Source organism: Desulfothermus okinawensis JCM 13304 (genome assembly GCF_054654515.1).
This window is the reverse complement of record NZ_BAAIEW010000013.1, coordinates 1-56,680: the sequence shown is the minus strand read 5'-3', so window position 1 is coordinate 56,680 and position 56,680 is coordinate 1. Positions and strand designations below refer to the sequence as shown.

The following is a 56,680-nucleotide window of genomic DNA, read 5'->3' as shown; positions in this document are numbered from 1 at the left end:
TCATTTAAGCATGCTCCACAATCACCAGCATCAACCACCCTTATGTGGGCAGATTTCTTAAAGATCGAGGGAAGGGAAAAGTGTTCATGAACTGCCTGGGCCCATTCATAATCCATAGCCCATGATATTGAATCTTTGCCATGTCTTATACACCTAAGACAATGAATACATTTTGAGATATCCACCCTGGGTATATTATCTTTCATATATATAGCATTTGTTGGGCATATCTCTATTATTTTTTCATAAATTTTATTCCCCATATAAGTAACTGGAATTCCTGGGGTAATTCCTGGGGTTTTGTCCTTCTTTTTGGGATACTTTGTTGTAATTATACCTCTACTTAACCCTGTTAAAACCCACCTACTCATATTTAACTCCCTAACTTAAAGTAATTTTTTATCTATCATTATCTGCTGCACTAAGTCCAAAGGTTGCCAAAATTATTGGGAAGTCTTGAAAAGCAAAACCCTCAACAGCTAGGTGATATCCATGCCAATTAAAAAAAGATGGAGAGATTACACGATAGCGGCCTATTTTACCTCCATCTTCTATGCGAACAAATTGCACACAAAGTCCCTTTGGGCCTTCCACAATCCCTATTCCACTACCTCTCTTTAATTGGACATTGGTGTTGACTTTCCCCTCAGGTAACTTTTTTACAATTTGTTCCATTATGTTATAGGATTGTTCTATTTCAGAAAAAAATATCCTGAGTCTAGCGTATCCATCACCTTCTTTTTCTAAACTCACGTCAAATTCCATATCTCTATATTCAAGATAAGGTATATATTTTCTAACATCATTATTATAACCTGTAGCCCTGGCCACTGGCCCCACCATTGCATAATCCTTTACAGAAGATATATCCAGGACACCAACCTGTTCTAGTCTATCTAAAAAAGTGCTAGTTGATATGAGCATTTTTTTTATTTTTCCAAGTTCTTTTAGAATCTTTCCTATCTCCTTGGTTTTCTCTATTATTAATTCGTCCTTTATATCCCAACTAAGCCCCCCAATTTGATTAATAGAAAAGAGATACCTATGACCCGTAAGTTCCTGACTTATTCTAAGAAGTCCCTCTTCTAAAATGCTAACCTGATTTTCAGCCACTAAAAGTCCTGTTGAATTGCAAATTCTACCAATGACTTCTATGTGGTGTCTAATCCTTTCCAACTCGGCAAGATACATTCTGAGAAAAGAAGCACGCTCTGGTATCTTTATCTGACAGATCTCTTCCACAGCAAGACAAAAGGCCAGGGAATGGGAAACAGCGGTTTTTCCGCAGATCCTTTCACTCAATAAAAGTACCTGATAAACAGGTTTATTTTCGGCTTTTTTTTCTATAGCACGATATTTATAAAATAGTCTCGGATGACACTTTATAATTTCTTCACCTATTGTTTCCAATCTAAAATGCACCGACTCCTCTTCGCCAGAGAAAATAGGTCCTATTGGCATAATAAAAGAGCCTTTTTCCTTAACAATTCTTTTTGTCCCAATGTCCTTTCTATAGAGAGGCACTATTGAAGACAAATCGAAATCAGGCCTCATTGGTTCAACATCTTCCGGCCATATATCGTCGTGTAATATAAAATCTCCCAGTTTTGGATGTCCCTCAAAATTAATACCGAATAAATCTTCTAGTTCCCTTTCAAACCAATCAGCTCCATGAATGTATGTGCTAACGCTCTTAAATGTTTTTTCAATTATTGGCATCTTAGTGGTAATTATAATCTTTTTACCTTTGGATAAAAATATATAATAAATTATCCAATTTTTATCTTTAGTGTCTAATACTATCCCCGCAAATGGTAATTCATTGTTATTAAATAAGGTGTTTAATAATTGTGGATTATTTTCCATGGTTGACTCTATCTCTACCTTGTCTCCATCTACATTAATATCAATTTTAAAATCAGATAATATATCTATATTTATTGATTTCATTGATTAACCTCCAATTGAGAGTGCCGCAATTTTTGCAATTTTATAGATCCATACAGGATATATTCCAAATATGATTACTGGTAACCCAGATAACAAAAGTCCTATTTTCATTGAGATTGGTATGTTGTCCATATATATAGAGTTTTGTTTTATATTATTTTTGGAAAAAACCATTCTACTGATATGATTCATTATAGCAAAGAATGCAATTATGATAAATATTGCAAGAAATGAAATCATTATATAATGTCTAGAATATAAAGCTGATTTTATAATAGAAAATTCACTGAAAAATACCAAAAATGGAGGTGCACCAGCAATAGAAAGTCCTGCAATAAGTAAATATATACCAACAAAAGGTGAATTCTTTATAAGAGATTTAATTGAACTAATTTCTCTGGTATTGTATAAAAATAATACTACACCTGCAGCATAAAAACACATTGACTTTGTAATTGCATGTGCAATTATTTGAAGCATACCTGAAATATTGCCTGAATATGAAACTATACTGAATGCAACTAAAATAATTCCCATGTGTTCCACAGTGGAAAACGCAAATAAGCGTTTATAGTCCTTAACCTGTATTATTAAGATTGCAGCTACCCCTGTTGATATTAGGCCAAATATAAGTATTAGGTAAAATATATTTAGTCCATGAACATGTTGTATAATTGGAATGAATTTTAGAATTACATACAGGACTACTGATGTTTCAATGCCTGATAATAGCGCACACACAGGAGAAGGCGCCTGGCTATGTGCATCAGGTAGCCATGTGTGCATTGGAACCAGGCCTACTTTTGTGCCAAATCCAATTAAAATCAAAAAAAAGCTGGTTTTAACTAAAATCGGAGATAGAGCTGGTGCAATTTTCTCAAGTCCTGTCCAGGTATAATTTTCTATTCCTGCTTTTTTAGCTGCTGCATATAGTATGAGAAATCCTAAAAGTGCAATTCCTGCCCCCATTAAGGTTAATACTACGTATTTCCAGGCAGCCTCAAGGGCCTTATTTGTATTTTCAAAACCAACTAACATTACTGAGAATAAGGTTGTCAATTCTACTGCAATCCAAACTACGTTTGGCTCCTGAATTAAAGGAACAATTAACATTGAAAAGACAAAAAGACTATAATTTAAATAATATCTTTTTATTAGCCTTTTGCTCTTTATCTGCATATATCCAATGGAAAAAATAGATGCACACAAATTTACAAATCCAATTAAAAGTAAAATAACAATCCCGAATCCTTCAATTCCAATTAATCCATACTTAGATCCAATAAACAAATTGGATGAATTTAATTTGGTTGTTAAATAGAGAGCAATTAAAAATATAAATAATGCACCTATAACTGTAATATATTTACAATAATAATTCCAATTAAATATTATACACATAATAATACAAAATATGGGAATAGACATTAAAACATATAAAATGGACATTACTTTGCCTCCTCCCTGAGGAATTTTAATATTCCAACAAAAGTAGTACCTGTTTGTTCATGTATTTTTCTGGTAAGCACTCCTATTACAAACACTAGAATAAGTATATCAAAGGCAGCCACCAGTTCAGTTATCACAGATAAATCTGGAGCCAGTGATATACCCGCAAAAAAGGCCCCATTTTCCATGGCCAGTATCCCTAATAGTTGTGGTATTGCTTCCCTTCTAATAGTCAGAGTAAAAGCTCCAAGTAGAAATCCAGAAATACCTATAGGAATATTTACGTAAAGTGCAGGCCATGGGCCAAGTTGATGCATTATGGGATATGCAAAAAACCATCCTATTATTGTTAAAATCAGAGATACAATAAGAGATGAAGGAATATTCAAAACATGTTCAATCTCTCGTTTTGTATAAACAGTGGAGGGTAGCAAGAGTTTTAAAACATATGGAATAAGGATAACTTTGGTTATCAAATTTATAATTCCAACTCCTATGAGGTGAAATGATTTTATCTCTACTCCAACCAAAAAGGCAGAACATGCCAGAAAAAAGGATTCCAGGATAAAAAACTTAATACATGTGCCTATTTGGCGACCTGCAACTAAAAAGAAAGCACAGACAAGAAAAAATCCGCCAGCAAGTGCATTTAAATTCATTAGTAAAGAAATATTTGTATCCATGATTCCTCCCGGGTTTAATGTTGAAAAGCACTCATTATCATTGCAATTGTTGCAATTACAAAGGCCGATGCCATAAATTCAGTGATTCTATATAACCTCAGTTTTGCAAGGGAAGATTCAATTATGGTAAGTACCACCAAAAAAATTACAATCTTAGAAAAAATTAGAGGAATAGCCAGGATTAATTTTATGAAATCCTTAGTTGAAGCAAGCCCCCAGGGAGTTACCAATACATTTAAAAAAATACACATAAGTACAAAAAACTTCATATAACTTCCCCATTTCATCAGGGCTGCACCTTTTCCAGAAAATTCCAGGGACTTTGAATCATCTATCATTGCCAGTTCAAAATGACCTGATGGATTATCTACAGGTATGCGTCCCTTTTCTGCAAGGATCAACATCAAAAATGCAATTAAGATTAAAATGTGGGAGGGCTCAAAAAAATTGCTTATGGGACTAACCCATTTTTGTTGAACGATAAAAGGAATAGTTGAATCAGCTACATATGATACAGTAAAAAATACGATAATAAAAATTGGCTCTGCCAAAAAACCAACCATTCTGGTTCTACTACTTCCCATTGCTCCATAAGGATTGGAGGTATCCACAGCTGCCAGGGTGGAAAAAAATCCAGCAAGTGCGAGGACAAATCCTCCACCAACCATATCGCCCATAAATGCCCAAAAGAGGGGATAATCTGTTAACACAGGAATAAGCAAAGTTACAAACAAAGGAGCCATAAAAACCAGATAGGGGGTAAAACGAAATATCCAGGTAGATCCTGTAGGGACTATTTCGTCTTTGGAAAAGAGTTTATATAGATCCCTGTAGGGCTGGAATATGCTGGGACCGGTCTTTGATTGAACTATTTCTTTTAATTTATTCAATATACCCACGCAGAGTGGGGATAGTCCCATTACAACAAACATCTGCATTAAATTAAAGACAACAGATTTTAACATGATCTCTTATCCTCCCCAAAAGAAATAGACAAAAGAATATTATTTCCTGCACTCCTACAGTTGCAGGTTAAGCAAAAGAAACAAAAATCTCTTTAGATCTAACTGACCTTTAATCTCAGGAAATATTTCACCAAAAAAAGTGGGGGAAAATAAAAGGAAATAAATGGATGGGGATAAAAATATTTGAAAAAATTCTCATCTGGAGCCCTCCCTAAATTTATTAGGCAGGAGTCATCAGCCCAAATACGGGCATTTTAAGGGGGACTCCATCCCGCTATGAAAGACAGAAATTTGCTGTAACAGGTTTTTATATTCCTGTCAATATCCTGGCTAAGGTCCTGACAATAATGCCCTCCATACAATTACCACCAACACAGAGGCAATACATACAGGGATACCTGCCCTTGCATATTCTTTAAATGAAACTTTTATGCCAAATTGTGATGCCTGTTCAATGGTTATAAGGTTTGCAAGACTACCTATTGTAATCATATTTCCTGAATAGGTGCTTATGAGAGCAAGGAGGTAGAGATTTTCTACGTTGTGGAAGGTAATATTTTTTAGAAGTAGCATTACAGCAGGCACATTGCTAAATATATTACACAGTAACACAGTTGAAGGGATAAGGACAAGAGGGTTATTTATATTAAGTCCCTTTGAGTTTAAAAAAACAATTATCTCATCAGGGATACCATATTTTGATATAACCCCAACTATGACAAATAACCCGGCAAATAACAAAATAAGATGCCAGTCAACACGCTCCAGCAACTGTCTTGTGGTAAAATCCCGACTACACAGTAGAATGCCAGCTACTCCAAGGGCTGCTATTTCTCTGGGCACACTGGTAAAAAACATGACTATTAAGACCACTGTTAGGATAATTCCTTTCATAGAGTGATATATATTGAACTCAGGTCCAATTGGAGCAGAAAAATTTATGCTACGGGAAACAGCCAATTTCCACTTATTTCTATAAATCAGAAGCAAAATCAAATAACAAACAAAAAGAGCTATAAGGGAGGGAGGAGCACACCATAAAATAAACCTGCCAAAATGGAGCCTGCCAGCCTGACCTATCAACATGTTCTGTGGGTTGCCTATAATTGTTGCTGCAGACCCTATATTGCTGGACATCACCAGTCCCAGGAGAAAAGGGATAGGGTTGTAACCTGCCCTTATCATAGAAACAGAAATAACAGGGGTAAATGCAAGGCATACGATGTCATTTGCCAGGATAGCAGAAAACACAGCAGATACCATCATGAGTTGCAAAAGAAACAATTTTGGTTTCTTCATCCTCTTTACAATACTAAAGGCAACCCTAGTATAGAAACCTCCTATACTTAACTGGGCAGAAAGGACCATTAGGCCGTAGAGGAGCAGCATAGTGGATACGTCTATATAGTGGGCAGCCTCTACAGGAGTTGCAAGTCCAGTGGCAATCATGGCTGTGGCACCCAGTATTGTTATCCCTGTCCTGTCAATTGCAAGCCCGGGTATTGTGCCAAAGGCTATACCTAAATAGGTAAATCCAAAAATTATCTCAGCCAGGATCTTTGATTCAAGCATGATAAAATCCAATCTTATAAGCCTAATCCAGAAATCAAAATTAATCTAAAAAATAGAGGCCCATTGTAAAAAATTTTAATTGGAGTCTAATTCTTTCTTTTATCTTAACACCAGATAAACAATAAAAAGCCCTGTTACCATTGCAAGTAAACCAAAATTTCTAAGGGTAGATACCTTGATATCAGATATGCTTTCCAGGAATCTTTTTAAATTTGATGGGAATAAAAAATATATCATTCCTTCAAAGATAAAGGCAAGTCCCAGGGCACAGAAGAAAAGTTGGGCTGGAGTTACATACATGACAACTATTATTAAATATAAAAAAGCCACTGTCAAATTGAACGAACAGTGGCTAAATTTGACCTTACCTTACTTAAGAGCTCATATATCTCTCTTCATAGCCATATTGAACAACTGTTCTCTGAATCTGATTTTTCCAATCAACAGGTGGATGAATTTTTTTAATATCTTCCAATCTATTTTGTTCCTTTAATCTATTATATATATCATACCAGGCACATGGTATGTTGGGATTTACTTCGCACATACCCTTATTTGTACCTCCACATGGACCATTAAAAAGGCTTTTGGCACATCTGGTAATCGGACATATGCCTCCAGTATATCCTATAACACAATGTCCACAAGCCCTACATTTTTCTTCATACAGCCCTATATCCCTGTCAACACCAATGGCAATGGTATCAACTGCAGGAAAAACTGGTATTTTAATAAATTTCTCAGCTATAAGCTGCGTTCCTGCAGAGCAGCACATGGTAATTATTGCATCAAAATTTCCATTCTGGATAATGTTTGGAAGATCTAAAAAACATTTTTCATTACATGCCCTTTCAACTGTATAAGCAGATATGTTTTTCTTTTGACCATTTTTTTCATAATAGAGCCTCAGTTCTTCATTTAAAATATCCACTTCCTTTTGTCCACCTCCAAGACATACAGATACACAACCCCCACAACCTACATTTAAAATATTGTTATATTTATCTATACAATCTATAATTTCATCAAATTTCTTTCTTTTGACCTTTATCATCTAAAACCTCCTCTAAATTTATTATGTTAATTATCATATGTCTTGTATACTCCCTTTTGTCTGCAAAAATCCCTTGCAAGGGAGATTAAGTATGGAATATCAATTCCCAATGAGCAATAACACCTAGTACATAAGACACATTTTTCCCATACTATATTTTTTATATTTTCCATTTCAATATCTGATAATTTCCCCTTTTTCTTATAGATGAGCCCAATGGAGTTTAACATCTTGTAAGAGGGCATATATGTTGGGTCCTCACCCTTTGCCCTATATAAAAAACAACTTTGAGCACACATGGAGCACCTGGCACAAAGGGACATGGCAAATTTTATCAGAGATTTATTTTTAGATAACATATCTGGCATATTTGACATATTATTTTCCTCCCAATACTACATTATATCTCATAGATTCCAAACCCTATTTCCTGCCTTAAAAAAAGAATACTCACTTTTAATACAAAATCTATTTAAAAAGAAAAATATCATATGTTTGAGTCTAGTAAAAGGGATACATATGAGCATGAGTTCGCCCAGGAGCATATGTATAATGACCATTGGCAGGTAAGGCAAAATTTGATGGTATGCCAGAAATCCAGTTAGATAGGGAAGGAATACTAAAAGAAACATGAACCAATCTCCACTACCTGTAATTGCCTTTACCTTTGGGATAAAAAGCCTTCTGTAGAGAAAATATGCCCCAAAACACAGGACTATTATAGTTAAAACATCAGATATGGTCTCAGAAAAGGATGGAGGTGCAATACCCCAGGACTCATTTATAAGAATATTGTGTGCAAGTAAAAATATTGGAGTGAGTATTACCAGAATATGGAATAAGGAAGTTAAGATAGTAAAGGCTGGCTCCATTGACCAGGAACTTCCCTCCCACCTTGCCAATCTCTTTATGTCTTCAGAAGGATAATAAGATTTTATTTCCTTTTTTGATGGAAGTGCTCCTAAATTTTTTGGAATCTCCTGTTTTTTGGTATGATTAAAAAACCATATAACCTGATAAATTATACCTATCACAAACACAATAAAAGAGATTAGGGCCAAGGGACCCCTCACAAACAGGTATACTTGGTGCATAAAAAATCCTCCTTTAAGATTATAAGGACTTTTAACCCTCTAAAAAAATTATCAAAAAAATTGACTTACAATGAGTAATTGTTTGACAGAATTTTGTCAAGACCGCCTCCTAGAGAAAACATTTTTTTGGAAAACTTGTGCAAATTATTCCAAAATAATAGTGTGACTAACTAGTTATTGTATTTTCAATGGGAAAAGAAGTCTAAATTTTAAATGTATCCTTCCAAAAAAAAAGCGTTGCCCAAAAGACAACGCCCATACAATTTAAAGCTAGATTGATTATTTCCCTAAAAGTGCATCCTTTAAATCTTGTTGTACTGGATTGTCTGATAGCCAGATACCAAAAAGGGCCTTTTTAAAATCTTCTCCTTTAATGAGCTTCAACTCTTTTCCATTTTTAATAGAGTGCACTCCTTCACCAGGGATATACACGAAATCAAATTCATCGTGTTTTTTTATTGGCTCAGATTTAAATAGAGATATAAACTCATCGATCCTTTGTTCCAACCCTGCAAGATTCCCATGGGTGGATTTCTCAAAACCTTCTCTGGTGGCTTTTTCCATATTCTTACTGCTAATAAGCCTGGATATAATGTGTAGTCTCATGGCAACAGGCACATCTGAGTTCAATATCTTATCAGCAGATGAAGTCTTTTCTTTAACATAAAGGCCCGCCACATAGAGTTTAAGAAAAAATTTTTTTCTAATACCCGCACCATTTAAAATGAGTTTTTCCTTACCAGCCGGTAAAGTATCAGGTAAACTCACGCCTGCAATCTCATAACCCATGGAAAAACTCGGAATAAGTATGGCCAAAACAACCATTAGAAATAATTTTTTAAGCATCAAACACCTCCTTAAAATATTTTTTGTTAAGATAAAACTTGCTCTTCTTATAAAACAAAGTTTTATTTTTTGCAATCCTCTTTTAAAAAAGAGGTTAATTAAAAAATGAATCTTGACATTTTTATTTTTTACCATTAATGATTCATAACATGAACAACAATGATGCATTGCTGGAATACCAGGCCCATAGGCTAAGGGAAATAATCGATAGTATTGTCTCGTGTTGTAATGACAAACGTACTTATACCAAAGAAAAATTTGGCATTCCCTATGCCGAAATTACTTGTTTACTCTTTTTTAGAGGTGAAAGGTATCTGACTGTCAAGACCCTTGCAAATAGAATGGAAGCTGCCAAGAGCAGAATAACAAAAATAATAAAGGGATTAATGGCCAAGGGATTAGTTGAAAAAATTGAAGATCCAAAGGATAACAGAGTAAAACTACTTAGCCTCTCTCCTAAAGGTGAAAAAAAAATAGAGGAAATAGAAAAATTCAGGCTGGAAATTCATAAAAAGCTAGTTGAGAATATCAATCCAGATGATAGATCTAATCTATTTTTTTACCTGGAAAAACTAATAGAAAGCATGCAAATTGTAAAAAAAGAAATGATATAGGGCTGCTTTGGATTTTTTTTGTATATATAGTTAACACTATTTACTTTTTTTTAAAAATGGAGGTACATTATGAATAATGAAGAGATGAAAAAGGCTCTAGAAGATATGAGGGTTGAGATCGAAAAGCAAAAAAGCTTAATGCCAAAGGACAAATTGTCCATGGTTGTGTTTAGTGGAGACATGGACAGGTTGCTCGCTGCATTTATAATTGCCACAGGTGCAGCAGCAATGGATACGGAAGTGTGTATGTTTTTTACATTTTGGGCTACCCCAGCCCTTAGAGATCCAAAGAAAAAGCCAGGTATCAAAGACTTTATGGGAAAGATGTTTGGCTTTATGTTGCCCAAAGGGCTAAAAGACGTAAAACTGTCTAAGATGAATATGGGGGGATTGGGCACCAAGATGATGAAAAACCTGATGAAAAAAAAGAACGTAAAGGACCTTGATGAGCTAATAAAAATAGCCGCTGAATTGGGCGTAAAAATATATATTTGTGAAATGTCTATGGATCTAATGGGCTTTAGTCCTGAGGAGATGATTGATTATCCAGATCTAAAGTATGTGGGAGTTGCCACTTTTTTAAAAGAAGCAGGAGAGAGCAAACTACAGCTCTTCATTTAAAAAAGCTTGAGGCCATGGGCAAACACTTAAAAAAAGGAGGCATCTGTTTTGGTACGGGGCCTCCTTTTTTTTTGTTTTTTAAGTCAATTTTTTCAATTTCCTGTCCACTATTTATACCATTCCACAAAATCTCTCCACTGTATTTATTTTCTCCACACTTAATCTCAACTCTATTTGGTAAAAAATAATTTCCTATGTGTACAAAATCTCTAAAAATATACTCCTTTCCATGGGCTACCCTTTTTCTAATGGCAAAGTTTTCAATGTCCACATAAATTTTGTCTAACCCTCCAATTACAAAACATGGGATATGGTCCACATAATCAAAATATATATTGTCTTTTTCTATACCCATTGAATCTAGTTCTTTATCTAGATTTATAAAATCTTCCAGAATCAATGGGATAATTGGCGCATCTTCTATAACCTTTCCATTTGTAACACGGCCATACATAAAACAATCAACAGTTCCATTAATATTTTTACCCCACAAGATCCTTACATCACTGCCCTTTTGAACATACCTATACACAATCGTTGAAGCATTTATACTGGGAAAATTGACGCCAATATCAAATGATACAAGCCCCTTGTATTGGGTTTGTACGTTGGTAATAATCTCATTTATATCAGGCGGTTTACCAAAAATATTTACGGGAAGTAGCACACAAAGAAATATCAACACAAATCTTAGGAACAAGGTATTAGCTCCCTGAGTTTTTTTATTACATCGTCTCTTAGTTCTTCATCCTGAAGTGAAAAATATATATTTGCTATCAAGTAATCCACCCAGTGCCCCACATCAAAACGCATACCATGGAGCCTCACAGCCAATAACTTATTTTCTTTTGCAAGTCGCCTCAACCCCTCGGTTAATTCCAATTCTCCACCCTGATCTGGATCAAAGACCTTCTCTAAATGATAAAAGATCTCAGGAGTAAGTACATACCTTCCAATAACAGCAAGATTTGACGCAGCCTCCTCCACCCTTGGCTTTTCCTGGAGGTCACGAACACGATAGATGTGTGGCCCTATCTCCTCAGCATTAAGGATACCATATCTGTTCACCTTGCTCCTTTCAACTGGCATCACCCCAACCACGGCCATATTTTCTGTCTCAGCTACATCTATTAGTTGTTTGATTCCAGGCACACTACTAAATAAAAGGTCATCTCCCAGAATAACCGCAAAGGCCTCATCTCTTATAACCTCTTTTGCACACAATATGGCATGCCCAAGCCCCAGTTGCCTTTTCTGTCTGATGCTTATAATATTTGCTAGTTCTCCAACCTTCCTGACCTCCCTGAGTAGTTCCATTTTTCCACTTCTCTCAAGTACCCATTCCAGGGAAAGATTATAATCAAAGTGGTCTTCTAAGATATTTTTATTCTTATTTGTAATAAAAATAACATTATCTAGCCCTGCGGCTATTGCTTCCTCTACAATGTACTGGATTGCTGGTTTTTTGAAAACTGGCAATATCTCTTTTGGCAAATTTTTAGTCGCAGGAAGAGACCTGGTGCCCCACCCAGCTACTGGTATTACTACTTTATTAATCTTCATAAAATAATTACTCCTTTTTTATTTGCTGAGACTTGCCTTAACCACCTCTGCCAACTCCATTGAGATGGTCTCAACCAATTCCTCATCCTCCCCTTCAACCATAACCCTGGCCTTTGGCTCGGTACCAGAATATCTCAGGAGCACTCTGCCCTTGTCTTTTAGCTTTTCATGGGCCCTTTTAATCATCTTTGCAATCTCATCCACCTGGTCAAAGGGAACTTTTTTATTTACCTTAACATTTATAAGCTTTTGGGGAAAGAGTTCAAGTTGCCGTGCCAATTCAGACAATTTTTTTTCCTTTTTTATCATTATCTTTAGTGCCTGAAGCGCAGCCAATATTCCATCTCCTGTTGTTGAATACTTTAAAAATATCAAATGACCAGATTGTTCGCCACCAAATACTGCTCCAATATCCCTCATTTTTTCAACAACATATCTATCCCCAACAGGAGTCCGGACAAGTTCACCTCCAATATTTCTCATAAATATCTCCAGAGCCATGTTGCTCATAACTGTGGCAACTAGCTTACCATGGGGAAGTTCCCCATTTTTGATCATTTCCTCGGCACAAAAGGCCATAATCTGATCACCATCTAAAACCTTCCCCTTTTCATCTACAAGTATCACCCTATCCCCATCTCCATCAAGGGCTATACCTATATCAGCACCAACTTTTAACACCATATCCCTCACTTTTTCAGGATAAAGTGCTCCGCATTCATCATTAATATTAAGACCATTGGGAGATATCCCTATTTTCACTACATCAGCTCCAAGCTCTTCAAAAACCAGTGGAGCCACCCTGTATGGAGCCCCATTTGCACAATCAAGAACTATCTTTATCCCATCTAAGGTAATATCTGGAGGAAAACTCTGTTTTAAAGATACTATATATCTTCCAGGGCTGTCTTCGATTTTATAGGCGCGACCCACCTCATGACTCTTGGGATAATTCCATTTTCTATTTTTTTCAATAACCATCCTCGATATTTCTTCCTCAGCACCATTATTCAATTTAAAACCCATTCTATCAAAAAATTTGATGCCATTATCATAATATGGGTTATGGGATGCAGAAATCACTATACCTAGATCTGCGCGCATGTTCCTGGTCAAAAAGGATATGGCCGGTGTGGGAAGTGGTCCAACTAAATATACATCCATACCCGATGCACACAGTCCAGAGGTTAAGGCCGTCTCAAAAATATATCCTGACAACCTGGTATCTTTACCAATAATCACCTTGTGCTTCCTGCTTCCCTGTCTAAAATACTCCCCTGCTGCAAGACCAAGCCTAAGAGCAACTTCAGGCTCCATGGGGAATTCATTAACAAGGCCTCTAATTCCATCGGTTCCAAAAAGATTTTTTATCTTCTCCATAATTTTATCCCTATATCCACTAAGGTCAGTGGCTGGTTTGGAGCGCAGCGAAAAAACCAGTCCACTGCACTGCTTTGTTAGCACTTATTTATTTAAGTGGTTTAACCCCTAAGTCCTTGCATATCTTCTTTGCCAATATATCACTAATTTCTGAATGCCTTGGAACAGATGATCTTTTATTTGTTCTTGGATTATACCACCATGAATGTTTTGCTCCCTCACGTAGCAATTTGCATCCTTCACTGCGAAGATATTGTAAAAGTTTATTACATTTCATATAGTAATGAGTTCTTCTTTATATTCCTTTCCAACAGCAGTTATAGCATCTTCACGATTCATTTCTAAAGCTTCTTTTAAAGTAATTGCTAATGTTTTTTTTAACTCTTCTAGTGTCCTTTCTTGACAATTTACACCAGGTATTTCCTCAATCCAACCAATCCACCAATCATCTTCTTTTTTTATTACAGCATGATATTGCCTTTGCATCAATTTTTCTCCTTAATAATGGCTTTTACTATCTTTAAGGTATCCCTTGTAAGTTTTACATTGTGCACCCTGTGTATAAGCACATTTTTTGAGGCAAGTAGTCCTGTTGCCACCTGGGTTGCAACTTCCCTCTGATCAAAGGGAAGTCCCAAAAGTTTCTGCCACATGGATTTATTTGATAATCCCATATATACAGGTCTTCCCAGGACAAAAAATCTCTCTATGTTTTTTAAAATTGCCAGATTGTGCTCTAAAAGTTTTCCAAAACCAATACCCGGGTCTATTACAATATTTTCCTCAGGCAACCCTGCATCAGTTAATTTCTTTAAATTTTTTTCAAAAAAATCCAAGAGCTCTCCTACAACATCTGTATACTTTGGGTCCTTTTGCATATCCTCTGGCCTGCCCAGAGAATGCATGAGTACATATCCAGGCTTATATTCGCATACAACATCAAATAATTCTGGATCAAATCTACAGGCAGATACATCGTTAATTATCTTAGCACCCTTTAGTATAGACTCTTTTGCCACCTTTGCCTTATATGTATCAACTGATATAGTAACACCATCAATTTGAGATATCAATTTTTCCAGAACAGGAATAACACGATCAAGTTCTTCTTCCACACTAACCCTTTTTGAAAAGGGCCTTGTGGATTCACCTCCAATATCTATTACCCTGGCACCATGGGCTATCATCTCCCTGGCATGCTCAATTGCAATAGATGTATCATAATATTTTCCCCCATCAAAAAAGGAATCTGGAGTTACATTTAAAATTCCTACTATTAAAAAATCACGTAGATCTAACTCTTCTCCACCCAATATCTTCCACTTCTGTTGACCATCCATGCAAGTTACCTCCAAAAAGCTCCAAACTTATCCTTCATCTTCCTCTATTAAAAATTGTTCCTCGTCACCTTTTTCATGGATAGTTTTCTCTTTAGCTATATCTTTTTTAGCCGGCGGAAGGTCCTTACCTTCCATGATCATGGATAGTTCTTCTCCACTTAAGGTCTCCCTCTCTAAAAGATGCTCTACAATGTTGTGCATCTTGTCCTGGTTTTGGCTCAGGATCTCCTTTGCCCTGTCATATGCTTGTTTTATTATTTTTATAACTTCCCGATCAATGAGTCTGGCTGTTTCCTCGCTATAATGCTTATGTTGAACAAGTTCTCTTCCCAAAAATACCTCCTGTCCACTCTCTCCCAGGGCAATGGAGCCAAAGGTCTCGCTCATTCCCCACTCACATACCATTCTCCTGGCCATTTTAGTTGCCCTATCTAGATCATTGGATGCACCTGTTGTCATTTCTTTTAAGAAGAGTTCTTCAGAAACCCTACCTCCCAGAAGAACTGCCAATGTATCATCTAAATACGCCTTTGTATAGTTATGTCTGTCATCAAGGGGAAGTTGCATGGTTACCCCAAGGGCCTGTCCCCTGGGAACAATTGATACCTTATGTACTGGATCTGCATTTGGAAGCAGCTTTGCCACAACCGCATGTCCTGCCTCATGATATGCAGTGATCTTCTTTTCTTCCTCACTTAAGATAACACTCTTTCTCTCTTTGCCCATAAGCACCTTGTCTTTTGCTTCTTCTAGATCTTCCATCTCAATTTTGTCTTTATTTTTTTTAGCAGCAATGAGTGCTGCCTCATTCACCATATTCTCTAAATCTGCTCCAGAAAAACCAGGAGTTCCCCTGGCAAGAACCTCAAGGTCCACTTCCTCTGACATGGCCACTTTTTTTGCATAAATCTTTAATATCTCCAATCTACCTTTTACATCTGGATTTGGCACCACAACCTGTCTATCAAATCTTCCAGGTCGAAGGAGTGCTGGATCTAGAACATCTGGTCTGTTGGTAGCAGCTATTAAAATAACCCCTTCATTGGTCTCAAAACCATCCATTTCAACAAGCAACTGGTTTAAGGTCTGTTCCCTTTCATCGTGTCCTCCACCAAGACCTGCCCCTCTTTGCCTGCCAACTGCATCGATTTCATCAATAAATATAAGACAGGGGGCATGTTTTTTACCCTGCATAAAAAGATCCCTGACCCTGGCCGCACCAACACCAACAAACATCTCCACAAAATCAGAACCTGATATGGAAAAAAAGGGAACCCCTGCCTCACCTGCAACTGCTCTGGCAAGCAAGGTCTTTCCTGTACCAGGAGGTCCAACAAGGAGTACTCCTTTTGGGATCCTTCCACCAAGTCTTGTAAATTTTTTTGGATTTTTTAAAAATTCAACAACTTCTTGAAGTTCTTCCTTGGCCTCTTCCACACCAGCCACGTCTTCAAAGGTCACCCTGTTATTCTCATCTGAAAGTAATTTTGCCCTGGATCTCCCAAATGAAAAGGCCTTACCACCTCCTACTCCCCCCTGCATCTGCCTCATAAAAAATATCCACACACCAATTAATAAAAGCATTGGGAACCAGGATACAAGTAAGGTTATATACCATGGAGATTCCTCTTTTGGTTTCACATCTACTGAAACGCCCTTTTTAAGTAAGAGGGGAATTAACGTGTTATCATTGTTTGGGATGTAAGTAACAAAGGAATTATTATTTATCATCTTACCAACCACTTTCTCCCCCTCAATCCTGACACCAGCAACTTCTCCCTGCTCCACCAGTTTCACAAACTGAGAATAGGAAATTTTCATCTGAGCATTCATGGGCTTATTGAACACATTAAAAAGGGCAACCAATACAAGGGAAATCACTATCCAAACAACTAAGTTTTTTCCAAAATTATTCAAACCTTAACCCTCCTAAATTAAACTATTTACATTTTTTTAAAAAGTAGTTAAATATTTTTCCTCACGCGGAAGCGTTACGTCACCGGTGTGGCGCCTGGACTTCAAATCCAGTGGGCGGCCGAGAGGTCGCCGGTAGGTTCGACTCCTATACGCTTCCGCCATTTTTTTTGTCCTCAAGCCATTTTCTGGACACCTTAATCTGTTTTGTCACTGAATCAAATCCAGTTGCTCCAAATATCTTTCTCCTTGCAACTGCATTTTTATAGTCAAGTACCTTATATACATCCTCATCAATTAAAGTACAGAATTTTTTAAATTCTTCTATGTTAAGCTCTTCTAAGGATTTATTTTTCTCTTCTGCATAGGCAACCAAGGAACCAGTTATGTGGTGGGCTTCCCTAAATGGAATCCCCCTCAACACCAAGTAATCAGCAAGTTCAGTTGCATTTAAAAAGCCTTTGTTTAAGGCATCCTTCATCTTATCAGGGTTAAATTTTATTTTTTCAAACATTCTTGCCATAATAACAAGAGAAGCTGACACCACTTTATCTGTATCTAAAAAAGGAGGTTTGTCCTCCTGCATATCCCTGTTATAGGCAAGTGGTAAAGATTTCATAAGACCCAAAAGGGACATCAAATTTCCAAATGTCCTGGAACTCTTACCCCTAATTAGCTCTGCAATATCTGGATTCTTTTTCTGGGGCATAATAGATGATCCTGTTGCAAATTCATCGGGAAGTGTTATGAAACAAAAACATGGATTGGCCCAGAGTATTATTTCCTCACAGAGCCTTGATAGGTGCATCATTATAAGTGACCCAATAAAAAGGGCCTCTACCACAAAGTCCCTGTCAGATACAGCATCCAGGCTATTGGAAAAACGAAAATTTAGACCAAGCTCCCTAGCAACAAATTCAGGATCAATATTATATGTAGTCCCGGCTAGAGCTGCCGCTCCAAGGGGAGAGACTTCCACCCTTTTTTTTGTCTCCTCAATCCTTTCCACATCCCTTTTAAACATCTCAACATAGGCAAGTATATGATGCCCAAGGGATATTGGCTGAGCTGGTTGTAGGTGGGTATATCCTGGCATTATAACATATACATTTTCTTCAGCCCTATTTAGAAAAATATCCACCAGTTCCAAAAGGGACTGTTTCCAGAATTTAAGTCTACTTGATACAAAAAGTCTAAAATCAAGTGCCACTTGGTCGTTTCTGCTCCTTGCAGTATGCAGTTTTTTCCCAACATCACCAATTAGCTCTGTGAGTCGCATCTCTATATTTAAATGCACATCCTCAAGCTCCTTGCGCCATGGGAATTTCCCCTGCTCAATCTCTTCTTTGATTTCAAGAAGACCTTGTACAATTTTTTCACCTTCTTCAAAATTCAATATTCCCTGTTTAATGAGCATCCTTGCATGGGCAATGGAGCCGTGTATATCAAATTCTGCAAAAACCCTATCAACATCTATAGACGCAGTATAGTTAAGCACCAACTCATCTGTATCCTGCTTAAACCTTCCCTTCCACATCTATGAAATATCCCCTTTTACTTAAAAGTCCCATATCTTGCCATTAGTCTTAACCCCTGAATCCTGATAAATCCTGTTGCATCTGCCTGGTTGTACACATCATCCTCTTCAAAAGTAACTAAATCTGGACTATACAGGGAATTTGGTGACTTCCTTCCAATTGGATAGACACCCCCTTTATACAACTTTAATTTAACTGTCCCTGTGACCTTTTCCTGGGCATGATCAAAAAAGGACTGCAAACTCTCCCTCTCTGGAGAAAACCAAAAGCCATAGTAGATCATCTCAGAATATCTGGGAATCAGGGTGTCCCTGATATGCATAACTTCCCTATCCAGACAAATTCCCTCTAAATCCCTGTGGGCTGTGTAAATTATTGTACCACCAGGGGTCTCGTAAATACCTCTGGACTTCATCCCCACAAACCTATTTTCAACCATATCAATCCTGCCAATCCCGTGTCTTCCACCAATTTCATTTAGTTTAAGAATAAGTTGTGCAGGAGAATAAGATTCACCATTTATTGCAACTGGATCTCCCTTATCAAAATCCAGGGTTAAAACTTCAGGCTCATCTGGGGCCTCTTCAGGGGGAACTGTTAAAAGATATGTGTGTCTTGAGCCCTCTTTCCAAGGATCTTCAAGCTCTCCCCCTTCAAAACTCAAATGCAAAAGATTTCTATCACAACTATATGGTTTTTCCTTGGTCACAGGTACAGGGATTCCATTTTCCTTTGCATAATTTATGAGATCACTCCTGGACCTTAAATTCCATTCCCTCCAGGGGGCTATTATCTTTAATTCTGGTGACAGGGCCATAACAGAGATCTCAAACCTCACCTGGTCATTTCCCTTACCTGTTGCACCGTGGGCTACAGCATCTGCCCCTTCCTGTTTTGCAATTTCCACCATTTTTTTTGCAATAATGGGCCTTGCCAGAGAGGTCCCCAGAAGGTATCTTCCTTCATATATGGCCCCAGCCCTAAATGCTGGAAATACATAGTCCCTTGCAAATTCTTCTTTTAAATCCAGGACATATGCCTTTGTGGCACCAGTATTTTTCGCCTTTTCCTCGATCCCGGTGAGTTCTTCACCCTGACCCAGATCAGCGGTGAATGTTATTACTTCACAGTTATATGTGTTTTTTATCCATTTTAATATAACAGATGTGTCTAGCCCCCCAGAATATGCCAAAACCACTTTTTTTATTGAACTCATATTTCCTCCCCAACAATCTTGTTTAAGAAAAGATCCACTCTAAAATGGCCTTTTGCATATGAAGCCTGTTTTCTGCCTGATCCCATACAATAGACCTTCCCCCTTCAATCACCTCTTCAGTAATTTCCTCGCCCCTATGGGCAGGCAGACAATGCATCACCTTTGCATCTTTTTTTGCATGTTGAATAAGCGCATCATTTACCTGATATCTGGAAAAGGCCTTTAACCTTACCTCTTCTTCCCCTTCTACCCCCATGGACGCCCACACATCTGTATTTATAAAATCTGCATCTTTAACAGCAAAAACAGGATCATGTGTAAGCTCAATCTTTGCCCCCTTGGATATTGCCCTATCTAAAATCTCTTTTTTGGGCTCATATCCCTCTGGGGTGGATACATACAATTCAAAAGGGAGATATATAGCTGCATTTATCCAGGAATGGGCCATGTTATTCCCATCACCAACCCACGCAATCTTTAAGTTTGAAAAGTCTCTGGTACGCTCATATATTGTGAGCAAATCACTCATCACCTGACATGGATGATACAAATCACTGAGTGCATTGACCACAGGAACTGATGAATATCTTGATAATTCCTCTAATTTTTCCTGACCAAAGGTCCTTACAATCATAAGGTGTCCATATCTAGATATAACCCTGGCTGTATCCTTTATTGGTTCACCTCTACCAAGCTGCGAGTCCTGGGGTGTCATAAACAAGGTGTACCCTCCAAGTTCCCTAACTGCAACCTCAAAGGATATCCTGGTCCTGGTTGAAGGTTTTTCAAATATCATTACAGCACACATATCCTTTAATATTGATAATCTAGCCCTTTGTTTTTTTATCCTAAGTGCCCTGTCTAATAGGTCATAAATCTTTTCCTGGGGAAAATCTAAAATGGTCAAAAAGTGTTTCATTTTTTGCTCCTTATCACATTAACCCTGAATTAATCCTTCACCTTTCAGACGCTCTAATATTAAATCTGTTGTTTCATACATAATATCCCCATGTCCATAACCACAAAGGTGTAGTATGCCATGGATAAGCATTCTGTAAAAATATTCTTCTGTATCTTGGCAATAGAGGTTTGCCTCCCTTATTATTGTATCAATTGATACACAAATAGATCCCAGGAAATCCTCTTCATCTCCTGGAAAGCTCAAAACATTAGTTGGCCCCTCTAATTTTAAAAACTCTCTATTTAAGGCCTCTATCTCCAGATCTCCTGTTAGTTTTATCTCCACCTCTCCCATCACATCAATAAATTCACAAATTTTCTTGGTACATATCTTAACTTGCCTCATATCCAATAAAAAAGGAATTATCTTTTCATAATCAACTGTTATTTTTATCCTCATATCTCTCATATGCATCAATTATTTCACCAACAAGTCTGTGTCTAATGACATCCTTTTTTGTAAAATAGACAAATCTTATTCCCTCAATTTGTCTAAGCACCTTTTCTGCCTCTATGAGCCCCGATTTCTCCTTTGTTGGGAGATCTATCTGAGTAATATCACCTGTAATAATTGCCCTTGATCCATATCCAAGCCTGGTCAAAAACATTTTCATTTGTTCAGAGGTTGTATTTTGCGCCTCATCTAAAATAATAAAGGACCTATTTAAGGTCCTACCTCTCATAAAGGCAAGGGGTGCCACCTCTATTATGCCGCTGTCCATAAATTCCTGAACCTTTTTAAAGTCCAACAGATCGTGCAGGGCATCGTATAGGGGCCTAAGGTACGGATTTACCTTTTCAAGTATATCACCTGGCAAAAAACCAAGTTTTTCCCCTGCCTCAAGCGCTGGTCTGGTTAAGATAAGTCTCTTTACTTTTTTTTGCAACAAAAAGGATACCGCCATGGCCACTGCAAGATATGTCTTTCCAGTTCCAGCAGGTCCAATGGCAAAAACAACCTCATTGTCCCTAATTGCCTCTAAATACTCTTTTTGAACAATGGTTTTTGGTGAAATAGTCTTTTTTGGTGAAATTGCAAAAAACTTTTCTTTAAATAACTTTCCCAGATCAGCACCTGGATAATTCTCAAGATAGGTGAGTGCATAGTCATAATCTGGCGCATGAATGGAAAAACCATGCCTTATTAGTTCATACATCTGAATCAAGAAATTACATGCAATATCAACCTTTTCTCTATCCTCTGAAGACAAAAACAACTTAGATCCCCTGGAGGATATATCAACCCCAAGCCTTTTTGTAATGAACTTCAAATATTTTTCCTGGGGACCAAAAAGTTGCTGTGCAAGTAAAGAATCCTTAAACTCCAATTCCCTGTCTATCACCTATTTTACTCCTCCTACCTAAGATTAATAATTTACAGGACATACTTCTTTGTATATTATCAAAAAAAATTATAAGGAGATATAAATATGGATTGGAAGCTCTTTTTTACCACATTCTGGATGGTATTTTTAGCAGAACTTGGAGACAAAACACAGCTTACAGCAATGGTTATGACATCAAAGACCCACAAAATTTGGACAGTATTTTTATCTGCATCTTTAGCCCTTATTTTAGTTACCCTGCTTGGGGTATTTGTTGCTAACTCTCTTACAAATTTTATTTCCCAAAACATTATAAAAAAGATATCAGGCCTATTATTCATTTCAATAGGCCTACTTATTTTATTGAATAAATTCTAATCCCCAACTACCCCCCCACTGCATACATGCCTTTAAGGCCATTTCCTCGCCTGGCTAACAACTCCCTACCGATTGGCTTTCTTGACACTGCGTTTTTCATAATCTTATACAAAAAAATATCCCCTAGCCTGGGATTCCTCAAAATAGGTCTTAAATTATAATCTTTAACAGCAAAAAGACAGGTCTTGAGCCTCCCATCTGCAGTAATCCTAAATCTGTTGCATGTATTACAAAAATGATTGGAAAGGGGGGAAATTATACCTATTTTCCCTTCCCCCCCATCTATACTATACATCCTTGCAGGCCCCTTTGAATCTTTGGCAATTCTGTCCTTTGTTAGATTATATCTTTGTTTAATAATAGATAAAATATCCTTGGCAGAGTAAAAATAGCTATGGTTTTCTGCTTTAGAAGTTGATATATCCATAAATTCTATAAATCTCACATGCACTGGATTGTTATAGGCAAATTTTGCAAAATCCAATACCTCGTCTTGATTTATGTTTTTAAGGGCCACTACATTTATTTTTGTCTTTATTCCTGCATGCATTAATCCATAAATGGAATTAATTACCTGCTTATAAAGATCCCTTCCTGTGATTTCAAAAAATTTTTTCTCATCAAAGGTATCCAGGGATACATTTATTGCCCTTATTCCTATTTGCTTTAAGGTGGAAATTATCTCATCTGTTAATAAAGTTCCATTGGTTGTTATTCTAAGATCCAGCCCTGGAAAATGATTTATAAGTTTTTCCAACAAATCTAAAAAATTACGTCTTACAAAGGGCTCTCCTCCTGTTAACCTCACCTTTTCTATACCTAGCATTTGACCAACTTTTACAAGTCTTACAATCTCTTCAAAAGTGAGTATATCCTTATGGGGGAAAAATTTAAAATTCTTGACAGGGGAGCAGTAAATACACCTTAAGTTACACCTATCAGTGACACTCACTCTAAGGTAGCTAACCTTTCTTATACTCTTATCTTTAACACCACCATTTTTCATCTAATATATCCTCAATCTATCTTCAATTAAAGGGTCTATTTTTATTCTAAATGAATAAAGCACCTTTGTTACTTCAACCTCTCCAAGGGCCATATTTTTCTTCTTTTTTACATACCTTACTTCAGTTCCAATTACTTCTGCATAGTCACTGTCTCTTTGGTAACTTGCCAGTCCAGCAAGCATAGCAGCTTGCTCCAGGGTAGTTATTGGCACTTCTTTTTTTGGGTTATCCCTAATAACAATAACATGGGCCCCTGGACCGCCCTGGGCATGAAACCAGATGTCATGGGACCTTGCTCCAAAACTCAAGAGCTTGTGATTGGCTACTTTGTTCTTACCCCTAACAATTAATATACCATCACTACTTTTATACACCCGCACCTTTAGGTTGGCAAACCTGGATGGTATTTCTTTGGTTTTCTTTAATCCTGACTTTTCTGACCAGACAAATTTTATTCCTCCTTGACTGTCTTTTAGAGACAATAATCTCTCTTCCCTTTTTTGCAATGACACCAGTCCCCTTTTCCCCTTTTTGGCCCTTTGAAACATAAGGTTCATGTTTTCCAACACACTTAGGGATGGATCGAGCTCTATTTTTACCCTGGTACCATTATCCTGACCCAACTCCAAGGAGGAACAATGCACATTTGGGTCAATTTTATGGAGGTTATCTTTTATTATATTGGCATGACTTTCCAGTGAAATCCACTTATCAAGCTTTTCTCGCTCTTTTATAAGCCTTTTTTTAAGTCTCTTAGTCCTTTTGCCTTCATTGGTGCCTTTTTTTATCAATCTATTTAAAATAGACCATCCATAGTATTCTGCAGCATCTAATGCTGATTCAAATACAGTTTCCCTATTATCTCTTAGGTTAGATACGGGCCAGAGAGACAAAATAATTTCTTCAGTACAGGGATTTTCATATACATAAAATTTTTCAATATCTCCAGAGACCAACTTTGAGTACCAGAACTCCCTTTCTGAATCACTTCTTAAATTTAAGAGGGAATATCTTATGGGGGAGGTTATGTTTGGATATTTTTTATAAATTTCTCTACTACTCAAAACTTCATCAAGGGTGGGCCAGGTCACATTGATTTGCCCCACTGGATCACTGGACATAAGCTCAAGTCCATCCTTTAGATCAAAAAAGATCCACTGGGGAGCAATGCCAATTTTTTCAATTTTCAGGGAGATCCGTCTATTTGGCCAATCCACTGATACGTGGCTTATTACATGATTTTGAGTCCTCTTTCTCCACCAACCAACCTTGGGAGAGGGTTTAAGGGGATTTTCTGGCTTATTTTTTGAGAAGAACAAAAAATTGTTTTTGGCATCAAAAAAAAATATTAAGTGTGTCTTTGAAGAGAGCTTAAAGGTCCAGACTCTACTTATAGGATTATATACCTTTTCAATCCTGGCAGATTTTAAAAGATTGTAACCATCTCTTATTATGAAGCGAAAAAAATTTGCATCCATTCTAAAATAAACCAGGGCCCATCAAGCCAATCTCGGCCATGGGGTGGGACAAAACACTCCTTACTTTCTTTATTTTCCCCGACGTAACTTCTCCTCTTCTTCCTGTCTGTTCTTACATTCAATACAAAGGGTAGTAACAGGCCTTGCTTTTAGACGGGCTATACCAATTTCACCACCACATCCTTCGCAGATACCATACGTGCCATTATCTATCCTTTCAATGGCCTCTAAGATCTTTTTTCTGAGCTTTCTTTCTCTATCCCTTAAGCGGAGGGCAAAAAACTGTTCAGATTCAACAGATGCCCTGTCAGCAGGGTCTGGATACATAGAAGAAGAATCAACCATCTCTTCTATGGTCTGCTTTCCTTTTTGTTCTATTTCTTCCAACATTTTTTCCAGTTGATTTCTGAAATACTTTAAATCTTCACTACGTAACACCTTTTTGCTCCTCACTAAAATTTTATTCTTGTCAATTTTAATGGAGAACTCATTATATGATAATCTAGATAAAATCAACAAAAAAATAAAAGGCCTAAACTAGGACTTGGCAATTGAAAAAACTTGTGCTACTTTTCACAAAGTCTTGTCTAGGATATGAATTTAAATTCACAAAAAATTATTAGGAGGTAGATATGGCAGTTTACGTAGTAGGTCACAAAAGTCCGGATACAGACTCTGTCTGTGCAGCAATTGCCCTTGCAGATCTCAAAAGTAAGTTGGGTTTAGAATGCGTACCAGCAGCCCAGGGCGACTTAAACAATGAGACCAAATTTGTATTGGAAAAATTTGGGGTGCAAGCACCAGAAAAAATCACCGATGGAGAGGGGAAACAGGTTATCTTAGTAGACCACTCTGATATCTCCCAGTCACTGGACAACTTAGACAAGGCAGAGATTTTGGGAATAGTTGATCACCATAAGGTGGGAGATGTGACTACCCCAAATCCTGTGGAAGTTTGGACCTGGCCAGTTGGATGTACATGCACTGTACTCAAAAACATGTATGATTTCTTTGGGGTTGAAATCCCCAAAAATATCGCTGGGATAATGGCATGTGCAATTTTGAGCGATACTGTTATCTTCAAATCTGCAACATGCACAGACAAAGACAAAGAAGCAGCAGAAGCACTGGCAAAGATCGCTGGAATAGATGATCTACAATCACTGGGTATGGAGATGTTTAAAGTAAAATCCGCTGTTGAAGGCACACCAATTAGGGATCTGGTAAAGAGAGACTACAAAGACTTTGACATGAGTGGAAACAAGGTTGGAATTGGTCAGCTTGAGGTTGTTGACTTGTCTATCTTAGATCCAGTTAAAGAGCAGCTCGCTGAAGATATCAAAAAGTTAAAAGAAGAAGGTGGATATCACAGTGTATTCTTGCTACTCACAGACATTATGAAAGAAGGCTCCCTAATGCTCATTGCATCTGACGATCCATCTGTTGTTGAAAAGGCCTTTGGCAAGGCCCCTGAAGGTGACAGAGTTTGGTTAGATGGGGTTATGTCCAGAAAGAAACAGGTGGTGCCTAACTTTGAAAAGGCATTTTCAGCTTAAAAATAAAAAACAGGGCCTAAATTAGGCCCTGTTTAAAACCATTTTATCTTCCAATTCCTCAATTAAACCAAAATAGTCTTCACAATCTATAGATGGATCTTTTATCTCCTCAACTAAATATACCTTTACCCCGGAAAACATAGAAATAGCTTCCATATTCTCCTCCACCAGATTCTTATGTTCTTTTTTTTTCATTGAAAATATTACCCCTAAAACAGGGATATCCCTTTTTTTTAAGGCTTCAATTGACAAAAGGGTGTGGTTTATGGTGCCAAGAGATGCTCGTGCAACCAAAATTACATGGGTCCTTAGTAAGTTTATGAGATCAATAACCAAAAAATCCCTGGTAATGGGCACCATTAGCCCACCAGCTCCTTCTAAAACCACCCTGTCATATCCCCTGGTCCTTTTAATAATCCACTCTGTTAAATAATTAATATCTATCTCCTTATTTTCATCTCGGGCTGCAAAATAGGGGGCCTTTGGATTTTTAAATAGATAACATACTTTGTCTAATAAAAAACCTCTATCAACCTTTCTCATAAGATTATTATAGACAAAATATGCATCAGAATCATCATGACATACGTCATGACAACCAGTTTGAATCAATTTTAAATAAATTGAATTTTTGTTTTTTTTCTTAAAAAAATTCATAATTAAAGAAGAAATCAAAGTCTTTCCAACTCCAGTATCTGTACCAGTAACAAATATATGATTCATGTCAAAATTCCATATTTAAATAACACTTCTTTTAAATTGAATATAAAATTATCAAGATCCTTTTCTGTATGAAAATAACAAAGGCTTAGCCTCAAAATGGATTTACCAATTGGAACAGTTGGATACCTTGAGTAAAATACCAAATAACCCCTACTCAATAATTCCTTTGCAACATCTTTTGCAAGGGCTTCATCTCCTATTTTTATACTCAGGATATAGCTTTCTCCAACAAAAGAAATACCCAAATCCCTTAACTTTTCCCTGACATAGAGAGATATTTCCTGTAAGTACCACCTCCTATCTTCTAAACCATGTATGACCTCCAGAATATCCATTGCACAGGCAGCATGGGCTGGGGGAAGGGCAGTTGAGTATATTAAGGGAATTGCGAAATTAAACATATATTCCTTAACTAAAGATGGCATAAGCAAAAATGCTCCAAAAAAACCAAACGCCTTGGTAAATGTACCAACAATCACATCAGACCTACCAGTTGTAACACCTTTTCCCAATTTTCCCATTGCCCCCAATGAATGTGCCTCGTCTACTACACTAAAAAACTTGGCATCCTCTTTGAGACTAAAGAAATTATCTACGTCTAACACGTCCCCATCCATTGAAAATAAAGACTCAGTAACCACCCCAATATGTCTTTTTTCGGTTGCTTTGATTCTTTTTCTTAAGTGGTTTATGTCGTTGTGATTATATGTTTTAAACCTGCACCCACCTAATTTTAGACCTAATACACTACTTGCATGTATATGCTTATCTGCAAAGACCATATGGTCTTTTAAGAATATAGTGGACATAAGTGCAAGGTTTGCCTGGAATCCAGATTGAAAAAAAAGGCAGTCCTCATATCCAAAAAATTCAGCAAATGTTTTTTCTGCCTCTAGGACAATTGAATAGTTTCCACACACCACCCTGGAGGATGAAGAGGAAGTGGGATATTTTTTGAAATTTTTTATTATAATATCCTTAATATACTTATCAGAAGAAAGACCAAGGTAGTCATTGGAGGAAAAATTTATGAGTCGTCTTTTTCCAACATCAACATACTTACCCTGCCTGTTTAAAATTACCTCAGGATCCCTATAAAGAGAGGATTTTTTTTGTATGTTTAATAGTCTCTTGTATTCATCAAACATCCAAAAAGCCCCTTAAAGTATGGAATTATTAATTCTTTTTTAAAATCACCTGCAAAGTCTATATGGGACAACAAAAATTTCCCTTTTGCAAGTTCTTGTTTTCCATGAGGACCTAGTAACCAACCTTTATATAAAGCTGCAGACTTAGTCAAAGATATTTGATGGGCCTTGACCAGTACACAATCTAAAAGAGAGTTACTTAAAAACTCAAATTCTCGTATCTTTGCAAGAAAAACATGTTTCTCGAAATCAAGAAGCCACCTTAGATGGAGCCCACATGACTGGGCAATTGCCTCAATCATTTGCCAATGGATGGATTTTTCGATCTTACATCTAACTGAGATATCTTTCTTATTTATATTAGTAATGGCTATAAGCTTCATTGACCGGTACTTACAATTAAAGCTGCGTTTTGTCCACCAAAGCCAAAGGATTGGAAAATTGCATTGGTAAATTCTCCATAAAGGTCTTTTGGCAAAAAATTTATCTCTCCGTCCCGTGGATTTTCCAAATTCCTAATCCTTGGGACCAACCCTTTTTTGAGACAAATTATCCCTATGGCCATTTCTGCAGCACCACAAGATGAAGCCAGGTGTCCAATCCAGGACTTTATGGACGAGACATAAGGACATTTTCTTGAGAACAAATCCTTGATCAAGTTTATCTCCATGGTGTCATTTAACACAGTGCCTGTACCATGTGCAAAAATAACGTCAATATCCCCTGGGTCTAACCCCGCCATCTCAATTGCCCTTTTTACACACAATCCAGCCCATTTTGCAGATGTGTCTGGCGCAGTGGGATTTATGCCATCAAGGCTGCTAGAGTAGCCAATGACCTCGCCAAATACCTCCGCTCCTCTTAAAATGGCCATCTCCATATCTTCTAATACCAAAAACGCCCCCCCTTCCCCAGGGACAAAACCCCCATTTTTTGAGTCAAATGGTCCATACTGAAAACAAGGATCAAGTAGTTTATTATTTTTGAGAAGTACACGTGCATTTTTATACAATTTTAAACCATATTTACCTATTCTACTATCTGATCCCCCACACAGGGCCAATTTGAGTTCTCCATTTCGAATACGCAAAAAGCCTTCCCCAATTGCCTGGAGGGAACTGGCACAGGCATTTGAGATGGTCAAATTTTCTCCATGGATACCAAAGAGGTGTGATATGCAAAAGCAAAGGGTATTGGGCAGGATGGAAACTAGCCCCAATGCCTTTTCCAGGACATTATCATTGATTACTTCCACATTGGGACCGATTCCAACAAATAATCCACCCTGTTTTAGATCCTCATCACTTAGTCCAGCAGATTCAATTGCCATTTTTGCTGAAGCCAGTCCAAACTGCCAGCTTTTGGGTAAATATCTTATATATTTGTAGGATGAAATGTAGCTTTTTAACTGAAAGTCTCTAACAGGACAAATGATTAGTTCAGGATCATCTCCTGAAACTAGAAAATTAACCCTGTCATTTAAAACAGAATTTATTACCCCTTTTGGGCTGTCCCCCAGGGAGGTAACCAGACCAATCCCAGTAATTACTACCCGTTTTTTGGACATATTACAAGCTGCTTTTTTTAAATCTCACATAATCTAACACATCTTTAAATTTAAGTACCGGGCCATTATCCAAGTCCTTTAATATCTCATGGATCCTCTTCTGGGATAAATGGGTATATATCTTAGATAGGGCTTTTTCCCTAGAGGGATTATCTAAAGAAAGTTTATCCAAATTAAACCTCAAGTCTTTTAAGAACGCCACATCTTCATCTACATCTATTTTAAAGGTGGTATTTAATGCCACCCCTAGTTCCAATAAGTCAATGGACTCCATATTTAAATCGCGTATAAGATAAGTATCATCATCTATATCCAGAGGATTAATATCTAAAATATCTGCAATTATATTTTTCAGTGATTTTTCTATATTCATAGCATTACTCCCTAATAAAATATCTTTTGTGCAAAAAATCCTCTATCCATAGTTATTTCTCTGGCATTAAAACATCTTCCATTGTCTTTTAAAAAGTATATAATAGCATCTACAATGTCATCTTTATCTAAAAGATATGGATTTAATAAATTGTTTTTTTGTTGAATAAACCTTTTAGACCGTCCTGAATTAATATATCCAGGCCTTAAAATAAGGGTTGATATGCCTTTTTTATACATCTCAATTCCAATAATCTTATATATCCCCTCCACTGCCAGTTTTGATGAACAATAAATACCCTGTCCTATATTTGGTATATTCGCAGCAGTTGATGAAATATAGATAAGTCTACCCTTTCTCCTGGGCAGCATTGACCTAACAAGGTGTTTTATAAAAATGGACCTGTTTATGACATTGGTTGTGTAATAAGAAATAATCTCTTCATCTTTTAATGATAGAAATAACTCTTCCTCGTTTGTATGCGCCAGATCCACAAAATATTGTATCTCAAAATCCACTTTAGAAAAAAAATCATAAATTGAGTTCAATGAAGATAGGTCTACCTTATAGGTTGTTATATTGTTTTTTATATCTTCTCTTATCTTTTTCAGGCCCTTTTCAGATGAATATGTAATAATTGGTGTTATGTTTTCCTCAAATAGTCTTTTGGCAAGTAAAAGTCCAATCTCTGAGCTGCCACCTAATATTAAACATTTGTTACTACTACTTTTTTGCTTCAAGCAAGATCTCTCCTTTTGCAACTAACATCTCATCATCAAATAATTGGCAATAATATCCATTATTCAGTGGTTCTATACAAAAATGATAAACACCAGGGGGGATGAACTTCAAGAATTTGAAACCCTGTATCTTTAATCCAACAGGTTCACATCCCCGTCCCACTATTTGGGAAATAAATTTATCCACAATAATTGATCCAGGAACAACTGGATGACCTGGAAAATGTGTCTTAAATATGTCCATTTTGGAATCAAAGTAAAATGCTCCAGAGATTTTCTCCATCAGCATATCTTTAGCCCAAGATACCTAATCATCTTAAGGTCGTCATTAATATCCCTTCCAAGGGTTGTGAGGTAATTCCCTATCATCACCCCATTGGCTCCTGCTAAAAATATCCATGATTGAAAATCTCCCAAGCACACTTCCCTTCCTCCGCAAATGGTAATATCTTTAGCTGGATTCAAAAATCTAAAAATTGCTATGGCAATAAGGGCTTCCATGGGCTCAAGTATTGGCATGTTTTCGAGTCTTGTGCCCTTTATTGGATTCAAAAAATTTATAGGTATTGAATCAACGTCTAGTTCCTGTAATAAGCTGGCCAGCTCAAGCCTGTGGGAAAAGTCTTCACCTAGACCAATAATTCCTCCACTACAGACCTCAAGACCAGCCTCCTTGGCAACCTTTATAGTGAGCACGTCTTCATCATATTCATGGGTGGTGCAAATATTTTTAAAAAAAGACCTGGCTGTTTCCAGGTTGTGGTGGTACCTAGAAATACCTGCTTGTTTAAGTGAAATGGCCCTATCTTCATCTAAAATTCCCAGAGATCCACAAAGCCCAAGTTCTGTCTCTTGTTTTAATAAATTGGCTGCCTCACATATGGTGTAAATTTCTCTTTTTGAAAGTTTTTTACCACTGGTTACAAATGAAAACCGTCTTGCCCCCATCTTGGCCATTTCAATCCCCCTACCAACCAGCTCATCCTTGTCCAAAAGGGGATAGACAGAAATATTTGTATTGTGATATTTTGATTGCGCACAAAAAGCACAATCCTCAGAACACAGACCAGACTTTGCATTTATTATTGAACAGGTAAATACTCTTTTCCCTTTAAAATGTTCTCTTAACTTTGTGGCCCCCCAAAAAAAATCACAGAGATCATCTAAATTAACAATGGAAACCAGATCACTGGATGATATCTTTTCCCCATTTAAGATTCTATTAACTAGCCTATTTACCATAACCTCTCCTGATTGTTGTTAATTCCAAAAACAAGTTAATTTGATCATTTTGCTTTGTCAACATCATCATGCGATCTAGTTAACTAATGTTTAGTGTTATATTTTCTTGACTAAGTAATATAAGTAACTTAATGTTTTCATAATAAATAAAAAATTTCAAATAAGGAGGGGTGTTATGAAGCGTATTTTATTTTTTTTATTTTTGATTGTACTGGGCTTTTGTTTTAGTGTGGAAGCAAATAGCATCTACCAGAAAAAGGTAGATAATTTTGTGATTCTTATTGACATGTCAGGCTCAATGGGATGGACCTATCCAGGTGCGTCTAAGAAAAAATCAAAGATGGTCTTTGAAGCACTTAAAACCATGAAAAATTTTATTCCCAATCTAGACTACAAATATTCTGTTTATCAGGTATGTGGGCTAAAATCTTATTTAAAAAACAGGAATTATTCAAAGGAGTCCTTTAGTAATTTCTTAAATCAAATTGAAAAAAAATTGGTAAACAAGTCTATTTTTGGACCACCAACCACGCTGGGAGAGGGATTGCTTGGAATAGATAGAGATTTAAAAACCTTTTCAGGTAAGACTGCTATAATCCTATTTTCAGACGGAGGACAAAATTCTGGTGTAAGTCCAGTTGATGCTGCAAAAAAGGTCTATATGGACAATAACAAGATGGTTTGTTTTTACGTGGTAAGCTATGCCACAAAGCCAAAGGAAAAAGAAATACTGAGAAAAATAGCGGATATCGGTGGGTGCGGGAAGATTATTGACGCCAAAGATGCCATGTGTCCCATGAAACTAAAAGGATTTGTTGAAGATGCATTGATTAAAAAGGTTTTAGACTCTGATGGTGATGGGGTAGTAGACTCCATGGACTGGTGTCCCAAGACCCCAGCAGGTGTAAAGGTAGACAAAGACGGATGCCCATATGATTCAGATGGAGATGGGGTATACGATTACATGGACAAGTGCCCAAACACCCCAAAACAATACAGAGTGGATGAATTTGGCTGTCCCATTCCCTTAAAACTCACATATCACATAAACTTTAAATCAAATAGTGCAAAAATAGATCCCAAGTACTTTAACATCTTAGATAAAATAGGAAGGATGCTGGTGGAAAATCCTAAGAGTAAGGTCACAGTTGCAGGGCATACTGACAGCATAGGTTCTGCAAAATACAATCAAAAGTTATCACAGAAACGGGCTGAAGCCATAAAAAACTATCTCATTACAAAATTCAATATCCAGCCAAAGAGGATAAAGGCAATTGGATTTGGGGAAAGTATGCCAGTTGCTGACAACCATACCCTTGAAGGTAGAATGTTAAATAGAAGGGTAGAATTTTACTTTAAAGGACTATATGAGATGAGAAACAACTAAAAAAAGGGGCCTGATGGCCCCTTTTTTTAAAACATCTCCTCCCCTGCCTCTTCAATTATCTTATCAACTGCCTGTTTTAGCTCTGGGGGAAGACCCATTATATCCACATTTAAAAATCCCCTGACAATAGTTGATGTTGCTTCATCTTCATCCAATCCCCTGGCCATTAGATACTCAATTTCTTCCTGGGCTACTTTTCCCACTGCTGCCTCATGGGATAGTTCAACACCAGCCACTGTTCCCTCTAACTCAGGGATTGCGTGAATTGTTCCATCCTTTAAAATGAGCCCCTTACACTCCAGATGGCCTTTGGCGGGAACAGCATTCCCCTGGATATGTCCGGGCGCAACTATAGTACCACCAGTTGTGATTGTCCTTGATATTATCTCAGCCCTTGTATCAGGTGCATTTAGAACCATCCTGCTACCTGCATTGATGTAAGAGCCAGGGGGCGAGACAATAATTGAACTGGACCTGGCCACTGCTCCCTTGCCATTTAAAAATATTGTGGGGTATAATTGAACACTTTTTACAGGCTTAATTAATATGTAATTGTTCACCAAGGCCCCACCTTCTTCAACTATAGCAACAGATCTAGGTCTCACATGGACATTTGATCCCCAGTTGTGGATCATTGTAAATGTCAATTTACCACCCTTTTTTACGTAAATCTCAGAGATACCAAGATGAAGTGCAGCCTTTACATCATGGGCAACAGAACATCCAGTAATAATATGGAGCTCAGAATCCTCTTCCACAATAATAATATTGTGTACATTTTGCCCCACTTTCTCTTTTCTGATAAACAGACATGACTGGACTGGATTTTTTATTTTTACTCCCTTCTCTGTCTTAATAAAATATCCCCCATGCAATTTTTCATAAACTGCCTTTGTATATTCATCCTTATCTGGATCAACCAATTTCCAGTAATAATCTTTTAATCCATTGTACCTCTCCAGGGCTTCTTTGACATCCAGGACCTCAACTCCTGGCTCACAACTCTTACAATGGGCCCTTGAGTGATTCACATGAAGGAAACTTGCACTTCTCTCTCTTTCCTCTACATCAATACCTGCCATCAACAAATTCTCTCTATCTTTTTCATCTATTTCCCTTAAATCCTGAATCTCAACTGCTTCTTCTCCATCAAAGATAAATTCTTCCAGATTTATATTTTCATTTATATTAGACATTTTACACACTCCTTGTATCCATATTTTCTTATGTGTTCCAAAATATCCCTGGGCCTTGCTTCACAGCACAACACACCATTATACATAACCATTCCCCTATCGGCATTAATATATTCTAAGATATATCCTGTATGGGTGATTATAAGACCTGAAATATCCCTTCCTTCTTTTAATTTCTTCATGGAGGTATTAGGTGCAGGTGTTAATTTCTGTCCAAGCAACTCCTTTACTACTTCACCAATTAGAGCCATATTCTCCAAATCCACACCAGATTCAGGCTCGTCAAAGAGAAGCAATTTTGGTTCCTGTGCCATTAGCTGGAGTAGCTCAGACCTCTTGATCTCGCCCCCTGAAAAACCAAGGTTTATATCCCTATCTAAAAAATCCACCATGTTCACCCTTTTTGCAAGGGAATTAATGTCTATCTCCCGCCCCCTGGCACACAGTTTAACAAGGTCTTTGGTTCTAAGGCCATTTATTGTTGGCGGCCTTTGAAATGACATACCTATCCCAAGTCTGGCCCTTTCATAGGTGGGGAGATATGTAATATCATGTCCCCTAAAAACGATCTTCCCCTTTGTGACTTTGTAATTGGAAAAACCCATAATTGTCATAAGCAAAGTGGTCTTTCCAGAACCATTTGGACCAAATAAAATAAAGGTCTCATTTTTACCAATTGAGAGGTTGACCCCTTTTAAGACCTCTTTCCCTCCTACCTCAACGTGTAGGTCCTCTATCTGTAACATACAACCCTCCAAATGTTTTCTCGATTAAACATAGTGTTAACTTTTAATTTAAGTCCCAATTATAATTTTGTCACCTGAATAATTTTAAAAAAATTTTATTCATTCTATAATACATCACAACTAATCAAGGTACTATTTTAAAAAGCTAGTTATCCCGAGCTTATCAAACTGATAAACTCGGGATAAGAGTCTTTTTTTTCTAATTTTCCGTAGCAAACCTCGCAAATTAGCAACTTTTATTCTGGTATCTTCAATGGTTGAAGAATTATCTATTATTATATTACATCTTTTTAGTTTCTCCTTTTGAGGCAGTTGCCACCTGTCAACTCCTGATATCTGTACCTGGCTCCATCCCCTTAGTTGTTGAAGCCTTTTTATGCGCACCATATCCGAACAAAACACACCAACTATTACGTCAAAAATGGAATCTTCTAAACTTTTGTCCCACCCAGCCTCAACAAGGAGTGGAATTTCCAGTATCACCATATTCTTTGTCTTATTTCTTGAAATAAAATCCTTCATATCCTCAAACACAAGGGGATGGATTATCTTCTCCACCTCTTCTCTAAAATCTCTATCCATATTCATGTGGGCAAATAATTTCTTTTTGTCCACCACTCCCCTATCCTCATCCACAAACTCCAGACCAAAGGTCCTTTTTATCATTTCATAGCCAGCATTTCCTTCCCCATACAATGACTCAACTGCCTTATCTGCACTCCACAAAGGATACTTATCTCCTGCAAGGAGCCTGCACACCGTAGACTTTCCAGAACCAACACTACCTGTGACGCCCACTACCATAGGTCTTTTCTTTGAAGCATAAAGGACCACCCTGAAAAAATCCTTTGGTACTGTTGATATAAAACTCAAGTTTTCCTCATAAATAGGATGGGTTAGGGAAAGTTTCCATGCATGGAGCATTTGTCTTTTAGCAAGCTTGTTTAGTATCTTATTTTCAACTCTTTTGCCATTTGAATAAAGTTTGTCTCCCAATACAGGATGCCCAATGTGGGAAAAATGGACCCTTATTTGATGTGTCCTTCCAGTTAATATCTGGGCCTCAATAAGGCTTAGATTATAATCTTTGAACTCATAAATGACTCTATATTTAGTTATGGACTCCCTCCCTCTAGATCCATATACCTTCATCTTAATCTTGGTCTTATCATCCCTGTCTATAAAAACCTTAATCTCTCCTTGTTTTTTCTCAAGTATACCTACAACAATTGCCAGATACCTTTTTGTAACCTTTCTATTTAAAAAAAGCTCTTTTAACAGTTCTTGACTCTTCTTTTCCAGGGCTATAACCATTAGGCCAGTTGTGTCCTTATCCAACCTGTGAACAATACCTGGTCTCTCATCATCTAACTCTTTCATCCAGGGATATTTATGCAAAATGAAGTTTACCAGGGTGGTTTCCTTACAGGAAGGAGCTGGGTGGGTGACCAAACCTTTTGGTTTGTCTATTACTACCATGTATTCATCTTCATAAACAATCTTTAAATTCCCTTGTTCTGGCTCAATCTCATCTCTCTTACCTATAGATATTTCTATTAAATCCTTGTCCGAGACCTTTATTGAAGGTTTTGTTACTTTCTTTTTATTTACAAATACTGATCCCTGTTCAATTAATTCCTTTACCCTTTGTCTGGAATAATTTAAGTCTTTTAGTTTTAAATGTAAAAACTTATCTATCCTAATTGGTTTGTCTGTATCTGGTATATATGAATATTTCTTTAAATTATACATGCTACATTAAAATTCCTTTTTTATTTTTATATTAAAATTAAAACCCTTTACCATAAAATTATGTAAGTACATCCTGGGCATAGCGAAGTTACTGTAGCCATATAAAGGGTCACCAAGGATTGGATGTCCCATGTAAGATAGATGGGCCCTTATTTGATGTCTTTTACCTTTTAAAATTATGGCCTCAACAAGGGTCCTATTTTGTTTTTCAAAAAATTTTTTTGGAACTATTTTTGTATGCCTCGTACTATCTTTGTCTTCTTCATCTAAGACCTTTACTTTTTTTCTTTTACAGTGATTAATTTTATTTTTAATAATAATCTCCTTTTCCACATATCCGTGAACAAGTGCAATATACCTTTTTTCAATACCACCACTATCCTGCATAGAAAGGTATATACTTTTAGAATTTTCTAAAAGTCCAAAAAGCAAAATACCACTGGTCAAAAAATCCAGCCTGTTTAGCAAAAAAAACCTTTTCATTAAAAATTTCTCCAAAATATCTTCCATGTTTGGATTACTTTTACCCCTTGTAGAATGAACAAAAGGTGGTTTATACACCCCATAAATAAAATCATTTCCTTTAATAATTTGAGGGGTAATAAAGATATCCTTACCTTTGCCTGCAAAACTGGTGGTGGGAATATCTAAATCTAAAATCTCAATAACATCCCCTATTTTTAGTATCTTTTTTCTCTTTTTACACAGTGTACCATTAACAACTACCCTTTGTTCAGAAATAAGCTCTTTTATTTGCCTGAGCCCTTTTTTTGTCTTTTTCCTCAAATATGTATCCAATGAGGACTCCTCTTCCACTATAAACATAAGCATTTCTCGATCTCTCTTATCTGCATATTTCTCAAAATCTCCCCAGACTCAGGGCCAAGTCCCTTATATTTATTGGGGAGTTTTGTACTTTTTATTGTGTTTAAAAGCATAGTGACCTTATCCAGGTAAATCTTTTGGGTAATCTTCTCCATAACATAAAAAAAAGGTTCAACTATTTTTTGCCTATCCATAATGTATAATAAATCCCTTATCACTTCTGGAGACTTAAAAAAAATCTCTTTAGCTGCCAAATAATTGGCCACAAAACTTATTCCTGCTGCTGTAATCTTTTTGGGCATACCAATTCTGTTGCTCATATTTCTAAAGGCCACTTTAGCAGAATTTATTTCATCAAAATTTTCTATAAAACCATATCCAAGGGACATCCATGCACATATCTCATTCATGTTACATGCATCTAAAATCCCTTTCCACCTATTACTTCTTTTTAGTTGTTCAAGTTCAGAAAACCAATATCCAGTTGCACCTGTCTCAATTAAAAGAGAAAAAAAGTTTGATGGTTTTTTAGCGCAAATGGCCTTTGATACTTCTTGAGACACCCTTTCCTTTGATATCTTTTTCATGAGATGAATATTGCCACCAACCTGTCTAATAATCTCAAGGGAGTTTATGTCCACTGAAAAATCGGGAAATTGGGCATAAAATCTTGCCATCCTGTGGACCCTCAAGGGATCTTCTTCAAAGTTTTTCCTGGAAATTGCCCTCAAGACCCTGTTTTTAAGGTCTTCTATGGCCAGGGGGTGGTGGTATATCCTTCCCTTATCATCTTCAGCAATTGCATTAATCGTCAGGTCCCTGGACATGAGATCATCCATTATATTCTGGTACTTTGATATGGTATATTCATCTCTACCAATTAAATAAACAGAGATCTTTTTCCCAACTTTTTTTGCCCTGGGAAATCTATTAAGGAATTCATTTTCTGTGGCATCAAACACAACAAAATCCCTATCTTTGGATTTTTTTCCAAGGAGCCTATCTCGTATACTTCCACCTACAAGATAAATTTTCATATTAATATAGCCTCAATTTTAGCCCATTTCTTCTATTTGAAAAAAAACAGAACTAAGGATAGAGTAAGTCATCAAAAGAAAGGTTAATAAATACCCAAGGAGAAGTAAACATGAAGGACGTCCTAAAATGTCCCAGGTGTGGGGAAAGTATAGAGATTTACAAAAATCCCCTACCAACTGTGGATGTAATAATCTATACCCTCAAAAAAGAAGTGCTCTTAATTAAAAGGAAGAATCCCCCCTATGGATATGCCCTACCAGGGGGATTTGTGGATGTTGGTGAAAGTTTGGAAGAGGCAGCATTAAGGGAAATACTGGAAGAAACAGGACTAAAAATAGAGATAGATTCTGTTTTTGGGGTATATTCATCTCCAGACAGAGACCCCAGAAACCATACTATTACCACTGTGTTTGTTGCCAGGATGCCAGATGGACAAATACCCAGGGCTGGAGACGATGCAAAGGAATATGGTTTTTTCCCCCTCTATGCTCTTCCCCAGATGGCCTTTGACCACCAAATAATCTTGAGGGATTTTTTTAAACGCTTTGACAAGCTCAATAAAAACACGGTATCCATTGGAAGGAGCCTATTTATATAATAAAAAAATCTGCTTATTTCTTTAACTCCGTTATGGATCAAGTGATTAGTGAAAGGTAGAAGGGCGAAGGGTGTATGTGAAAGTGTGAGTGTATGTGTATGTGTGAGTATATGGAAGTTACAGACCACAGACACAGATAACAGATCACAGCAGAAAAATGATTCAGATATGTTAGAAGAATATGATTTTAGTAATGGTATTCGTGGGAAATATGCCTCAAAATATAAAGAAGGGACAAATTTAGTAGTAATTGATCCAGACTTAATAGAATATTTTCCAGATTCAAATTCAGTCAATGAAGCACTCAGGTCATTGGCCAGGCTTATGAAAAGATATAGAAATAAGAAGCCGGACAAAGTAGTGTAACTGACAGCCAATTCACTGCACTCCAGTGTGCCAAGAAGAACTGAACAGTTATTGCTGTACAAGAGATGGGGAATAATCAACTAAGTAAAAAAGGAACATTTTCATGATATTAATAACAATGGGGGATCCCAATGGCATAGGTCCAGAGCTAATTTGCAGGGTATTTTCCAAGGACCTGCCAATAGATGATAGTTTTTTAATAATAGGCCCCAAGGCCCCACTTGAATACTTTTGTAATCTATTTTCAATAGATAAGTTCTGGATACAAACAGAACAACCCTCTGACTTCCTAAAAAACAAGATCAACCTATACTCTAAAGGATTGGAGGATTTTTCCTTTACTCCTGGAGTGCCATCAAAAGAAAGTGGCCTCATCAGTGGTAAAATCCTGGAAGTTGCCATCCAGATTTTAAAGAAAAAAAAAGCTTATGCAGTTGTAACCTGCCCAATTAATAAGAAATCTCTAATGGATGCTGGTTTTAACTTTCCAGGACACACTGAATTTTTTGCAAATAGATTTGGTCTGTCCAAAGATGATGTGTGTATGCACCTGTGTGGTCCTAAACTTAAGGTATCCCTTGTAACTACCCATCCTCCATTAAGAGAGGTACCTTCTCTAATTACCAGAAAAAAAATATTAAGATGTCTTACACTAACCCATGAGATGCTAATAAAACTGGGAGAATACGAAAAACCTATAGGAGTATGTGGCCTAAATCCCCATGCAGGTGAAGGGGGTAAAATTGGTTCTGAGGAGATAGAGGTGATTGGACCAGCCATTGAATCAGCAAAAAAAATAGGAATAAATGTAATGGGGCCATATCCTGCAGACACCCTATTTCACAGGGCGTATATTGGAGAATTTTCAGCAGTCCTGGCCATGTACCACGACCAAGGGCTTGGACCATTAAAACTTGTACATTTCAATGAATCTGTGAATGTGACCCTGGGTCTGCCAATTATCAGAACCTCTGTGGATCATGGGACGGCCTATGATCTGGTGGGAAAAGGGATGGCAAAAACAGAGAGCTTAATTCATGCCATTAAACTGGCCTCAAGGCTGTGGATCAAGTGATTAGTGATTAGTGAAGGGAGAAGGGTGAAGGTAAAAGGGAGAGGAAATAACAATCAAAGAACCTTCAACCTTGTGATAATAAACCCGGATTAAGAAAGTCTCTTTTGAGCATATTTCAACATCTTTTGTGCTTCTAAAAAATCCGGCTTTAACTCAAGGGCCTTTTTTGCAACTTTTGCAGCCTCTTCCCATTTTTTTTCATCAATATATACCCTGCCCAGGTTAAATAATAGATATTCATCGTCAGGGGACTTGGATACTGCCTCTAAAAATACCCTTGAGGCAAGATCGTGCTTTCCAGCTCTCCTCAAGGTAATTCCCATCTTATTTAAGAGATAAACTGCATCAGGGTCTTCTTTATAAGCATCTTTAAGATATTTGATCGCCTGGTCAACCAATCCCTCATCCATATATATATCACTGATGGTGAGCTTTAAATCAGTATCGTCTTTAAAGGTCTTAATCAAACGCTTAAAGACCTTTTCTGCCTCGGAATATTCTTTGTCTTTTAAATGTTTCTTCCCCTTTTCAAGCTCTCTTGCCTTGAGATCTTCCAGCTCTTTTAACTGTTTTTTTGCCTCTTCCACAGTAGAGGCCTGGAGTTCTTTAACAGCCTCGTTTAAAGTCTCCCATAGTTCTTTTTCTCTTCCCACCTGGTATTCAATGGGTATTGGATATTGCTGTACAAATTCTTTGTTGATTTTTAACAGGTAAATTGCGTCATCTAACTTTTTCTGAAAGTCCTGTTTTTCGTGTTTCATAAGGGGGGTCTTGAGATAAATAGCAATTGCATCCTGAATACTCATAAGAGCCACCAGGAACTTTTTCTTTTTTAACAATGTGGATACAGAACTAAGCTTTGACCTTGCCTTTGCTATTTCTGACATTGACTCCCCCTAAAAGACACAATTAGCACACCCTTTTCACCATTTCTGAAAAGTCCTTAAAAAAATATCTGGAATCATGAGGGCCTGGTGCAGCTTCTGGATGGTATTGAACCGCCATAATAGGCAATTTCCTGTGGACAAATCCTTCCAATGTCCTATCATTTAAATTAATATGGGTCTGTTTCAAATAATCAATATCAGACACATCCACACAAAAACCATGGTTCTGGGATGTAATCTCCACATATTTTGCATCCAGTCTCCTAACAGGATGATTTACACCGTGATGGCCAAATTTTAGCTTGTAGGTCTTGCCTCCTAGAACCAGCCCTAAAATCTGATGTCCCAGACAGATACCCCCAATTGGATAATCTGAAATTATCTTTGAAACTTCATCTAAGGCATAATGCACTGCCGCTGGATCCCCTGGACCATTTGACAGAAACACAGCATGAGGCTCTAACTCCCTTATTTTAGAGGCAGAATACGTGGCAGGCACAACTAAAACTTCAAAACCTTCCTTTTCAAGCAACCTGAGTATATTGTATTTAACACCAAAGTCATAAACCACCAGTCTCAGTTTATCACTATCCCAACTGTATTTGCCGTTTCTAATCTCTACTTTTTTAGGTCCATGTTCCCATTTATAGACTTGTTTTGTACTCACCATGTCAACCAAATTTAGGCCTTCCATTGGCTCTATGTCCTGTGCCATTTTTGTGAGTTTTTTGGGATCCAAAACATTTGTTGAAACATATCCCCTCATGGCACCATGTATTCTTATGTGTCTGGTAAGGGCCCTTGTATCTATTCCTTCTATGCCAATTACATTATGTCTTTTTAGATATTCTGGAAGAGACATCTTAGAGCGCCAATTTGATGGTTCCCTGCAACATTCTTTTACAATAAATCCAGCCACCTGAACTTTATCTGATTCTATATCCTCAAAGTTTATTCCATAGTTACCCATATGGGTATAGGTCATACATACCAGCTGATGTTTATAAGAGGGGTCTGTTAGTATTTCCTGGTATCCTGTCATGCCAGTATTAAAAATAACTTCTCCGCCACTCTCCCCTTCTCCTGTAAAGGAATATCCTTCAAAGTATGTACCGTCTTCTAATGCCAACAATGCCCGCATTGACATGTCTCCTTTCGTAAAATTTTTTCTACCTTAGCCAAATCTTCGGGGGTGTCAACCCCATAGCTAAAACACTCTGTTGCCCTAACAAAGATGGGTATACGATTTTGAATTAGCCTTAGCTGTTCCAATTTTTCAGCCTTTTCTAAAGGTGTTTGTTGAAGCTCAACAAATTTTTTCAATGCTCCAAACTTAAATCCATACATGCCAATATGGCCTAAAAATTTCCCCTCTAAATTGGAAAAAAAATAGGGTATAGGGGCCCTTGAAAAATATATTGCAAAACTTTTAAGGTCCAAAACCACCTTTACAATATTGGGATTTACAACATCCTCAAAGGATATTTCCCTGGCCAGGGTAGCTATTTCCACATCCGAATTTTGAAAACATTCAATTAATTCATCCAACATTTTGGGGTCTAAAAGAGGCTCATCTCCCTGAATATTTATGACAATATTGTCATCTTCTGCACCAAGGATGCATGCTGCTTCATGAACCCTATCAGTTCCTGACCTGTGAGAAGACCTGGTCATTACTACTGGTACATTGTGTTTCTCTGCCACATTAAAGATCTCTTCATGGTCTGTGGCAAGGATAACTTTGTCTATATTCTCACTTTGAATTGCCCTCTCATACACGTGTAAAAACATGGGTTTTCCCAGAATAGGGGCAAGGGGTTTTCCAGGAAATCTTGTGGATGCATATCTTGCCGGAATTATCCCAAACACTTTTTTGTTTTTCATAACTTAATATCCCCACTTAAATATTGAAGAAAAAAATAAAATTGGATACATTTGAAACCTAATTCAAGTTATTCATTATTTTTAGGAGCAGTGCCACAAGTTAGTTATAAATACAAGGGGAAAAATATCCCCAAAAATCAGGAGGGATCATGCCTTTTTTTATCTACAAGGCGAAAAATAGGGCTGGAAGGAAAATAAAAGGAGAAATTGAGGCACCAACCATTGAGCTTGCTCAAAATGCCTTACAAAGAAAGGGGTATACCAATATAAAGGTAAAACCCAAGCCCAAGGACCTTTTTGAGGGAACATTTCTAGAGGGCAAGGTATCCCCCAGGGATATGGTTGTATTTTCCAGACAATTTTCTACTATGATTAATGCTGGTGTCCCAATTTTACAGTCATTAAATGTCCTGGCAGAACAAACTGAAAACAAAAAACTAAAGAGAAAGCTCTATGAAATAAGAAATGATGTAGAAGGAGGTAGTTCACTATTTGACGCATTGAACAAGCACAGAGATGTATTTGACGACCTCTATATAAACATGGTTGATGCTGGTGAAGTTGGAGGTGTGCTTGATGTTGTTTTAGATAGGTTGGCTGGATATATTGAAAAGGCAGCGAGCCTAAAGTCCAAGGTAAAAGGAGCAATGATCTATCCAGCTGTGGTAGTAACAGTGGCTGTTGCTGTAATTACTATCATAATGATATTTGTGATCCCTACCTTTGCCAAGATGTTTGCAGATTTTGGCAGCGCCCTTCCACTTCCAACGCAAATAGTTATAAATTTGAGTAACTGGTTTAAATCAAATATTGGTTACCTTTTTTTGGGAATAATTGGTTTTATTGTAATATTCAGGTTATTATACAAGAGGGTTGAGGCATTCAAAATCTTTATTGATAGGACAGTTTTATTCTTACCCATTTTTGGCCCACTTCTAAGAAAAGTAGCAGTTGCACGATTTAGCAGAACATTTAGCACTATGATATCTAGTGGTGTTCCAATACTTCAGGCCTTGGATATTGTGGCCAAGACCTCGGGTAATAAAGTAATTGAACTTGGGGTATTAGATGCAAAAAAGAGTATTTCCGAAGGTCAGACAATTAGTGAACCTTTAGAAGACACAGGAGTATTCCCTTCAATGGTTATACACATGATATCCATTGGTGAGACAACAGGTGCACTAGATACCATGTTGGAAAAAATTGCAGACTTCTACGACGACGAAGTAGATGTGGCAGTCTCAGCCTTGACTTCTTTAATAGAACCTCTAATGATTGTTTTTTTAGGTGTTGTGGTTGGTGGATTGGTCATATCTATGTATCTACCAATATTCAAGATCGCTGGTGTAGTGTCAGGTCAAGGATAACTATATTTAAAAAATTATAAATGGAGGAGCTTAAAATGTCTAAAGAACTAGCTGTAGGTGTAGTTGGAGCAACCGGCGCAGTGGGCCGCGAGATGTTAAAAGTACTGGAGCAGAGAAACTTTCCATTGACCAGGATCAAGACCCTGGCATCTTCTAGATCTGCTGGGAAAAAATTGGAGTTTAAGGGTAGTGAGATTGTAGTTGAAGAACTTAACCCAAGTTCCTTTGATGACCTGGACCTTGCCCTATTTTCTGCAGGAGGGTCTGTATCCAAGGAATTTGCACCTATTGCAGCTAAAAAAAACTGTGTTGTTGTTGACAATTCATCTGCATGGAGAATGGATCCAGAAGTACCGTTGGTGGTACCAGAGGTAAATCCAGATGACCTTGAAAAACACAAAAATATAATCGCAAATCCAAATTGTTCCACTATTCAGATGGTGGTCCCATTAAAACCAATACATGATGTAGCAAAAATAAAGAGGATAGTAGTATCTACTTACCAGGCGGTATCTGGAACAGGTCAAAAGGCTATTGATGAACTTGAGAAACAGGTCAGGGTCCTATTTAACATGCAGGATGTGGAATGCAAGGTATATCCATATCAGATTGCATTTAATTGTCTGCCCCATATAGATGTGTTTTTAGACAATGACTACACAAAAGAAGAGATGAAAATGGTAAATGAGACAAAGAAAATCATGGGGGATGACACCATAAAGGTAACTGCAACAACTGTTAGGGTGCCAGTTTTCTACGGACACAGTGAAGCTGTGAATATAGAGACAGAAAAAAAGATAACTGCTAAAGAAGTAAGGGCTATTTTGTCCCAGGCACCTGGTGTTAAGGTATTGGATAATCCCAAAGAAAAAATTTATCCAATGCCCATATTTGCTGCAGGTGAAGATGATGTATTTGTTGGCAGGATAAGAGATGACGATACAATTAAAAATGGAATTAATATGTGGATAGTGGCGGATAATATTAGAAAGGGAGCTGCCTTAAATGCTGTGCAAATAGCAGAGGAACTACTTAAAAGAGGGCTTTTAGCTAAGTAAACTGGATGAAAAAAGGAGGAGTTACTCCTCCTTTTTTGTGTTTTCAGCCAATTGATTGGGATATAACAGATTTTATTTTTATTTTTCATATTGACATTTTTTTTATTTTTGTTTAGTCTTTAATCCACCTTGAAAAAGGAGTCATGTAATGGAAGATAGGAAAGATGTAAAAGTATTGTTAATTGATGATGAGCAGACACTTGTTGAGTACCTTGCCAAGAGATTGCTGAGAGAAGGCTTTACAGTAAAAGCTACATTTTCCGGGGAAGAAGCCGTTCAGACTGCCTCTAATGAAAACTTTGATGTAGCTGTAGTTGACCTAAAAATGCCAGGCATAGATGGAGTGGAGACACAAAGACGACTTAAAGAAATCCAGCCCTTTTTACAATGTATAGTTTTAACAGGTCACGGATCAATAGAAAGTGCTTTGGAAAGCGGAAAACATGATGCGTATAAATACCTTTTAAAACCTATTGACTATGATGAATTAGTGGAAACTATTAAAGAGGCATATGAGTTTAAAATGAAATTACAAGGTGAGAAATTTAAAAAAGAGGTGGAAGACATATATAGATCTGGGCTGGGAGCAAGGGGCATAAAAAAGGCCCTTAAAAAGTTAAAAAAGATATATGGCATTGAAGAGTAATTTCATACGTATTTACAATTGAATCAATGAACTTAGTTAATAAAAACATATTAAAAGACATCCTTCAGTTCAGTAATGAAATCATTTTTCTAACAGATACAGATCTAAATTTTCTTGTTGTAAATTTTAGACTAGAGGAGATAGTCGAATTTCCATCTGAATATCTGATTGGAAAGAACATGAGAGATTATATATTAGAAAAAGATCTGTTATTAAAAGAGAGAGGGGGTGAGAAGGAACTAACATTTTTATCCTATTCTGGTAAAAGATATGAATACATCTTTCAATTTATGGTGAAGAGTTGTTATTTAGAAGAAGAAAAAGATAGTGTGCTCTGGATTGGAACACCTAAAAGTTATATTAATTTCAGTTCAATTCATGAGAGTCTTATAAGACTTGAAAGGATGGCAGAGATTGGACAATTGGCCGCAGGAATCGTCCATGAAGTAAAAAATCTCCTTGCAATAATAAATCAGGCCTCTGGGTGGGGCAAGGTATTGGTAAAGGACAATCTAGAAAGACTGGGACCAGACGGAGAAGAACTGGAAAAGATTTTTGAAGAGATTGAAAATCAAACCCAGAGGAGCAGCGATATTACCAACGAAATTTTGACCTTTGTGAGGAGTCCACACGAGGAGCATCAACAGGTAAATTTGACTAATTTAATAGAGAACACATTAAAGCTTATAGGACCTGAATTAAAGTCCCCCAGGATTAAGCTTGAAAAACAGTATGGACACACCACAAATGCAATTAGTTCAAATAGTGGACTTCTTCAACAGGTGCTTATAAATCTCATCACCAATGCCATATATGCCATTAGGAAGAAGGGAATATCAGAGGGAAAGATAGTAGTTGAAACCAAAGAAGACAGAGATTACATAAAGGTGACCATTGGGGACAATGGAATTGGCATACCTGAGGATAGACAAAATAGGATATTCGAATTTTTCTTCACAACCAAGCCTGCTGGTGAGGGTACAGGACTTGGGCTTGCCCTATGCAGGGAAATAATGGGCAAGCTTGGCGGAGACATTGGCTTTCAGTCTAAAGAGAGAGAAGGCTCAAAGTTTTTCATTACTATTCCAAAGGGAAAATAGACCATGGACTTAAAAAAAGTCATATCCTTTTGTCTTACGTTCTTTTTTATGGCCATTTTGTGGGTAACTTTATCTGGGAAATTTGAGCCCCTACTTCTTTTTCTGGGTTTTGTATCTGTTACAATTGTGAGCTTACTTTCAGGACAACTTTTATTTTCAAATCCCACAGATGATTACCTCCCCACTTTTTTTAGATTTTTGGGATACCTTCCATGGATAATTTTACAAATTATAAAGGCAAATATCCATGTCTTAAAAATAGTCTTTTCAAGGGATTTAATGGATAAAATAGATCCACACATAATTGTATTTAACACCAGATTAAAAAAAGACTTTTCGATTGTCACAATGGCAAATTCCATAACACTCACCCCAGGCACAATAACCATTACTGCAAATCCTGATGGAAAATTCAGGGTCCATGCAATAGATAAGGCATGTGCAGATGATCTGCCAGGGGAAATGGAACAGAGGGTTGCAAAAGTTTTTGGGGAGTAGATATATGCTAGACTTATTCACTTATATTGGTGTTTATATCTGTATTTTGATGGTATTTTCCCTATACAGGGGAATTTTTGGACCCACTGTATTGGATAGGCTGGTTGGAGTAAATGCAATAGGCTCTAAGACAGTGGTTTTTTTGCTATTAATTGGATTTATTTATCAGAGAGAGGATATGTTCATTGACATTGCCCTTGCCTATGCACTGTTAAATTTTATTGCAGTGCTTGCAGCTGCCAGATATTTTCATAAAAAACGGGGATTATACGAAGAGTCTGAATTTTAGCAATAACAGCGTTTTCTTTAATATCAGGAGTTTTTAAATGAGTGTTATTATCAATACCATAGCGATTATCTTCTTTATAATTGGCCTTATCTTCTTCACAGGAGGTACTGTTGGCATAATTAGAATGCCTGATTTCTATACCAGGCTCCATCCTGCTGGGAAATTGGATACAATGGGCCTCATGTCCTTTGTAATTGGTTTTTTTATCTACAATCTCCAGCACTTTACCTGGGGAAATTTGATTGTCTCACTCAAGATGTTATTAATAGTATTTTTTGTCTCTCTTTCCAGTCCAACTGCCACGCACGCCATTGTAGATGCCGGGATAAGGGCGGGACTCAGGCCATGGACAAAGAAAGACCAGGAGAAATAAAACCATGTATTGGATTTTAGACCTAATCATTTTGGCGCTTATTATTGTTTGTGCAATAGGCGCCATAACAGTAAAGGACCTTCTAGGTACCGCCATTTTACTTGGGGCATATAGCTTTATGATGTGTGTTTTATGGGCAATAATGGGAGCAGTTGACGTTGCCTTTACTGAAGCATCTGTTGGTGCAGGGGTGTCAACTGTATTTTTTGTAGCAGCAATATTTAGAACCACCAGGAGGACCAAAGATTGAAAAAACTTGCACTCATTGTTGCAATCCTCTGTGGAGCAATCTTGATTTATGCCACATCTGAATTCCCAGAGTGGGGAGATCCAAATTCACCTGCCAGCTTACACGTATCTCCCCATTACATCAAATATTCAGTGGAAGAGACTGAAGTTCCCAATATAGTCACATCTGTGCTTGCTGACTACCGTGGTTTTGACACCATGTTTGAGACCACGGTTATATTTTGCGCTGGCCTTACCTGTTTTTTACTACTTAGAATCTTTAATGAACAAGGGGAGGAAGAAGGGGTCTATTACAGGCATCTGCCAACTGGAGTTGTAATTTATTTTAAGCGGGATGATGTGGATATAAGGGATGAGGATTTTGAATTAATTGACTCCAAATTTGTGCCTTATGATCTCATAATAAAAACTGTAAGCAGGGTCTTAATCCCCTTTATTCAGTTGTATGCCCTTTATGTCATTGCCCATGGTGACTTTAGCCCTGGTGGAGGATTTCAAGGTGGAGTAATCTTAGGGGCATCAATAATACTGCTTGCCATAACCTTTAATCTAAAGACCGCAATAGCAAAGATAAGCGAAAAGACCCTTGGGATCTTGAGTGCCCTGGGCGTATTCATCTATGCAGGAATTGGATGCCTGTGTCTTTTACTCAAAGGACACTTCCTGGACTATGGAAAACTGGCTGAGATACTCCCTGTTAATCCAATAAAGGCAAGGGCTCTTGGAATGCTTGGGGTGGAGATTGGAGTAGGTATTGCAGTTATGGCTGTTATGATAATTATCTATATAAACATTGCATCTGAAGGAAAACACCACGAAGGGCTTTAAAAATGGAAGGTTTATTAAGAGAAATTGTAGGAAAATACAATTATTGGCTTTACATAGTGCTTATGATGATTGGCCTCTATGCCATGATAGCAAAAAATAATCTAATAAAAAAATTGGTTGGGATGAATATCTTCCAGACAGCTATTATCCTGTTTTATATTTCTATGGGATATAAAAAAGGAGGAACACTTCCAATAATTGAACTCCCTCCTCACCACCATGAAATACCTCCTGATGCAATTGATATATCAAAATACATAAATCCCTTACCTCATGTCTTGATGCTTACTGCAATAGTTGTATCTGTGGCTACCTTTGGTGTGGCACTTGCCATTGCCTTAAAGATATATAAGGAATACAACACACTGGAAGAAGATGAGATCAGGATGAGGATTAGGGAGAGATGAATATAAATCAATTTGTACCCATCTTAATTGTAATAACGCCACTTGTGTGTGCATTTTTTGTAATGGGACTCCATTGGGTGGATAGGCGTCTGTGTCTACCCCTTACTATCCTGGCAATTACCATCTCCTTTATATCTTCAATAATAACCCTATACAGCGTTATCTCCCATGGGATAATACAGTATAAACTGGGTGGATGGCCTCCACCAATAGGAATTGAATATAAAATCGACACATTAAATGGGTCTATTTTAGTACTTATTACATTTATCGCCCTTATAAATATATTTACCAGCTTTAACCAGGTAAGTATTGACCTCCCAGAAAAAAAAGGTACATTTTACAGCTTATACCTCTTATTTATAACAGGGCTTGTGGGGGTAGTTATAACTGGGGATCTATTTAACCTATATGTACTCTTGGAGATTACGTCCTTATCTGCATATGCCCAAATTGCCCTGGGAGACAAAAAAAGGGGGCCAATTGCCAGTCTAAACTATATATTTATTGGTGTTATTGGTGCAAGTTTTTACCTTTTAGGGGTGGGGTATTTATATATGATGACTGGTTCACTCAACATGGGTGATGTTGCAAATATTATAAAACACCTTCATCAATCCCAGGCCATATTTGTTGCATTTATCTTTTGCATTGTTGGGGTGTGGATAAAAATGGCCCTATTCCCCTTACACATATGGCTTCCAAATGCATACACATATGCCCCTACCACCAGCAGTAGATTAATCTCGCCTTTAATGACCAAGGTGATGGTATATGTGATGATAAGACTCATGTTTACAGTTTTTGGGTATGACTATCTATTCAGGACACTGACCCTTTCAAATGAAGTTGTCCTTCTGGCATCCATAGCAATCATATTTGGAGCACTTATGGCGCTGAGTCAAAGAGACTTAAAGAAGATGTTAACATACATAATAGTATCTGAAATTGGTTATATGGTTGGAGGGGCATGGATTGGGAACAAGGCAGCACTTACAGGTGCAATTCTGCATATTATCAATGATGCCTTTATGACCTTTGCGCTTTTTATAGCTGCAGGAAATTTTGCATGGAGAATAAAGGAACTCAGTGTTGATAATTTGAAAGAGATATTTCAAACCATGCCATGGACCAGTGCTGGCTTTGTAATTGCTGGTATGTCAATTATTGGGATACCGCCAACCTGTGGTTTTTTCAGCAAATGGTATCTACTTATTGGAGCAATGGAAGCAAGACAATACTTTTTTGCTGCATCTCTTATTTTAAGCAGCCTACTTAGCGTAATACTGTTTTTCAGGATATTTGAAAAATCACTCTTTAATAACCGTAAAGACCACCTGGGCTCATCTGATGGTATAAAGACGCAAGAAGCCCCAACAAATATGGTAATTGGTCTATTATTTGTCTGTGTTATATTGATAGTGTTGGGTTTGTACTCAGGTAAAATAGTATCTACTTTAATAATACCATTTGTATCCAGAGGAATTTAGGCATGGAACTCACTCTTTCTATAAGACCTCTTGCTGCTATTCTGGTGCCCCTTTTTGTTATTCCAATCATTGTATCATGTGGGGATAACAGACCCAATTTTAGAGAAGCTTGGACTTTTCTTGCTGGAATAGTAAAGTTTTCAATAATTGCTTCAATGGTTCCAGGGGTTTTAAAAGGGGTTCAATATTATTATCCCCTATTTAAGTTGGCACCTGGACTCTCAATTAGTTTCAAGGTAGATGGTATTGGACTTGCCTTTGCATTGGTAGCATCATTTTTGTGGATAGTTACCTCTCTTTATTCCATAGGTTATATGAGGGGGCTAAAAGAACACAGTCAAACCAGATTTTTTAGCTTTTTTGCCCTGGCCCTCTCCTCTACAATTGGAGTTGCATTTTCAGCAAATCTGCTCACAATGTATATGTTTTATGAGATACTCTCCTTATCCACATATCCTTTAGTTGTCCACCATCAAGATCAAGATGCAAAGATATCTGGAAGGAAGTATTTAACTTACATCATTTCAACATCAGTTGGCCTGGTTCTCCCGGCAATGATAATATGTTATATCCATGCCCACACCTTGGATTTTCAACCAAATGGAATCCTCATGGGGAAGGCATCTCCCATGCTCTTAACCATTTTATTTTTCATGTTTTTATTTGGATTTGCAAAGGCAGCTATGATGCCTCTTCATTCATGGCTTCCTGCTGCAATGGTTGCGCCTACCCCTGTGAGTGCCCTATTACATGCAGTTGCAGTTGTAAAAGTTGGGGTGTTTAGTATTATTAGAATATTTACCGGAATATACGGAGTAGGACTAATTAAAAGTTTAAATCTAGGTGTGTATTCTGCATATATTGCAGCATTTACCATTTTAGTTGGATCGCTTATTGCCATGTCCCAGGACGAGTTAAAAAGAAGACTTGCCTTTTCCACCATAAGCCAGCTATCGTATATAATTCTGGGTATATCTTTACTTACACCAAGGGGGATGGTGGGTGGTATTATCCACATAGTCATGCATGCCTTTGGGAAAATTACTCTTTTTTTTGGCGCAGGGGCAATATATGTTGCCACTGGGAAAAAATATATCAGTCAATTAAATGGCCTTGGTAAAAAGATGCCTATTACATTTTTGACCTTTTTAATTGGTGCCTTGAGTGTAATAGGTCTACCGCCCACCGGGGGTTTTTACAGTAAATGGTATCTTGTGTTGGGATGTATGGATGCACACAGTATATTTTTACTGGTAGTTTTACTTGTATCGTCTTTTTTAAATGGAGTTTATTTTTTGCCCATAGTATTTAAGGGATTTTTCTATAAAGGAAGCAATATTGAAACATACAAAGAGGCTCCAATATGTTGCATAATACCCATGATAATTACATCATTAATTTCAATTGTCCTGTTTTTCTACCAAGATATTTTTTATAAATTGATTTCAATAGGACTAAAATTATAAAAGGAACTGTTATATGAAAAAGGATTTTTTAGAAAGACCTGAAACCATAAAATTGCTCTGGAAGCTACTCTACATATCCTGTGGACTCACATTAATACCAGAATTATTTATAAAAAGGGAAGGACATTTTGGTATTGATAATTTTTTTGGATTTTATGCAATTCTGGGATTTTTGTCATGTATCGCCTTGATATTAATTGCAAAGGCAGGCGGGATCTTCCTAAAGAAAGATCCAGATTATTACAATAAAAATAAAGACATAAAAGACCAGGGATAAAGAATATGGTACATATACCTCCTGCATTTATACTTTTTCTAGGAGCATTGGTGCTTCCAATATTTCTACCTGCAGCCAGGAGATGGATTGTTATTTTTACACCTGCAATTGCATTTTTATACATATTAAATTTAAAAACAGGGTCATATCTAAATATCTCATTTTTTGGATTTGATTTAACCCTGCTTCGAGTGGACAAATTATCAAAGGTATTTGGGTATATTTTTACAATATATGGGTTTGCAACTGGGATTTACAGTTTTTATTTAAAGGACCTAAGACAGCAACTATCAGGACTCATATACATGGGTGGAGCCCTTGGAGTGGTATTTTCAGGAGATATAATTACCCTATATTTTTACTGGGAACTTATGGCAGTGGCCTCAGTAATATTAATACTTGCAAGGGAAACCAACAGGGCTATTGAAGCTGGATACAGATATATCCTTGTTCATATATTAGGGGGACTCTGTCTTTTAGCAGGGATAGTCATGTATATAAGTCAGGGACATTCAGTAGAATTTTCAAAATTTACAGAACATAATCCTGCTACTTATCTAATTTTGATAGGATTTTTACTGAATGCAGCAGCACCACCACTGGGAGCCTGGCTTCCAGATGCATATCCAGAATCAACACCAACAGGTAGTGTGATTTTAAGTGCTTATACAACAAAAACTGCTGTTTATACCTTACTTAGAGGCTTTCCTGGATGGGAAATTTTAATCTTTGTTGGTTGTCTTATGAGCATCTATGGAATCTTCTATGCCCTACTGGAAAATGACATGAGGAGGATCCTGGCATATTCCATTATAAACCAGGTGGGATTTATGATATGCGGGGCAGGTATAGGAACAGCTATGGCCATAAATGGTGCTGCAGCCCATGCATTTGCACATATTGTGTACAAAGGTCTTTTATTTATGTCTGCAGGAGCGGTGTTGTATATGACAGGGAAATCCAAATGTACTGAGCTAGGGGGACTATATAAGACCATGCCGTACACACTGCTCTTTGGATGTATTGGTGCTTTGTCAATATCGGCTTTTCCTTTAACCAGTGGCTTTACTACCAAATCAATGATCATTGAATCATCTGTTCACCAGCACCTTATGTGGGCATGGCTTATCTTAGAAGTGGCATCTGCCGGGGTCTTTTTACACGCAGGTATAAAGTTCCCATATTTTGTATTTTTTGCAAAGGATAGGGGGCTTAGACCTGGTGAGACAAACAAATCCATGCTTATTGCAATGGCATTTTTGTCATTTATATGCATATTTTTGGGTGTATATCCTAAACCCTTATATAAAATATTACCATATTCTGTTGGAGATTACAATGCCTATACTGCACCCCACCTTATTACACAACTACAACTACTTATGTTCTCAGCACTTGTGTTCTTCTTGTTTTTGCCAATGTTAAAAAGAACAGATACAATTTCACTTGATACTGATTGGTTCTACAGAAAAGGGGGAAGGCTGCTATATGTGATCTTTGATAAATCTTTAAACACCATAAACTATGTGGTAGATAAATTTGTGATATCTCTAGTTAAGACCATTGCAGGACTATTTAGTGATTTTATAGCAAATATTGCATTATTTATATTTGTAAACATCTGGCTATTTAAAGGAGTCAGTGGCAAAAAACTGGAAATTAAAAAAGAGACCCTATATTATGACATAAAAGAAGACCTATTACCAGTAGGGATAGGGGCTGCCATATCGGGAATATTTTTGGTATTAATATTCTTGTTGGGGAAAACTCTATGGTAAAATTAGAAGAGCTAAAAAGATTTGAAACCTTAAGTGTATTTGATAACAGTGAACTGGAAATGTTAGCCACTATTGGACAGCTCCATATCTTTAGTGAGGACAAAAAAATATTTAAGCAAAATACGAAGTTACAAAATCTATACTTTATGGTGAGTGGGGAGATATCTCTTACCCATGAAATAAGTTCTGAGATGGTGCTTATACTATCAAATATAAGGCCAGGTACTTTTTTTGGAATTTCTGCCCTCTGTGGAGTGAAGACATATCATAATGCATACTGTTTTAAACCATCTGAAGTCATTGCCTTCCCAATAGAACAGCTTGAAAATGTATTTAGAAAAAACTTAAATTTTGGTTTAAAGTTCCACTATGAAATGATAAAATTTTACCACAAGATAACTTATAGCAAAAGCCAGGACGTTATAAAAGCCATAGGTGATAGAGGGAATATTGATGATATTGATATTCTATCTTCAATAGTAGACTTTAGTGTATAAAAGGACAATTATATGATAGATATATCTCTTTTAAAGAAGATAAATATATTACAAGAAGTGGAGGATAAACATTTAGAAAAAATATCCAAAATATGTAAGTTAATACACTACAACACACCAACTGTTCTTTTTGAATATGGCTCTAAAACAAATTCTATTTTTATGATATTGGATGGATCAGTTGACCACCTTTTACCCAGTAAAGACAATAAACTTATAAAAATTTATCAGAGCAGAACAGGCGAAACCATAGGCTTATCCGCTCTACTTCCCAGGGAATATGTAGCACTATTTACAGCAAGTACCA

Annotated in this window: 66 protein-coding genes, 1 tRNA gene and 1 riboswitch (1 of these 68 cut by a window edge); of the genes, 25 read left to right on the top strand and 42 right to left on the bottom strand. The window is 37.0% G+C overall.

Translation table 11 applies throughout. The features are described from left to right. The 11 genes from ACYQ0O_RS06675 to ACYQ0O_RS06625 all read right to left on the bottom strand — a co-directional run. Window positions 1-371 carry the 5' portion of an NADH-quinone oxidoreductase subunit B family protein gene (locus ACYQ0O_RS06675; RefSeq protein WP_459891657.1) on the bottom strand. Its footprint begins 343 nt before the window's first position, so 371 of the gene's 714 nt are visible here — the first part of the coding sequence; its start codon is at window positions 369-371; its stop codon lies beyond the left edge, outside the window. Window positions 372-399: 28 nt separating this feature from the next. Next, window positions 400-1,950: an NADH-quinone oxidoreductase subunit D-related protein gene (locus tag ACYQ0O_RS06670; protein ID WP_459891656.1), complete on the bottom strand. Its 1,551-nt coding sequence runs from the start codon at window positions 1,948-1,950 to the stop codon at window positions 400-402. A 3-nt stretch (window positions 1,951-1,953) separates the two neighbouring features. Further along, complete coding sequence (locus ACYQ0O_RS06665) at window positions 1,954-3,399, bottom strand: proton-conducting transporter transmembrane domain-containing protein (RefSeq protein ID WP_459891655.1); 1,446 nt, start codon at window positions 3,397-3,399, stop codon at window positions 1,954-1,956. Beyond that, window positions 3,399-4,082 (bottom strand): hypothetical protein, encoded by a 684-nt coding sequence (locus ACYQ0O_RS06660; RefSeq protein WP_459891654.1) that lies wholly within the window; start codon window positions 4,080-4,082, stop codon window positions 3,399-3,401. The genes ACYQ0O_RS06665 and ACYQ0O_RS06660 overlap by 1 nt, the downstream gene beginning before the upstream one ends. Before the next feature lie 14 nt (window positions 4,083-4,096). Beyond that, window positions 4,097-5,047, bottom strand: a complete 951-nt coding sequence (locus ACYQ0O_RS06655) for a respiratory chain complex I subunit 1 family protein (RefSeq protein ID WP_459891653.1) — start codon at window positions 5,045-5,047, stop codon at window positions 4,097-4,099. A gap of 218 nt (window positions 5,048-5,265) precedes the next feature. Next, a riboswitch (Fluoride riboswitch) is annotated at window positions 5,266-5,330 on the bottom strand. 47 nt (window positions 5,331-5,377) lie between these two features. Then, entirely contained in the window at window positions 5,378-6,619 is a 1,242-nt protein-coding gene (locus ACYQ0O_RS06650; protein ID WP_459891652.1) for an ArsB/NhaD family transporter, read from the bottom strand. Between the two features lie 99 nt (window positions 6,620-6,718). Then, window positions 6,719-6,919: a DUF2065 domain-containing protein gene (locus ACYQ0O_RS06645; RefSeq protein ID WP_459891651.1), complete on the bottom strand. Its 201-nt coding sequence runs from the start codon at window positions 6,917-6,919 to the stop codon at window positions 6,719-6,721. Between the two features lie 73 nt (window positions 6,920-6,992). Then, entirely contained in the window at window positions 6,993-7,673 is a 681-nt protein-coding gene (locus ACYQ0O_RS06640; protein ID WP_459891650.1) for a methylenetetrahydrofolate reductase C-terminal domain-containing protein, read from the bottom strand. A gap of 26 nt (window positions 7,674-7,699) precedes the next feature. Then, window positions 7,700-8,050 (bottom strand): 4Fe-4S dicluster domain-containing protein, encoded by a 351-nt coding sequence (locus tag ACYQ0O_RS06635; RefSeq protein ID WP_459891649.1) that lies wholly within the window; start codon window positions 8,048-8,050, stop codon window positions 7,700-7,702. 30 nt (window positions 8,051-8,080) lie between these two features. Continuing rightward, window positions 8,081-8,767, bottom strand: coding sequence for a hypothetical protein (locus ACYQ0O_RS06630; RefSeq protein WP_459891648.1), 687 nt, complete (start codon window positions 8,765-8,767; stop codon window positions 8,081-8,083). Between the two features lie 279 nt (window positions 8,768-9,046). Continuing rightward, window positions 9,047-9,613 (bottom strand): chalcone isomerase family protein, encoded by a 567-nt coding sequence (locus ACYQ0O_RS06625; RefSeq protein ID WP_459891647.1) that lies wholly within the window; start codon window positions 9,611-9,613, stop codon window positions 9,047-9,049. Window positions 9,614-9,750: 137 nt separating this feature from the next. On the opposite strand from ACYQ0O_RS06625, the gene ACYQ0O_RS06620 reads away from it, so the two are divergent. Further along, window positions 9,751-10,227, top strand: a complete 477-nt coding sequence (locus ACYQ0O_RS06620) for a MarR family winged helix-turn-helix transcriptional regulator (protein WP_459891646.1) — start codon at window positions 9,751-9,753, stop codon at window positions 10,225-10,227. A 69-nt stretch (window positions 10,228-10,296) separates the two neighbouring features. After that, window positions 10,297-10,848, top strand: a complete 552-nt coding sequence (locus tag ACYQ0O_RS06615; protein ID WP_459891645.1) for a DsrE/DsrF/DrsH-like family protein — start codon at window positions 10,297-10,299, stop codon at window positions 10,846-10,848. Here the strand turns inward: ACYQ0O_RS06615 and ACYQ0O_RS06610 are convergent. From ACYQ0O_RS06610 to ftsH, 7 genes are all read right to left on the bottom strand, one after another. After that, window positions 10,841-11,548, bottom strand: a complete 708-nt coding sequence (locus ACYQ0O_RS06610; protein ID WP_459891644.1) for a hypothetical protein — start codon at window positions 11,546-11,548, stop codon at window positions 10,841-10,843. The genes ACYQ0O_RS06615 and ACYQ0O_RS06610 overlap by 8 nt on opposite strands. Continuing rightward, a complete protein-coding gene (locus tag ACYQ0O_RS06605; RefSeq protein ID WP_459891643.1) occupies window positions 11,539-12,411 on the bottom strand; it encodes a UTP--glucose-1-phosphate uridylyltransferase in 873 nt (290 codons plus the stop codon). Before ACYQ0O_RS06605 ends, ACYQ0O_RS06610 begins: the two co-directional genes overlap by 10 nt. An 18-nt stretch (window positions 12,412-12,429) precedes the next feature. Further along, entirely contained in the window at window positions 12,430-13,791 is a 1,362-nt protein-coding gene (glmM, locus tag ACYQ0O_RS06600; RefSeq protein ID WP_459891642.1) for a phosphoglucosamine mutase, read from the bottom strand. A gap of 88 nt (window positions 13,792-13,879) precedes the next feature. Then, window positions 13,880-14,068 carry a type II toxin-antitoxin system HicA family toxin gene (locus tag ACYQ0O_RS06595; protein WP_075068692.1) on the bottom strand — a complete coding sequence of 63 codons (189 nt, stop codon included), beginning with the start codon at window positions 14,066-14,068 and terminating at the stop codon, window positions 13,880-13,882. Then, on the bottom strand, window positions 14,065-14,277 hold the full coding sequence (locus ACYQ0O_RS06590; RefSeq protein ID WP_459891641.1) for a type II toxin-antitoxin system HicB family antitoxin: 213 nt from the start codon (window positions 14,275-14,277) through the stop codon (window positions 14,065-14,067). Before ACYQ0O_RS06590 ends, ACYQ0O_RS06595 begins: the two co-directional genes overlap by 4 nt. Next, window positions 14,277-15,131, bottom strand: a complete 855-nt coding sequence (gene folP / locus ACYQ0O_RS06585) for a dihydropteroate synthase (protein ID WP_459891640.1) — start codon at window positions 15,129-15,131, stop codon at window positions 14,277-14,279. The genes ACYQ0O_RS06590 and folP overlap by 1 nt, the downstream gene beginning before the upstream one ends. A gap of 27 nt (window positions 15,132-15,158) precedes the next feature. Beyond that, complete coding sequence (ftsH, locus tag ACYQ0O_RS06580; protein WP_459891639.1) at window positions 15,159-17,048, bottom strand: ATP-dependent zinc metalloprotease FtsH; 1,890 nt, start codon at window positions 17,046-17,048, stop codon at window positions 15,159-15,161. 67 nt (window positions 17,049-17,115) lie between these two features. Here ftsH and ACYQ0O_RS06575 point away from each other — a divergent pair. Then, window positions 17,116-17,209 (top strand) — tRNA-Sec (locus tag ACYQ0O_RS06575). On the opposite strand, the gene argH is transcribed toward ACYQ0O_RS06575, so the two are convergent. From argH to ACYQ0O_RS06550, 5 genes are read right to left on the bottom strand one after another with little or no spacing between them, the layout of a single operon-like run. Beyond that, complete coding sequence (gene argH, locus ACYQ0O_RS06570; RefSeq protein WP_459891638.1) at window positions 17,194-18,582, bottom strand: argininosuccinate lyase; 1,389 nt, start codon at window positions 18,580-18,582, stop codon at window positions 17,194-17,196. The genes ACYQ0O_RS06575 and argH overlap by 16 nt on opposite strands. Window positions 18,583-18,599: 17 nt before the next feature. After that, a complete protein-coding gene (locus ACYQ0O_RS06565) occupies window positions 18,600-19,799 on the bottom strand; it encodes an argininosuccinate synthase (protein WP_459891637.1) in 1,200 nt (399 codons plus the stop codon). A gap of 22 nt (window positions 19,800-19,821) precedes the next feature. Beyond that, window positions 19,822-20,718, bottom strand: a complete 897-nt coding sequence (argF, locus tag ACYQ0O_RS06560; RefSeq protein WP_459891636.1) for an ornithine carbamoyltransferase — start codon at window positions 20,716-20,718, stop codon at window positions 19,822-19,824. A gap of 18 nt (window positions 20,719-20,736) precedes the next feature. Beyond that, entirely contained in the window at window positions 20,737-21,168 is a 432-nt protein-coding gene (ybeY, locus tag ACYQ0O_RS06555) for an rRNA maturation RNase YbeY (RefSeq protein WP_459891635.1), read from the bottom strand. Next, window positions 21,137-22,102 carry a PhoH family protein gene (locus tag ACYQ0O_RS06550; RefSeq protein ID WP_459891634.1) on the bottom strand — a complete coding sequence of 322 codons (966 nt, stop codon included), beginning with the start codon at window positions 22,100-22,102 and terminating at the stop codon, window positions 21,137-21,139. Before ACYQ0O_RS06550 ends, ybeY begins: the two co-directional genes overlap by 32 nt. Window positions 22,103-22,189: 87 nt before the next feature. On the opposite strand from ACYQ0O_RS06550, the gene ACYQ0O_RS06545 reads away from it, so the two are divergent. After that, the gene (locus ACYQ0O_RS06545; protein ID WP_459891633.1) at window positions 22,190-22,462 is read left to right on the top strand and encodes a TMEM165/GDT1 family protein; all 273 of its coding nucleotides are present in this window, start codon (window positions 22,190-22,192) and stop codon (window positions 22,460-22,462) included. Between the two features lie 7 nt (window positions 22,463-22,469). Here the strand turns inward: ACYQ0O_RS06545 and moaA are convergent, their stop codons facing one another. The 3 genes from moaA to dksA all read right to left on the bottom strand — a co-directional run bounded on the left by moaA (window position 22,470) and on the right by dksA (window position 25,385). Beyond that, window positions 22,470-23,468 carry a GTP 3',8-cyclase MoaA gene (gene moaA / locus ACYQ0O_RS06540; protein WP_459891632.1) on the bottom strand — a complete coding sequence of 333 codons (999 nt, stop codon included), beginning with the start codon at window positions 23,466-23,468 and terminating at the stop codon, window positions 22,470-22,472. Beyond that, on the bottom strand, window positions 23,469-24,947 hold the full coding sequence (locus tag ACYQ0O_RS06535; RefSeq protein ID WP_459891631.1) for an NFACT RNA binding domain-containing protein: 1,479 nt from the start codon (window positions 24,945-24,947) through the stop codon (window positions 23,469-23,471). It lies immediately after the preceding gene. A gap of 69 nt (window positions 24,948-25,016) precedes the next feature. Further along, on the bottom strand, window positions 25,017-25,385 hold the full coding sequence (dksA, locus tag ACYQ0O_RS06530) for an RNA polymerase-binding protein DksA (RefSeq protein WP_459891630.1): 369 nt from the start codon (window positions 25,383-25,385) through the stop codon (window positions 25,017-25,019). Window positions 25,386-25,579: 194 nt separating this feature from the next. On the opposite strand from dksA, the gene ACYQ0O_RS06525 reads away from it, so the two are divergent. Continuing rightward, a complete protein-coding gene (locus tag ACYQ0O_RS06525; RefSeq protein WP_459891629.1) occupies window positions 25,580-26,503 on the top strand; it encodes a manganese-dependent inorganic pyrophosphatase in 924 nt (307 codons plus the stop codon). 21 nt (window positions 26,504-26,524) lie between these two features. On the opposite strand, the gene bioD is transcribed toward ACYQ0O_RS06525, so the two are convergent. Genes bioD through bioB form a run of 8 tightly spaced genes read right to left on the bottom strand, consistent with a single transcriptional unit; the run spans window position 26,525 to window position 32,296 of the window. Then, window positions 26,525-27,226, bottom strand: coding sequence for a dethiobiotin synthase (bioD, locus tag ACYQ0O_RS06520; RefSeq protein ID WP_459891628.1), 702 nt, complete (start codon window positions 27,224-27,226; stop codon window positions 26,525-26,527). Continuing rightward, the gene (locus ACYQ0O_RS06515) at window positions 27,223-28,374 is read right to left on the bottom strand and encodes an aminotransferase class I/II-fold pyridoxal phosphate-dependent enzyme (RefSeq protein WP_459891627.1); all 1,152 of its coding nucleotides are present in this window, start codon (window positions 28,372-28,374) and stop codon (window positions 27,223-27,225) included. The genes bioD and ACYQ0O_RS06515 overlap by 4 nt, the downstream gene beginning before the upstream one ends. After that, window positions 28,347-28,757: a hypothetical protein gene (locus ACYQ0O_RS06510; protein ID WP_459891626.1), complete on the bottom strand. Its 411-nt coding sequence runs from the start codon at window positions 28,755-28,757 to the stop codon at window positions 28,347-28,349. Before ACYQ0O_RS06510 ends, ACYQ0O_RS06515 begins: the two co-directional genes overlap by 28 nt. Further along, complete coding sequence (locus tag ACYQ0O_RS06505) at window positions 28,754-29,941, bottom strand: beta-ketoacyl-[acyl-carrier-protein] synthase family protein (RefSeq protein WP_459891625.1); 1,188 nt, start codon at window positions 29,939-29,941, stop codon at window positions 28,754-28,756. Before ACYQ0O_RS06505 ends, ACYQ0O_RS06510 begins: the two co-directional genes overlap by 4 nt. 1 nt (window position 29,942) lies before the next feature. Then, window positions 29,943-30,314 (bottom strand): acyl carrier protein, encoded by a 372-nt coding sequence (locus tag ACYQ0O_RS06500; protein WP_459891624.1) that lies wholly within the window; start codon window positions 30,312-30,314, stop codon window positions 29,943-29,945. An 11-nt stretch (window positions 30,315-30,325) separates the two neighbouring features. Further along, window positions 30,326-31,054 carry an SDR family oxidoreductase gene (locus ACYQ0O_RS06495; RefSeq protein ID WP_459891623.1) on the bottom strand — a complete coding sequence of 243 codons (729 nt, stop codon included), beginning with the start codon at window positions 31,052-31,054 and terminating at the stop codon, window positions 30,326-30,328. After that, on the bottom strand, window positions 31,038-31,343 hold the full coding sequence (locus ACYQ0O_RS06490; RefSeq protein ID WP_459891622.1) for an ApeI family dehydratase: 306 nt from the start codon (window positions 31,341-31,343) through the stop codon (window positions 31,038-31,040). The genes ACYQ0O_RS06495 and ACYQ0O_RS06490 overlap by 17 nt, the downstream gene beginning before the upstream one ends. Beyond that, window positions 31,337-32,296, bottom strand: coding sequence for a biotin synthase BioB (gene bioB / locus ACYQ0O_RS06485; RefSeq protein ID WP_459891621.1), 960 nt, complete (start codon window positions 32,294-32,296; stop codon window positions 31,337-31,339). Before bioB ends, ACYQ0O_RS06490 begins: the two co-directional genes overlap by 7 nt. Before the next feature lie 175 nt (window positions 32,297-32,471). On the opposite strand from bioB, the gene ACYQ0O_RS06480 reads away from it, so the two are divergent. Next, window positions 32,472-33,683, top strand: a complete 1,212-nt coding sequence (locus tag ACYQ0O_RS06480) for an OmpA family protein (protein ID WP_459891620.1) — start codon at window positions 32,472-32,474, stop codon at window positions 33,681-33,683. 26 nt (window positions 33,684-33,709) lie between these two features. Here ACYQ0O_RS06480 and ACYQ0O_RS06475 read toward each other — a convergent pair whose 3' ends face one another. From ACYQ0O_RS06475 to ACYQ0O_RS06455, 5 genes are all read right to left on the bottom strand, one after another. Continuing rightward, complete coding sequence (locus ACYQ0O_RS06475; RefSeq protein WP_459891619.1) at window positions 33,710-34,879, bottom strand: SufB/SufD family protein; 1,170 nt, start codon at window positions 34,877-34,879, stop codon at window positions 33,710-33,712. After that, entirely contained in the window at window positions 34,867-35,625 is a 759-nt protein-coding gene (locus tag ACYQ0O_RS06470; RefSeq protein ID WP_075068672.1) for an ABC transporter ATP-binding protein, read from the bottom strand. The genes ACYQ0O_RS06475 and ACYQ0O_RS06470 overlap by 13 nt, the downstream gene beginning before the upstream one ends. Before the next feature lie 132 nt (window positions 35,626-35,757). After that, window positions 35,758-37,377: a dephospho-CoA kinase gene (coaE, locus tag ACYQ0O_RS06465; protein WP_459891618.1), complete on the bottom strand. Its 1,620-nt coding sequence runs from the start codon at window positions 37,375-37,377 to the stop codon at window positions 35,758-35,760. Window positions 37,378-37,383: 6 nt separating this feature from the next. Beyond that, entirely contained in the window at window positions 37,384-38,208 is an 825-nt protein-coding gene (locus ACYQ0O_RS06460) for an RluA family pseudouridine synthase (RefSeq protein ID WP_459891617.1), read from the bottom strand. Beyond that, window positions 38,193-39,239 (bottom strand): tRNA nucleotidyltransferase/poly(A) polymerase-related protein, encoded by a 1,047-nt coding sequence (locus ACYQ0O_RS06455; RefSeq protein WP_459891616.1) that lies wholly within the window; start codon window positions 39,237-39,239, stop codon window positions 38,193-38,195. The genes ACYQ0O_RS06460 and ACYQ0O_RS06455 overlap by 16 nt, the downstream gene beginning before the upstream one ends. Window positions 39,240-39,349: 110 nt before the next feature. On the opposite strand from ACYQ0O_RS06455, the gene ACYQ0O_RS06450 reads away from it, so the two are divergent. From ACYQ0O_RS06450 to pdxA, 3 genes are all read left to right on the top strand, one after another. Then, complete coding sequence (locus tag ACYQ0O_RS06450; RefSeq protein ID WP_459891615.1) at window positions 39,350-39,838, top strand: NUDIX domain-containing protein; 489 nt, start codon at window positions 39,350-39,352, stop codon at window positions 39,836-39,838. Between the two features lie 48 nt (window positions 39,839-39,886). Continuing rightward, window positions 39,887-40,204, top strand: coding sequence for a hypothetical protein (locus ACYQ0O_RS06445; RefSeq protein ID WP_459891614.1), 318 nt, complete (start codon window positions 39,887-39,889; stop codon window positions 40,202-40,204). Between the two features lie 103 nt (window positions 40,205-40,307). Then, window positions 40,308-41,279: a 4-hydroxythreonine-4-phosphate dehydrogenase PdxA gene (pdxA, locus tag ACYQ0O_RS06440; RefSeq protein WP_459891613.1), complete on the top strand. Its 972-nt coding sequence runs from the start codon at window positions 40,308-40,310 to the stop codon at window positions 41,277-41,279. Between the two features lie 89 nt (window positions 41,280-41,368). Here pdxA and ACYQ0O_RS06435 read toward each other — a convergent pair whose 3' ends face one another. From ACYQ0O_RS06435 to kdsB, 3 genes are read right to left on the bottom strand one after another with little or no spacing between them, the layout of a single operon-like run. After that, entirely contained in the window at window positions 41,369-42,166 is a 798-nt protein-coding gene (locus tag ACYQ0O_RS06435) for a tetratricopeptide repeat protein (RefSeq protein WP_459891612.1), read from the bottom strand. Window positions 42,167-42,188: 22 nt separating this feature from the next. Further along, window positions 42,189-43,307, bottom strand: coding sequence for a glutamine-hydrolyzing carbamoyl-phosphate synthase small subunit (gene carA, locus ACYQ0O_RS06430; RefSeq protein ID WP_459891611.1), 1,119 nt, complete (start codon window positions 43,305-43,307; stop codon window positions 42,189-42,191). Then, on the bottom strand, window positions 43,286-44,050 hold the full coding sequence (kdsB, locus tag ACYQ0O_RS06425; protein ID WP_459891610.1) for a 3-deoxy-manno-octulosonate cytidylyltransferase: 765 nt from the start codon (window positions 44,048-44,050) through the stop codon (window positions 43,286-43,288). Before kdsB ends, carA begins: the two co-directional genes overlap by 22 nt. Before the next feature lie 149 nt (window positions 44,051-44,199). Between kdsB and ACYQ0O_RS06420 the strand changes: the two genes are divergently transcribed. From ACYQ0O_RS06420 to ACYQ0O_RS06345, 16 genes are all read left to right on the top strand, one after another. Then, the gene (locus ACYQ0O_RS06420; RefSeq protein WP_459891609.1) at window positions 44,200-45,417 is read left to right on the top strand and encodes a type II secretion system F family protein; all 1,218 of its coding nucleotides are present in this window, start codon (window positions 44,200-44,202) and stop codon (window positions 45,415-45,417) included. A gap of 35 nt (window positions 45,418-45,452) precedes the next feature. Beyond that, window positions 45,453-46,475 (top strand): aspartate-semialdehyde dehydrogenase, encoded by a 1,023-nt coding sequence (locus ACYQ0O_RS06415; protein ID WP_459891608.1) that lies wholly within the window; start codon window positions 45,453-45,455, stop codon window positions 46,473-46,475. Window positions 46,476-46,623: 148 nt separating this feature from the next. After that, window positions 46,624-47,121: a response regulator gene (locus tag ACYQ0O_RS06410; RefSeq protein ID WP_459891607.1), complete on the top strand. Its 498-nt coding sequence runs from the start codon at window positions 46,624-46,626 to the stop codon at window positions 47,119-47,121. Between the two features lie 26 nt (window positions 47,122-47,147). Further along, the gene (locus ACYQ0O_RS06405) at window positions 47,148-48,221 is read left to right on the top strand and encodes a sensor histidine kinase (protein ID WP_459891606.1); all 1,074 of its coding nucleotides are present in this window, start codon (window positions 47,148-47,150) and stop codon (window positions 48,219-48,221) included. Between the two features lie 3 nt (window positions 48,222-48,224). Next, window positions 48,225-48,719 (top strand): Na+/H+ antiporter subunit E, encoded by a 495-nt coding sequence (locus ACYQ0O_RS06400; protein WP_459891605.1) that lies wholly within the window; start codon window positions 48,225-48,227, stop codon window positions 48,717-48,719. A 4-nt stretch (window positions 48,720-48,723) separates the two neighbouring features. Next, window positions 48,724-49,008 carry an MrpF/PhaF family protein gene (locus ACYQ0O_RS06395; RefSeq protein WP_459891604.1) on the top strand — a complete coding sequence of 95 codons (285 nt, stop codon included), beginning with the start codon at window positions 48,724-48,726 and terminating at the stop codon, window positions 49,006-49,008. A 37-nt stretch (window positions 49,009-49,045) separates the two neighbouring features. Continuing rightward, complete coding sequence (mnhG, locus tag ACYQ0O_RS06390) at window positions 49,046-49,381, top strand: monovalent cation/H(+) antiporter subunit G (RefSeq protein ID WP_459891603.1); 336 nt, start codon at window positions 49,046-49,048, stop codon at window positions 49,379-49,381. A gap of 4 nt (window positions 49,382-49,385) precedes the next feature. Next, on the top strand, window positions 49,386-49,631 hold the full coding sequence (locus ACYQ0O_RS06385; protein ID WP_075068661.1) for a Na(+)/H(+) antiporter subunit B: 246 nt from the start codon (window positions 49,386-49,388) through the stop codon (window positions 49,629-49,631). Continuing rightward, complete coding sequence (locus ACYQ0O_RS06380; protein WP_459891602.1) at window positions 49,628-50,458, top strand: Na(+)/H(+) antiporter subunit B; 831 nt, start codon at window positions 49,628-49,630, stop codon at window positions 50,456-50,458. The genes ACYQ0O_RS06385 and ACYQ0O_RS06380 overlap by 4 nt, the downstream gene beginning before the upstream one ends. Before the next feature lie 2 nt (window positions 50,459-50,460). Beyond that, entirely contained in the window at window positions 50,461-50,865 is a 405-nt protein-coding gene (locus ACYQ0O_RS06375) for a cation:proton antiporter subunit C (RefSeq protein ID WP_459891600.1), read from the top strand. Continuing rightward, window positions 50,862-52,355: a complex I subunit 5 family protein gene (locus ACYQ0O_RS06370; RefSeq protein ID WP_459891599.1), complete on the top strand. Its 1,494-nt coding sequence runs from the start codon at window positions 50,862-50,864 to the stop codon at window positions 52,353-52,355. Before ACYQ0O_RS06375 ends, ACYQ0O_RS06370 begins: the two co-directional genes overlap by 4 nt. A gap of 2 nt (window positions 52,356-52,357) precedes the next feature. Further along, window positions 52,358-53,821 carry a monovalent cation/H+ antiporter subunit D family protein gene (locus tag ACYQ0O_RS06365; protein WP_459891598.1) on the top strand — a complete coding sequence of 488 codons (1,464 nt, stop codon included), beginning with the start codon at window positions 52,358-52,360 and terminating at the stop codon, window positions 53,819-53,821. A 13-nt stretch (window positions 53,822-53,834) separates the two neighbouring features. Then, on the top strand, window positions 53,835-54,098 hold the full coding sequence (locus ACYQ0O_RS06360) for a hypothetical protein (RefSeq protein WP_459891597.1): 264 nt from the start codon (window positions 53,835-53,837) through the stop codon (window positions 54,096-54,098). A gap of 5 nt (window positions 54,099-54,103) precedes the next feature. Beyond that, window positions 54,104-55,876 carry a Na(+)/H(+) antiporter subunit D gene (locus tag ACYQ0O_RS06355; RefSeq protein ID WP_459891596.1) on the top strand — a complete coding sequence of 591 codons (1,773 nt, stop codon included), beginning with the start codon at window positions 54,104-54,106 and terminating at the stop codon, window positions 55,874-55,876. After that, a complete protein-coding gene (locus ACYQ0O_RS06350) occupies window positions 55,870-56,373 on the top strand; it encodes a Crp/Fnr family transcriptional regulator (RefSeq protein WP_459891595.1) in 504 nt (167 codons plus the stop codon). The genes ACYQ0O_RS06355 and ACYQ0O_RS06350 overlap by 7 nt, the downstream gene beginning before the upstream one ends. Before the next feature lie 12 nt (window positions 56,374-56,385). After that, the coding region (locus tag ACYQ0O_RS06345) for a cyclic nucleotide-binding domain-containing protein (RefSeq protein ID WP_459891594.1) at window positions 56,386-56,680 on the top strand (295 nt) is incomplete at its 3' end.

Coding starts and splice junctions, on each gene's coding strand:
- coaE (WP_459891618.1), bottom strand. CDS start 37,377: ATGTATAATTTAAAGAAATATTCATATATACCAGATACAGACAAACCA.
- ACYQ0O_RS06505 (WP_459891625.1), bottom strand. CDS start 29,941: ATGTCCAAAAAACGGGTAGTAATTACTGGGATTGGTCTGGTTACCTCC.
- argF (WP_459891636.1), bottom strand. CDS start 20,718: ATGAAACACTTTTTGACCATTTTAGATTTTCCCCAGGAAAAGATTTAT.
- ACYQ0O_RS06645 (WP_459891651.1), bottom strand. CDS start 6,919: ATGTATGTAACTCCAGCCCAACTTTTCTTCTGTGCCCTGGGACTTGCC.
- ACYQ0O_RS06630 (WP_459891648.1), bottom strand. CDS start 8,767: ATGCACCAAGTATACCTGTTTGTGAGGGGTCCCTTGGCCCTAATCTCT.
- ACYQ0O_RS06510 (WP_459891626.1), bottom strand. CDS start 28,757: ATGAAGCTTATAGCCATTACTAATATAAATAAGAAAGATATCTCAGTT.
- ACYQ0O_RS06405 (WP_459891606.1), top strand. CDS start 47,148: ATGAACTTAGTTAATAAAAACATATTAAAAGACATCCTTCAGTTCAGT.
- moaA (WP_459891632.1), bottom strand. CDS start 23,468: ATGAAAAATGGTGGTGTTAAAGATAAGAGTATAAGAAAGGTTAGCTAC.
- ACYQ0O_RS06615 (WP_459891645.1), top strand. CDS start 10,297: ATGAATAATGAAGAGATGAAAAAGGCTCTAGAAGATATGAGGGTTGAG.
- ACYQ0O_RS06475 (WP_459891619.1), bottom strand. CDS start 34,879: ATGTCTAATATAAATGAAAATATAAATCTGGAAGAATTTATCTTTGAT.
- ACYQ0O_RS06525 (WP_459891629.1), top strand. CDS start 25,580: ATGGCAGTTTACGTAGTAGGTCACAAAAGTCCGGATACAGACTCTGTC.
- ACYQ0O_RS06620 (WP_459891646.1), top strand. CDS start 9,751: ATGATTCATAACATGAACAACAATGATGCATTGCTGGAATACCAGGCC.
- argH (WP_459891638.1), bottom strand. CDS start 18,582: ATGTGGAAGGGAAGGTTTAAGCAGGATACAGATGAGTTGGTGCTTAAC.
- kdsB (WP_459891610.1), bottom strand. CDS start 44,050: ATGAAAAACAAAAAAGTGTTTGGGATAATTCCGGCAAGATATGCATCC.
- ybeY (WP_459891635.1), bottom strand. CDS start 21,168: ATGAGAGATATGAGGATAAAAATAACAGTTGATTATGAAAAGATAATT.
- ACYQ0O_RS06490 (WP_459891622.1), bottom strand. CDS start 31,343: ATGCTGATGGAGAAAATCTCTGGAGCATTTTACTTTGATTCCAAAATG.
- ACYQ0O_RS06545 (WP_459891633.1), top strand. CDS start 22,190: ATGGATTGGAAGCTCTTTTTTACCACATTCTGGATGGTATTTTTAGCA.
- ACYQ0O_RS06415 (WP_459891608.1), top strand. CDS start 45,453: ATGTCTAAAGAACTAGCTGTAGGTGTAGTTGGAGCAACCGGCGCAGTG.
- mnhG (WP_459891603.1), top strand. CDS start 49,046: ATGAGTGTTATTATCAATACCATAGCGATTATCTTCTTTATAATTGGC.
- bioD (WP_459891628.1), bottom strand. CDS start 27,226: ATGAATCATATATTTGTTACTGGTACAGATACTGGAGTTGGAAAGACT.
- ACYQ0O_RS06650 (WP_459891652.1), bottom strand. CDS start 6,619: ATGCTTGAATCAAAGATCCTGGCTGAGATAATTTTTGGATTTACCTAT.
- ACYQ0O_RS06470 (WP_075068672.1), bottom strand. CDS start 35,625: ATGTTACAGATAGAGGACCTACACGTTGAGGTAGGAGGGAAAGAGGTC.
- ACYQ0O_RS06500 (WP_459891624.1), bottom strand. CDS start 30,314: ATGAATATAGAAAAATCACTGAAAAATATAATTGCAGATATTTTAGAT.
- ACYQ0O_RS06350 (WP_459891595.1), top strand. CDS start 55,870: ATGGTAAAATTAGAAGAGCTAAAAAGATTTGAAACCTTAAGTGTATTT.
- ACYQ0O_RS06360 (WP_459891597.1), top strand. CDS start 53,835: ATGAAAAAGGATTTTTTAGAAAGACCTGAAACCATAAAATTGCTCTGG.
- ACYQ0O_RS06565 (WP_459891637.1), bottom strand. CDS start 19,799: ATGAGTTCAATAAAAAAAGTGGTTTTGGCATATTCTGGGGGGCTAGAC.
- ACYQ0O_RS06595 (WP_075068692.1), bottom strand. CDS start 14,068: ATGAAATGTAATAAACTTTTACAATATCTTCGCAGTGAAGGATGCAAA.
- ACYQ0O_RS06395 (WP_459891604.1), top strand. CDS start 48,724: ATGCTAGACTTATTCACTTATATTGGTGTTTATATCTGTATTTTGATG.
- ACYQ0O_RS06625 (WP_459891647.1), bottom strand. CDS start 9,613: ATGCTTAAAAAATTATTTCTAATGGTTGTTTTGGCCATACTTATTCCG.
- ACYQ0O_RS06385 (WP_075068661.1), top strand. CDS start 49,386: ATGTATTGGATTTTAGACCTAATCATTTTGGCGCTTATTATTGTTTGT.
- folP (WP_459891640.1), bottom strand. CDS start 15,131: ATGGATGGTCAACAGAAGTGGAAGATATTGGGTGGAGAAGAGTTAGAT.
- ACYQ0O_RS06370 (WP_459891599.1), top strand. CDS start 50,862: ATGAATATAAATCAATTTGTACCCATCTTAATTGTAATAACGCCACTT.
- bioB (WP_459891621.1), bottom strand. CDS start 32,296: ATGGTAAATAGGCTAGTTAATAGAATCTTAAATGGGGAAAAGATATCA.
- pdxA (WP_459891613.1), top strand. CDS start 40,308: ATGATATTAATAACAATGGGGGATCCCAATGGCATAGGTCCAGAGCTA.
- ACYQ0O_RS06660 (WP_459891654.1), bottom strand. CDS start 4,082: ATGGATACAAATATTTCTTTACTAATGAATTTAAATGCACTTGCTGGC.
- ACYQ0O_RS06375 (WP_459891600.1), top strand. CDS start 50,461: ATGGAAGGTTTATTAAGAGAAATTGTAGGAAAATACAATTATTGGCTT.
- ACYQ0O_RS06355 (WP_459891596.1), top strand. CDS start 54,104: ATGGTACATATACCTCCTGCATTTATACTTTTTCTAGGAGCATTGGTG.
- ACYQ0O_RS06665 (WP_459891655.1), bottom strand. CDS start 3,399: ATGTCCATTTTATATGTTTTAATGTCTATTCCCATATTTTGTATTATT.
- ACYQ0O_RS06400 (WP_459891605.1), top strand. CDS start 48,225: ATGGACTTAAAAAAAGTCATATCCTTTTGTCTTACGTTCTTTTTTATG.
- glmM (WP_459891642.1), bottom strand. CDS start 13,791: ATGGAGAAGATAAAAAATCTTTTTGGAACCGATGGAATTAGAGGCCTT.
- ACYQ0O_RS06365 (WP_459891598.1), top strand. CDS start 52,358: ATGGAACTCACTCTTTCTATAAGACCTCTTGCTGCTATTCTGGTGCCC.
- ACYQ0O_RS06640 (WP_459891650.1), bottom strand. CDS start 7,673: ATGATAAAGGTCAAAAGAAAGAAATTTGATGAAATTATAGATTGTATA.
- ACYQ0O_RS06655 (WP_459891653.1), bottom strand. CDS start 5,047: ATGTTAAAATCTGTTGTCTTTAATTTAATGCAGATGTTTGTTGTAATG.
- ACYQ0O_RS06480 (WP_459891620.1), top strand. CDS start 32,472: ATGAAGCGTATTTTATTTTTTTTATTTTTGATTGTACTGGGCTTTTGT.
- carA (WP_459891611.1), bottom strand. CDS start 43,307: ATGCGGGCATTGTTGGCATTAGAAGACGGTACATACTTTGAAGGATAT.
- ACYQ0O_RS06460 (WP_459891617.1), bottom strand. CDS start 38,208: ATGCTTATGTTTATAGTGGAAGAGGAGTCCTCATTGGATACATATTTG.
- ACYQ0O_RS06410 (WP_459891607.1), top strand. CDS start 46,624: ATGGAAGATAGGAAAGATGTAAAAGTATTGTTAATTGATGATGAGCAG.
- ACYQ0O_RS06670 (WP_459891656.1), bottom strand. CDS start 1,950: ATGAAATCAATAAATATAGATATATTATCTGATTTTAAAATTGATATT.
- ACYQ0O_RS06455 (WP_459891616.1), bottom strand. CDS start 39,239: ATGAAAATTTATCTTGTAGGTGGAAGTATACGAGATAGGCTCCTTGGA.
- ACYQ0O_RS06635 (WP_459891649.1), bottom strand. CDS start 8,050: ATGTCAAATATGCCAGATATGTTATCTAAAAATAAATCTCTGATAAAA.
- ACYQ0O_RS06435 (WP_459891612.1), bottom strand. CDS start 42,166: ATGTCAGAAATAGCAAAGGCAAGGTCAAAGCTTAGTTCTGTATCCACA.
- ACYQ0O_RS06450 (WP_459891615.1), top strand. CDS start 39,350: ATGAAGGACGTCCTAAAATGTCCCAGGTGTGGGGAAAGTATAGAGATT.
- ACYQ0O_RS06515 (WP_459891627.1), bottom strand. CDS start 28,374: ATGTTTGATGAATACAAGAGACTATTAAACATACAAAAAAAATCCTCT.
- ACYQ0O_RS06605 (WP_459891643.1), bottom strand. CDS start 12,411: ATGAAGATTAATAAAGTAGTAATACCAGTAGCTGGGTGGGGCACCAGG.
- ACYQ0O_RS06420 (WP_459891609.1), top strand. CDS start 44,200: ATGCCTTTTTTTATCTACAAGGCGAAAAATAGGGCTGGAAGGAAAATA.
- ACYQ0O_RS06590 (WP_459891641.1), bottom strand. CDS start 14,277: ATGCAAAGGCAATATCATGCTGTAATAAAAAAAGAAGATGATTGGTGG.
- ACYQ0O_RS06535 (WP_459891631.1), bottom strand. CDS start 24,947: ATGGATGCAAATTTTTTTCGCTTCATAATAAGAGATGGTTACAATCTT.